The organism is Mycobacterium sp. NGS69 (genome assembly GCF_059812165.1).
In genome coordinates this window covers 56,312-113,982 of sequence record NZ_JCALCD010000007.1, presented here as the reverse complement: position 1 = coordinate 113,982, position 57,671 = coordinate 56,312, and the positions used below count along the sequence as shown (strand labels likewise).

Below are 57,671 nucleotides of genomic sequence, written 5' to 3'. Positions count from 1 at the left end.
GGCACCACCCCCGGGCTCAACCTCATCTACGCGCACCTGAACCGGGTCATCCGCGACCGCGACGCCAGCGTCATCTACGTCACCGGGCCGGGCCACGGCGGGCCCGGGCTGGTCGCCAACGCCTACCTGGAGGGCACCTACACAGAGGTGTACACCGGCATCGAGGAGGACGCCGAGGGGCTGCGAAAATTGTTCCGGCAGTTCTCCTTTCCGGGCGGCATCCCCAGTCACGTCGCGGCCCAGACGCCGGGATCGATCCACGAGGGCGGCGAACTGGGCTACGCGCTGGTGCACGCCTACGGGGCGGCGTTCGACAACCCGGACCTGGTGGTGGCGTGCGTGGTGGGCGACGGCGAGGCCGAGACCGGCCCCCTGGCCGCCGGCTGGCACTCCAACAAGTTCCTGAACCCGGTCACCGACGGCGCCGTGCTGCCCATCCTGCAGCTGAACGGCTACAAGATCGCCAACCCGACCGTGCTGGCCCGCATCCCCCACGCCGAACTCGAATCGCTGCTGCGCGGGTACGGCTACCGCCCCATCACGGTCGCCGGGGACGACCCGGCCAACGTGCACCAGCAGCTGGCCGCCGCCCTCGACGACGCATTCGACGACATCGCGGCCATCCAGCGCGCCGCCCGCAGCGGTAGCCGCTCGGAGCGGCCCGTGTGGCCGATGATCGTTCTGCGCACCCCGAAGGGCTGGACCGGCCCGAAGGTGGTGGACGGCAAGAAGGTGGAGGGCACCTGGCGCGCGCACCAGGTGCCGCTGGCCGAAACCCACGACAATCCCGAGCACCGCGCCCAGCTGGAGGAATGGCTGCGCAGCTACCGGCCCGAGGAGTTGTTCGGCGGCAACGGTGCGCTGCGCCCCGAGCTGCGGGCGCTGGCGCCCCGCGGCGACCGCCGGATGAGCGCCAACCCGCACGCCAACGGCGGGCTGCTGCTGCACGACCTCGAGCTGCCGGACTTCCGCGACTACGCGGTGGCGGTGCCGCAGCCGGCCGCCGAGACGCACGAGGCCACCCGGATACTGGGCACCTTCCTGCGCGACGTGATCGCCCGCAACTCCGACCGATTCCGGCTCATGGGCCCCGACGAGACCGCGTCCAACCGGCTCGATGCCGTCTACGGGGCGACCGACAAGGTGTGGCTCTCCGAAATAGGGCCCGACGACGAGCATCTCGCGCCCGACGGCCGGGTGATGGAGGTGCTCTCCGAGCACCTGTGCCAGGGCTGGCTGGAGGGCTACCTGCTGACCGGCCGGCACGGCCTGTTCAACTGCTACGAGGCGTTCGTGCACATCGTCGACTCGATGCTCAACCAGCACGCGAAGTGGCTGGCCACCAGCAGGGAGCTGTCCTGGCGGCGCCCGATCGCCTCGCTGAACTACCTGCTGACCTCCCACGTCTGGCGCCAGGACCACAACGGCGCGTCACATCAGGACCCCGGCTTCATCGACCTGGTCGCGAACAAGCGGGCTGAGCTGACGCGGGTGTACCTGCCGCCGGACGGCAACACGCTGCTGTCCGTGGCGGACCACTGCCTGCGCAGCCGCAACTACATCAACGTGATCGTGGCGGGCAAGCAGCCCGCGCTGGCCTACCTGGACATGGACCAGGCCATCGCCCACTGCGCGCGCGGGCTGGGCATCTGGCCGTGGGCGAGCACCGCCACCTCCGAGCCCGATGTGGTGCTGGCGTGTGCTGGGGACATCCCGACGCTGGAGGTGCTCGCCGCCGCCGACATCCTGCGGCGCGAGCTGCCTGGCCTGGCCGTCCGGGTGGTCAACGTCGTCGACCTGATGCGGCTGCAACCGGAATCCGAGCACCCGCATGGCTTGCCGGACAAGGAGTTCGACGCGCTGTTCACCCGCGACAAGCCGGTCATCTTCGCCTACCACGGCTACCCGTGGCTGATCCACCGGCTCACCTACCGGCGCACCAACCACCCGCACATCCACGTGCGCGGCTTCAAGGAGCGCGGCACCACGACGACGCCGTTCGACATGGTGATGCTCAACGACCTCGATCGCTTCCACCTGGTCATCGACGTCATCGACCGGGTGGACGGGCTGGCCAGCCAGGCCGCCGTGTTGCGCCAGCGCATGGTCGACGCCCGCCTCGCCGCCCGCGCCTACACCCGCGAGCACGGCGAGGACGACCCGGCGATTTCGGGGTGGACCTGGGAGGCGGGCCAGTCGAGCTGAGCTTGGCCGACGGGGGCCGCAGGTAAACTTGCCGGATGCCCGACGCCATCGCTGCCGCACCGCCGTCGGCGCTCCACCGGTTGCGCATCCATCTGGACATCGCGGTGGTGGTCGTCGTGCTGGTGCTGACCAACCTCGTCGCGCATTTCACCACGCCGTGGGCGAGCATCGCGACCGTCCCGGCCGCCGCCGTCGGGCTGGTCGCGTTGATGCGCTACCGCGGGCTGGGCTGGACGGACCTCGGTCTCGGCCGCGAACACTGGAGGCCCGGGCTGGCGTATGCGCTGGGCGCGGTGGCCGTCGTGGCGTCGGTGATCGCGATCGGGATCCTGTTGCCGGCGACGCGGCCGATGTTCCTGAACAACCACTACGCCACGATCTCCGGCGCGCTGATCGGGTCGATGGTGATCATCCCGCTGCAGACCGTGATCCCGGAGGAGCTGGCGTTTCGGGGCGTGCTGCACGGCGCGCTGAACCGCGCCTGGGGCTTTCGCGGCGTGGCGCTGGGCGGGTCGCTGCTGTTCGGTCTTTGGCACGTCGCCACGTCGCTGGGGCTCACCAGCAACAACGTCGGCTTCACCCGACTGTTCGGCGGCGGGTTCGCTGGGATGCTGGCCGGGGTGACGCTGGCGGTGCTGGCGACCGGGGCGGCCGGCTTCGTGTTCAGCTGGCTGCGCCGGCGAAGCGGCAGCCTGATCGCGCCGATCGCGCTGCACTGGTCGCTGAACGGGCTGGGCGCCCTGGCCGCGGCGCTGGTCTGGCACCTGTCGAGCTGAGGCCCGCTCAGACGAGCAGGACCGCGGCGCCGGCGATTCGGCCGGCGCTCAGGTCCGTCAGGGCCTCGTGGGCCCGGGCGAGTGGGTATTCCGGCGTGGTCACCTCGATGTGGTGCTGCCCGGCGAAGTCGAGGAAGGCGCGCGCGTCGGCCCGCGTGTTCGACGTGACCGATCGGACCTGGCGCTCCTGGAACAGGTGGCGCTGATAGTTCAGGGACGGGATATCGGACAGGTGAATTCCCGCGATCGCCAGGGTGCCGCCGCGGTCCAACGCCGCCAGCGCGGGCAGCACCAGCTCGCCGACGGGAGCGAACAGGATCGCGGCGTCCAACGGCACCGGCGGCGGATCGGCCGCGCCCTGGGCCGACGCGGCGCCGAGTTCCAGCGCCAGCTCGCGTGCCTCGGCCCCGCGGGTCATCACATGCACCTCGGCGCCCTGCGCCAATGCGACCTGCGCGGTGATGTGGGCGCTGCCGCCGAAACCGTAGAGGCCCAGCCGCCCGCCGACAGGCAGCTCCGCGCGCAGCAGGGACCGGTATCCGATGATGCCGGCGCACAGCAACGGCGCCAGTTCGGTGTCGCTGTAACCGCTCGGCAGGTGGTGCGCGAAAGCGGCTGGGACGGTCGCGAATTCGGCGTACCCGCCGTCGGCGTCCCAGCCGGTGTAGCGAGATTCCGGGCACAGGTTCTCGTTGCCCCGGCGGCAGTATTTGCACACGCCGCACGTGTGGCGCAGCCAGGCGATGCCCACCCGGTCCCCCGGTTTGAACCCGTCACCCGCCTCGGCGCCGACCTCGACAACCTCCCCCACCACCTCGTGCCCGGGCGTCACCCGATCGCGGTGCACGGGCAGGTCGCCCTCGGTGACGTGCAGGTCGGTGCGGCACACGCCGCACGCGCGCACCGCCACCAGCAGCTCCGACGGTTGTGGCCGCGGCACGTCGGCGGTGACCTGCTCGAGCGGGCCGGTGGCCATGGGGCCGGGGCGGCGCACCCGCCACGCACGCATCGTCGTGGTCGTCACCGCCGGGGCCATCACTACATCATGCCGCTATTCGTCACGGCCGCAACGGGTCCGGGGTTGGGTGTGAATCGTCGGCGTCGCGTGTGAGCCCCGGGCGGAAAAATCGCCGAGATCCCACCCTGGGCGCACGCTCAAAGCCCTGAGTGCACACTCGGCCGACTCAGGCCGGCAAAGCCCGCTGCGGCGCCGGCGCGGCGGTGGGAGTGACTTCGCCCGCGGGAGCTTGGCCCGGCGCCGGCGCGGGCGCCGGTACCTCGGGAGCGGGCGCCGGAGCGCCGGGGGCGCCCGGCGCCGGAGCGGGGGTCGCGGGCGCTGTCCAGGGCTGGATCGACTCGGCCAGCGCCTTCGCGGCGCCCTGGTCCACCTGGTCGTTCGAGGTTCCGAGCCACACCACGAACCAGCGCTGGGGCGGCCCGTTCCCGGCCGACGGCCCACTGACCACGCCGGTCCAGATCTGGCCGTTCGGCTTGGACGGGTCGCTGAACTTAACCTCGTAGTACGACGCGCTTCCGGTGATCCCGTTCGCACCCGTCAGCGGGGTGGCACTCTGGTTGATCCGGGTGCCGGGATAGGGCATGAAGAACTCACCCATGTCCGAGCCCAGCCGGACCGCGGCCTTGGCGTCGCTGGCTTCGGCACTGGCGTAAAGCTTTTGGTCCAGCCGGCCCATCACGATGCGGGTGTCGTTGGCGACCGGCGGCGCCTGCCCCGGCGCCGGCGGTTGGCCGGTCGTCTTGCTGAGCAATTCCGAACCGTAATCGAGATGCGTCGCGTCGGACTCCACCCAGCCGGCGGGCAGGACGAAGCTGAACCCGCCGACGGCGTTGCCGATCCGGCCCGCGTTGGGGTCGACGGCCGGCGGGGGCGGCGCGTTCGGATCAACCGGCGGCGGGGGCGTCGCGTTGGGGTCGCCGGGCGGGGGCTGCGGCGACGCCGGCGCGGCGGGCGGCGGCGGGGTCGTGGTCGTCGGCGACGCGGGCGCCGGTGCCGCGGTCGTCGTGGTCGGCGGGACAGGCGTCGGAACCTCGGGATCGGCGTTGGAGGTTGCCGGTAACGCGATGGCGACGGCGCTGGCACTGGTCACCGTGGCGATCGCCAGCGTCGCCCACAGCCCTTTCCGACGTGTCGAGTTCGGTTCCACCTGATCCATGGCGACGAACCTACCGCGTTACGGCTGTGACGCAAGGGTGCCGTGCGGCGGTTCGTGCGATGTTTCCGATGTGCAACCTTGCGTGCGTCGGCGCAGGTCAGTGCGGCGCTGGGTACAGCGTGACCTCGTGGGCCTTGACGGAGAACCAGACGCGCTCGCCGGGCGCCAACCGCAGCTCCGTGGCGGCGTCCGCGGTGATTTCCGCGGCCAGCCCCGGGGCGCCGTCCGGCTGCTCGCGGCCTCGCACCAGGACGGCGGACCCGTGGGCAACCAGCTCCGCCACCGTCACCTCGACCGTGTTGCGGGGGCTGCCCCGCGGCCGATCCCGGTACACGGCCACCGCCGTCGGCGGGAACACCGCGACCGCGTTGACCACCCGGCCGTCCAGCTCCTGGGCCGTGGTGGCATACCAGTGCGCGCCGGTGCGATCGTGCAGCGAGCCGTCGGGCCCTACGGTGCCGTTGACCAGGTTGATGCCCGCGATGCGGGCGCCGAAGTGACTGCGCGGCGCGGTGAGAACGTCTGCCACCGGCCCGATTTCGGCGATCTTCCCCGACTCGAGCACCAGCACCCGATCGGCCAGCGTGAACACGTCGAGCAGGTCGTGGGTGATCAGGATGACCGCGCAGCCGGTTCGCGTGACGACGTCGCGCAGCGCCGCGCGGATGCCCGCGGCCGCGGCGACGTCGAGCCCGGCTAACGGCTCGTCGAGCAGCAGCACGTCGGGTTCGGCCGCCAGGGCGCGGGCGATCGCGACCCGCTGGGCCTGACCCCCGGACAGCTCGCGCGGCTTCCGGTCGGCGAAGCGCTCGGCGTCCACCTCGCGCAGCCAGCGCAGCGCGGTCGCCTCTTTGTCGGCGCGACCGAAACGGAACGCGCCCCGGCGACTATGCGGTCCGAACGCCACGTTCGCGGCGACGCTCAGGTGCGGGAACAGCAACGGGTCCTGCAGTAGCAACCCCACCCGGCGGTCGTGTGTTGCCACGTGCACGCCGGCCGCGGTGTCGGTCAGCACCCGGTCGCCCAGTCGCACGACGCCGTCGTCGGGCCGAAGCAGCCCGGCGATGATGTGCAGGGCCGTCGACTTGCCGGCGCCGTTGGGTCCGAGGACGGCGAGCACCTCGCCCGCCGCCACCGAGAACCCCACGTCCAGACCGCGTTCGGCGACGACGGCGCGGACCTGCAACTCACTCACGCCGATAACCCGGTGAGCCGCCGCGCGCCCAGGCCCAGCACCACCAGCGCCGCCACCGCCACCAGCAGGATCGACAGGGCCACGGCCGCGTCCGCGTCGCTCACCCGTTGCAGGTAGATCTCCAGCGGCAGCGTTCGGGTCACCCCCTGCCGCGACCCGGCGAACGTCAGCGTCGCGCCGAACTCGCCCAGCGAGCGGGCGAACGCCAGCACCGCCCCCGACGTCATCCCGGGCAGCAGCAGTGGCAGCGTCACGCGCCACCAGATCGCGCTCGGTCGCGCCCCCAGCGTCGCCGCGACCGTCTCGTAGTCGGCTCCCGCGGTGCGCGCGGCGCCCTCGAGAGCGATCACCAGAAACGGCAGCGAGACGAACGTCTGCGCCAGCACCACCGCGGTCGTGCTGAAGGCGATGCTGACGCCGGCGGCCTCGAGGTATCGCCCGATCAATCCCAGCCGGCCGAACGCATAGAGCAACGCGATGCCGCCCACCACGGGAGGCAGCACGAGCGGCAGCAGGATCAGCGGCCGCAGCACCCGGACCAGGCGCGCGGTGCTGCGGGCCAGCACCAGCGCCATCGGGACACCCAACAGCACGCACAGGGCGGTGCTCGCGGCGGCCGTCCTCAGGCTCAGCAGCAGCGCCGTCCGCGACGAGGGGCTGGTGATCAGCGACCAGAAGTTCGGCCAGTCGACCTTGATCGCGATCGCTATCAGCGGCACGACCACGAACGCGGTCCCCGCGGCGGCGGGGAGGTACACCCATCGGGGCAGATCCGTGCGGCGCTCGCTAATCCGTACACCCCTAACCGTGGTCGGGAGATCTACACCGCCTCAACCTAGTGGTTGCTGCCGATGTGCGACCTCGGAGCGGGTTTGTTGTGACTTTCTGCTGAGGTGCCGGCTCCTTCGGGTGTTGTGACGTTCCTGTTCGATGTCGAGGGTTCGACCCGTCGGTGGGAGGCCGACGCCGAGCGAATGCCGGTCAGGGTTTCGCGAACCCCAACTGGGCCAGGATGTTCCGACCTGTGTCGCCTGTCACCACGGCGACGAACTTTTGCGCCAACGTCGCCTGCGCGGCGTTCTTCAGCACCGCGATTGGATAGACGTTGACGGCGCCGGCGGCCTCCGGAAAGTTCACGGTCGCCACCTTGTCCCCGGCGCTGCGGGCGTCGGTAACGTACACCAGCCCGGCGTCCGCCTGTCCGGTGGTGACCTTGTTGAGGACGTCGGTCACGTTGAGTTCCTCGCTGACCGGGTTGAGCCGCACCCCGGTGCGGTCCTCGACGCGCTGGGTCGCCGATCCGCACGGCACCGGCTTCTGGCAGATCACCACGCTCAGCCCCGCCTTCGCGAGGTCGGCGAAGGACCCGACCTTCTTCGGGTTTCCCGGGGCCGTGACGATGACCAGCGTGTTCGCGGCGAAGTTCGTCGGGTTGCCGGCCAGCAGTCCCGCCTTGGCGACCGTGTCCATCTGCGCGGTGTCCGCCGACGCGAAAACGTCGGCCGTGGCGCCCTGGGTCAACTGCGTGGCGAGCTCCGAGGAACCCGCGAACTCGAAATCGACTGTGCTGCCGGGATTTTGGATCTTGAACTGCTCGGCGATCTGGCCGAACGCCGGCTTCAGCGAGGCCGCGGCGAACACCACAACCTTCCCGGCGGTCGGGGCGGGCCGAGTGGGCGGTGACGACGGCGCTTTCGAGTTGCAGCCCACCAGCCCGGACACCAGCACCGCCGAAACCAAACCGCTCACGATCCCGATCCGCCGCATGAGGGCACCCTAGTCCGCCGATGATGCGGTCTGCGCGGTGGCTAATCGCCGCAAACAAGTGGCTACCGAATAGTTATGCAAATAATCCGCGCGTCGCGGGGCCCGGAGTTTCGCGGAGTAGCTACCGTCCAGTAACATCTTCTTAGATTTATGCCATAAACGCGCTGAGTCCCAGGCAGCTTCTGGGTTCAACGTCGAATACGAGGAGGTCATGGCAGTGGAAGTTCTGGTCACCGGGGGCGACACGGAGCTGGGGCGCACTGTGGCCGAGGGCTTCCGCGACGACGGGCACAAGGTGACCCTCGTGGGCGCGCGCCGCGGCGACCTCGAGGTCGCCGCCAAGGAACTGGACGTGGACGCCATCGTCTGCGACACCGCCGACCCGGCCAGCCTCGCCGAGGCGCGCGGGTTGTTCCCCCATCACCTCGACACCATCGTCAACGTGCCGGCGCTCGCCTGGGACCCGGGCGACCCGCGCACTTACTCGCTGGCCGACACGGCAAAAGCCTGGCGCAACGCCCTCGATGCCACGGTGCTGTCCGTGGCGCTGACCGTCCAGGCCGTCGGCGACAACCTTCGCTCCGGTGGCTCGATCATCAGCGTGGTGGCCGAGAACCCGCCCGCCGGAAGCATCGACGCCGCGATCAAAGCGACGCTGTCGAATTGGACTGCCGGGCAGGCGGAAGCCTTTGGCACCCGCGGGATCACGGTCAACACGGTGGCCAGCGGACGCAGCTCGCAGGCCGGTTACGACGGGCTGTCGCGCACGCCGCCGACGGTCGCCGCCGAGGTCGCCCGACTGGCGCTGTTCCTCACCACCCCGGCGGCCCGCCACATCACCGGCCAGACGCTGCACGTGAGCCACGGCGCTCTGGCGCATTTCGCCTGAGGCTGAATCGCATCCGCTGCACGCCCTGGTTCTGATACGGGGCCGGTGGCTACGGTGAACAACGTGGCTATCCGACTTGGTTTGCAGATTCCCAACTTTTCCTACGGCACCGGGGTGGACAAGCTCTTCCCCACTGTTCTGGCTCAAGCCCGCGAGGCCGAAGCGGCCGGATTCGATTCGGTCTTCGTGATGGACCACTTCTACCAACTGCCCTCGTTGGGCGATCCCGACCAGCCGATGCTGGAGGCCTACACCGCGCTGGGCGCCCTGGCCACCGGAACCGAACGGGTGCAGCTGGGCACCCTGGTGACCGGCAACACCTACCGCAACCCGACACTGCTGGCCAAGATCATCACGACGCTGGACGTGGTGAGCCAGGGCCGCGCGATCCTCGGCATCGGCACCGGCTGGTTCGAACTCGAGCACGACCAGCTGGGCTTCGAATTCGGCACCTTCACCGACAGGTTCAATCGGCTCGAGGAGGCGCTGCAGATCATCCTGCCGATGCTCAAGGGCGAGCGGCCGACGTTCTCGGGCAAGTGGTATCAGGTCGACCAGGCGATGGCGAATCCCCGCTTCCGCGACCACATTCCGTTGATGATCGGCGGCAGCGGAGAGAAGAAGACGATCCCGCTGGCCGCGCGCCACTTCGACCACCTCAACGTCATCGCCGGATTCGACGAGCTGCCCGCCAAGCTGAAGGTCGTGCGGCAACGCTGCGAGGAGATCGGCCGCGACCCGGCCACGCTGGAGACCAGCACGCTGACCACGGCCGTCGTCGACGAGAACTTCAAGGCCGACCAGATCCCCGCCGCGATGACCCAGCGCATGGTGGTCGGTAGCGCCGAGTCGGTGGCCGAACAAATCAAGACGAAGGTATTGGACGCCGGCGTCGACGGCGTGATCATCAACATGCCGTTCTACACGCCGGGCGTCATCAGCGCGGCCGGCGAAGTCCTGCGCCCGCTCGTGGGGCTGTAACGCAAGCCGCATTGGGCGCCGGGCATGACGAGTATCACGTTCACTCGACCAGGCCCGATGAGTGATGTGGTTCATTACACATGCTTACGATCTGGGTTTCGGGGTATCGCCTTCACTAGCGTGGTAGCTAACTGGAGTCGCGCGTCCAGAGACCCCGATCAGGAGCATCCCCCAACATGAGCACGCAAGCAGAAACCACTGCTGCACCCGACCGTCGTCACCAAGTCGTCATCATCGGGTCGGGATTCGGCGGGCTCAACGCGGCAAAGAAGCTCAAGCACGCCAACGTTGACATCAAACTGATCGCGCGCACCACCCACCACCTGTTCCAGCCGCTGCTGTACCAGGTGGCCACCGGCATCGTGTCCGAAGGCGACATCGCCCCGCCCACCCGGGTCATCCTGCGCAGGCAGCGCAACGTCCAGGTGCTGCTCGGCGACGTCACGCACATCGACCTGGAGGGGCGGTTCGTCGTCTCGGACCTGCTCGGCCACACCTACGAAACCCCTTACGACACACTGATCGTCGCCGCCGGCGCCGGCCAGTCCTACTTCGGCAACGACCAATTCGCCGAGTTCGCGCCCGGCATGAAATCGATCGACGACGCCCTTGAGGTGCGGGGCCGGATCCTGAGCGCCTTCGAGCAGGCCGAACGCTCCCGCGACCCCGAACGACGGGCCAAGCTGTTGACGTTCACCGTCATCGGCGCCGGTCCCACAGGCGTCGAAATGGCCGGGCAGATCGCCGAATTGGCCAATCACACCCTGAAGGGGTCATTCCGGGGCATCGATTCCACCCGCGCGCGGGTGATCCTGCTCGACGCCGCCCCCGCGGTGCTGCCGCCGTTCGGCGAAAAGCTCGGCGAGCGGGCGGCGGCGCGGCTGGAGAAGATGGGCGTGGAAATCCAGCTCGGGGCGATGGTCACCGACGTCGACCGCAACGGCATCACGGTCAAGGACTCCGACGGCACCACCAGGCGCATCGAATCCGCGTGCAAGGTGTGGTCCGCCGGGGTGCAGGCCAGCGGGCTGGGCATGGACCTGGCCGAGCAATCCTCGGTCGAGGTCGATCGCGCCGGACGCGTCAAGGTGCTGCCCGACCTGTCCATCCCCGGGCACCCGAACGTGTTCGTCATCGGAGACATGGCCGCCGTGGAGGGCGTGCCGGGGGTGGCCCAGGGAGCCATCCAGGGCGCCAAGTACGTGGCGAGCACACTCAAGGCGGAGCTTCACGGGGCCGATCCGGCCGAGCGCGAACCGTTCCAGTACTTCGACAAGGGCTCCATGGCCACGGTGTCGCGGTTTTCCGCAGTGGCCAAGATCGGTCCGCTGGAGTTCAGCGGCTTCATCGCCTGGCTGATGTGGCTGGTGCTGCACCTGGTGTACCTGGTCGGGTTCAAGACGAAGGTCAGCACGCTGCTGTCGTGGACGGTCACCTTCCTGAGCACCCGCCGCGGCCAGCTCACCATCACCGAGCAGCAGGCGTTCGCCCGCACCCGTATCGAGCAGTTGGCGGTGCTGGCGGCCGAGGCAAAGCGTCCGGCCAGGCGGGCCAGCTAACCCTCCCGCCGGTCGGATTTGAGGGGTGCCGACCGGCTCGGATCGGGCCTGGGCCTAAGCCTCGAGGTTCTGCAGCCGCACCTGACCCCGGGCCACCACGCGATCGTCATCGTCGGTGATGGTGACTAGCCACAGCTGCTGGCGCCGGCCGCGGTGGATCGGCTCGCCGGTGCCGTACACCGTCCCGGAGCTGATCGAACGCAGAAAATCGGTGTTGTTGTTGACCCCGACCACGTTGCCGCCGTCGCCCTTGGTGTTCAGCCAGGTATAGGCGGCCACGCTGGCCATGCTCTCGATCACCGAGCAGTAGACACCGCCGTGCACGAGGCCCATGGGCTGCAACAGTTTCGGGGTGACCTCGAGTTGGGCGCGCACGCGGTCCGGGCTGAGTTCGGTGTAGTGCAGCCCCAATTCGCCGTCGAAGGGCGCGGTGAAGTTCGGCGGCAAGGGCGCGTCGGGTGGTGGCACGCTCATGTGTCTACACCATCGGCCGTCGGGGCCATCCGAGAGGAAACATCCGCGGAAACAGGCGAGCCCCGCGCTGGTGCGCGGGGCTCGCCGATCGAGTAGACCGGGGGTCACTGCAGCCCTCAGGACTCGCCGCGGTCATGTCGCTCGACCGCCATCAGCATAGGCAAGGCTGCCCTAATTTCGCAAGTATGGTTTCGGTATGCCCGAGGTCCGCTGCGCCCGGATAGATACGACGGCCGGTAGTAAGCGGAGTACGCTGGTTTCGACGCTCAGGAGATGAACGCACTATGGCCAAACTGACCCGGCTAGGGGATCTGGAACGCGCCGTGATGGATCATCTGTGGTCCACGCCGGAGCCCCAGACCGTCCGCCAAGTCCACGAAGCGTTGTCGGCGCGACGCGACCTCGCCTACACGACGATCATGACCGTGCTGCAACGGTTGGCCAAGAAGAACCTGGTCTCCCAGATCCGCGACGACCGCGCCCACCGGTACGCGCCGGTGCACGGGCGCGACGAGCTCGTCGCCGGGCTGATGGTGGACGCGCTGGCCCAAGCTGAGGACTCCGGGGGCAGGCAGGCCGCGCTGGTGCACTTCGTTGAGCGCGTCGGTGCCGACGAGGCGGAGGCGCTTCGGCGCGCGCTGGCCGAATTGGAAGCCAATCCGCGCGACAACGCCCGGTCGGCTGGCGCGCCAGCGGAGGACTGAGGGAGACTGGCAGCGTGTCCGCGCTGGCCTTCTCCATCCTCGCGGTGCTGTTGGTCGGCCCGGTGCCGGCCCTCCTAGCACGCGCGACGTGGCCGCTGCGCGCCCCGCGCGCCGCGATGGTGTTGTGGCAGGCCGTCGCCTTGGCCGCGGTGCTCTCGGCGTTCAGCGCCGGGATCGCGATCGCCAGCCGGGTGCTGGTGCCCGGTCCCGACGGGCGGCCGACCGCCAGCGTCATGGGTGCGGCGGGCCGGCTGGGCTGGCCGCTGTGGACGGCGTACATCGCGGTGTTCGCGCTGACCGTGCTGGTCGGCGTCCGGTTGACGGTCGCGGTCGTGCGGGTCGCCATCGCCAATCGGCGCCGGCGGGCCCACCACCGCATGGTGGTCGATCTCGTCGGCGTCGGACACGGGGCGGCCCTCGCTCAGCCGTGCGCCAAGACCCGCGACCTGCGCGTCCTGGACGTCCCGCAACCGCTCGCCTACTGCCTGCCGGGCGTGCGCAGCCGGGTGGTGGTCAGCGAGGGAACGCTGAAGACGCTCGGCGACGCCGAGGTCTCCGCCATCCTGACCCACGAGCGGGCCCACCTGCGCGCCCGCCACGATTTGGTGCTGGAGGCTTTCACCGCGGCGCACGCCGCCTTCCCGCGGTTCGTCCGCAGCGCCAACGCGCTGCGCGCGGTGCAGTTGCTCGTCGAGCTCCTGGCGGACGACGCCGCGGTGCGCGCCACCGGGCGCACTCCCCTGGCCCGGGCGCTGGTCGCCTGCGCCTCGGGGCGGGCGCCGTCGGGTGCGCTGGCAATGGGCGGCACCAGCACAGTGGTGCGGGTGCGCCGGCTCTCGGGCCGCGGCAACAGCCTGCTGCTGGCGGCCACCGCATACCTGGCCGCGGCCGCCGTGTTCGTGGTGCCGACCGTGGCGCTGGTCGTGCCGTGGCTCATCGAGCTGCGACGGCTGTACAACGTCTAGCGTCGGAGTGGGCGATCACCCTGGAATGCCTCTCGGAGTCGGCTGTGCCACAGTGTGATCCGAAAGCTTGTCGGAAAAGTTCTGCGACCTGAGAGGCCAAGCCATGAGTGCCCCGAATCCCCAGACTGGTACCGCGCAGATCGGCGTCACCGGCCTCGCCGTCATGGGCTCCAACATCGCCCGCAACTTCGCCCACCACGGGTACACGGTGGCACTGCACAACCGGTCCGTCGCCAAGACCGACGCGCTGCTCAAAGAACACGGCGACGAGGGCAAGTTCGTGCGCTCGGAGACCATCCCGGAATTCCTCGACGCGCTGGAGAAGCCGCGACGGGTGCTGATCATGGTCAAGGCCGGCGACCCGACCGACGCCGTCATCAACGAGCTCGCCGACGCCATGGAGGAAGGCGACATCATCATCGACGGCGGCAACGCGCTCTACACCGACACCATCCGCCGGGAGAAGGCGATGCGCGAGCGCGGGCTGCACTTCGTCGGCGCCGGCATCTCCGGCGGTGAGGAGGGGGCGCTCAACGGGCCGTCGATCATGCCGGGCGGACCGGCGGAGTCCTACAAATCGCTGGGCCCGCTGCTCGAGGAGATCTCCGCGCACGTCGACGGCGTCCCGTGCTGCACCCACATCGGCCCGGACGGCGCCGGCCACTTCGTCAAGATGGTGCACAACGGCATCGAGTATTCCGACATGCAGCTGATCGGCGAGGCCTACCAGCTGCTGCGCGACGGGCTCGGCAAGACCGCTGGGGAGATCGCAGACGTCTTCGACGAGTGGAACAAGGGCGACCTGGACAGCTTCCTCGTCGAGATCACCGCAAAGGTCCTGCGCCAGACGGACGCCAAGACCGGCAAGCCGCTCGTCGACGTCATCCTCGACGAGGCCGAGCAGAAGGGCACCGGGCGCTGGACGGTGAAGTCGGCGCTGGACCTCGGCGTGCCCGTCACCGGCATCGCCGAGGCGGTGTTCGCCCGCGCGCTGTCGGGTTCCGTCACCCAGCGCAAGGCCACCACCGGGCTGGCGTCCGGGCAGCTCGGCGAAAGGCCGACCGACGCAACGCAATTCGTCGAGGACGTCCGGCAGGCCCTGTACGCGTCGAAGATCATCGCCTATGCCCAGGGGTTCAACCAGATTCAGGCCGGCAGCGCCGAGTACGACTGGGGCATCACGCCGGGCGACCTGGCCACCATCTGGCGCGGCGGCTGCATTATTCGGGCGAAGTTCCTCAACCGCATCAAGGAGGCGTTCGACGAGGACGCCGACCTGCCGACGCTGATCGTCGCGCCGTACTTCCGCGCCGCGATCGAGGCCGCGATCGACGGCTGGCGCCGCGTCGTGGTGACGGCCACCGAGCTGGGCATCCCGATCCCGGGCTTCTCCTCGGCGCTGTCCTACTACGACGCGCTGCGCACCGAGCGGCTGCCCGCGGCGCTCACCCAGGGGCTGCGCGACTTCTTCGGCGCGCACACCTACGGCCGCATCGACGACGACCCCGACAAGCGCTTCCACACCCTGTGGAGCGGGGACCGCAGTGAAGTGCCCGCGTAGCCTTTCTGCGTGTAGAAGGGCCTAAAGGGGGCAAGTCGAATCACATGAGGTTTCTGGACGGGCACCGACCCGGGTACGACCTGACGTACAACGACGTCTTCATCGTGCCGAACCGCTCCGATGTCGCGTCGCGCTTCGACGTCGACCTGTCCACCACCGACGGCTCCGGGACCACCATCCCGGTCGTCGTCGCCAACATGACCGCGGTGGCCGGGCGGCGGATGGCCGAGACGGTGGCGCGGCGCGGCGGGCTGGTGATCCTGCCCCAGGATTTGCCCATCCCCGCGGTGCAGCAGACGGTGGATTTCATCAAGAGCCGCGACATGGTCCTGGACACCCCGGTGGTGCTCGAACCCGACGACTCGGTGTCCGACGCGGTCGCGCTGATCCACAAGCGCGCGCACGGCGTCGCCGTCGTGGTGTTCGAGGGCCGCCCGATCGGTCTGGTCACCGAGTCGTCGTGCCTGGGCGTCGACCGCTTCACCCGGGTGCGCGACGTGGCGGTGACCGACTTCGTGACGGCCCCGGTGGGCGCCGAGCCGCGCAAGATCTTCGACCTGCTCGAGCACGCCCCGATCGGCGTGGCCGTGGTGACCGGCGCGGACGGCACGCTGGCGGGGGTGCTCACCCGCACCGGGGCGGTCCGCGCCGGGCTGTACACGCCGGCCACCGACGCGCGCGGGCGACTGCGCGTCGGCGCGGCCGTCGGCATTAGCGGCGACGTGGGGGCGCGGGCCCGGTCCCTGGCCGAGGTCGGGGTGGACGTGCTCGTCATCGACACCGCGCACGGGCATCAGGTCAAGACGCTGGACGCGATCAAGGTGGTCGCGTCGCTCGACCTGGGCCTGCCGCTGGCCGCGGGCAACGTGGTGTCGGCGGAGGGCACGCGGGACCTGCTGGGCGCCGGGGCGACCATCGTCAAGGTCGGCGTCGGGCCGGGCGCCATGTGCACCACCCGGATGATGACCGGCGTCGGGCGCCCGCAATTCTCCGCCGTGCTCGAATGTGCCTCCGCCGCAAGGAAACTCGGCGGGCACGTGTGGGCCGACGGGGGCATCCGGCATCCGCGGGACGTGGCGCTGGCGCTCGCCGCCGGCGCGTCGAACGTGATGATCGGGTCGTGGTTCGCCGGCACCTACGAGTCGCCGGGCGACCTGATGCGTGACCGCGACGACCAGCCCTACAAGGAGAGCTACGGCATGGCCTCCAAGCGGGCCGTCGTCGCCCGCAGCGGCGCCGAGACCGCGTTCGACCGCGCCCGCAAGGCATTGTTCGAGGAGGGCATCTCGACGGCCCGGATGGGGCTGGACCCCGACCGCGGCGGTGTCGAGGACCTGATCGACCACATCACCGCCGGGGTCCGCAGCACCTGCACTTACGTCGGCGCCTCGACGCTGTCCGAGCTGCACGAGCGGGCCGTCGTCGGGGTGCAATCGGCCGCGGGGTTCGCCGAGGGCCATCCGCTGCCGCTGGGTTGGTGAGTGCGCCGCCGCGGTCGTTCTGCCGGCCGCACGCGTTGGCTACCATGTGAATTCAAGTGAATCTCGGCTGGCAGCAAAGCGCTGCGCCGCATTGAGGGAAAGGGATGACGTGCCGCTGGCACGCGCCGAGGCCCGCACAGTGATCCGGGCAGCGTCCCCGGGGTCTCCGCCATGAACGTCACCGTCACGCTGATCAGCCTGATGGCCATCGCGCTGCTGATCTTCGCCAATGGGGTCTTCGTGGCGGCCGAATTCTCGCTGACCGCCCTGGACCGCAGCGTCGTGGACTCCAACGCGCGCCACGGTGGCCGGCGCGACCGCTTCATCCAGCGTGCCCAGCAGCGGCTGTCGTTTCAGCTCTCGGGCGCCCAACTGGGCATCTCGATCGCCACGCTGGCGACCGGCTACCTGACCGAGCCGTTGGTGGCCGACCTGCCGCATCCGGCGCTGAGCGCGATCGGCATACCGACCCGGCTGGCCGACGCCATCCTCGCGTTCCTGGCGCTGGTGATCGTGACGTCGGTGTCGATGGTGTTCGGCGAGCTGGTCCCGAAATACCTCGCCGTGGCGCGCCCGCTGTCGACCGCCCGCGCCGTCGCCGGCTTCCAGTTGCTGTTCTCGGCGCTGTTCACCCCGGCCATCCGGTTGACGAACGGCGCGGCCAACTGGATCGTGCGCGAGCTGGGCGTCGAGCCGGCCGAGGAGCTGCGCTCGGCCCGCTCGCCGCAGGAGCTGGCGTCGCTGGTGCGCAACTCGGCCCGCACCGGCACCATGGACGCTGCTACCGCCGCCCTGGTGCGGCGATCGCTGCAGTTCGGCGAGCTGACCGCCGAGGAACTGATGACGCCGAGGTCGAAGATCGTCGCGCTGGAAACCGACGAGACGGTCGCCGACCTGATCGCCGCGGCCGCCGAGTCCGGCTTCTCCCGCTTCCCCATCGTCGACGGTGACCTCGACGAGACCGTCGGAATCGTGCACGTCAAGCAGGTGTTCGCGGTGCCGGCGGCCGAGCGCGCGACCACGCTGCTGACGACGCTCGCGCAGCACGTGCCGGTGGTGCCCTCGACGCTGGACGGCGACGCCGTGATGGCCGAGATCCGCGCCAACCCCCTGCAAACCGCGATGGTCGTCGACGAGTACGGCGGCACGGCCGGCATGGTGACCGTCGAGGACCTGATCGAGGAGATCGTGGGCGACGTCCGCGACGAACACGACGACGCGACCCCGGACGTGGTGGCGGCCGGCGCCGGCTGGCGGGTGAACGGGCTGCTGCGCATCGACGAGGTGGCGGCCGCCACCGGATTTCGGGCCCCGGAAGGGCCCTACGAGACGATCGGCGGCCTGGTGCTGCGCGAGCTCGGCCACATCCCGGTGGCCGGGGAGACGGTGGAGCTGACCGCGCTGGATGCCGACGGCCTGCTGGACGTTTCGATGCGCTGGCAGGCGACGGTGGTCCGGATGGACGGTCGGCGCATCGACGTGCTCGAGCTGCAGGAGCTGGGCGAAGCGCCCGCGGGGCGGGGCCCGTCGTGAACGACTGGCTGGGAGCGCTGCTGGCGATCCTTTTGATCGGCGTCAACGCGTTTTTCGTCGGCGCGGAGTTCTCGCTGATCTCGGCGCGCCGCGACCGCCTCGAGGCGCTGGCGGAGCAGGGCAAGGCGCGGGCCGTGGTGGTGATCCGCGCCGGCGAGCAACTGTCGTCCATGCTGGCCGGGGTGCAGCTGGGGGTGACGGTCGCCTCGCTGCTGCTCGGCCGGATCGGTGAGGCCGCGGTCGCCAACCTGTTGCGCTCGGCGTTCGGCCTCGCCGGTTGGCACCCGGCGCTGCTGCACACGCTGTCGCTGGCGCTCGCGCTGGCGATCGTCGTGACCTTGCATGTGCTGCTGGGCGAGATGGTGCCGAAGAACATCGCGCTGGCCGGCCCGGAGCGCGCCGCGATGCTGCTGGTGCCGCCCTACCTGGCGTACGTGCGGGCGGCGCGGCCGTTCATCGCGTTCTACGACAAATGCGCCAACGTGGTGCTGCGCGCGCTGGGGGTCGAGCCCAAGTCGCAGCTCGACGTGTCGGTTTCCACCCGGGAGCTGCGGGTGATGATCACCGAATCGGTGTCCGAGGGGCTGTTGGACGCCGCGGAGCACGGCCGGCTGACGCGGGCGCTGCAGCTGCGCTACCGCCGGGTCGGCGACGTGGCGCGGCCGCTCGCCCAGGTCCGGGCGGTGCCGGTGGCCGCGGCGGGCTCGGGCCCGACGGTGGGCGCGGTCGAAGAGGCCCTGGCCCAGAGCGGTTATTCGCGGTTTCCCGTCGTCGACCCCGACGGGAAGTTCATCGGCTACCTGCACATCAAGGACGTGCTGACGCTCGACAACGACCCGGACACGGTGATCGACCTGGCCTGGGTGCGGCCGCTGCCGCAGGTCCCGACGTCGTTGCCGCTGGCCGACGCCCTGTCTCGGATGCGCCGCAGCAACAGCCACCTGGCATTGGTGACCGACGACGGCGGTGTGGTGGTTGCGATGGTGGCGATGGAAGATCTGGTCGAAGACCTGGTCGGCACCATGCGCGACGCGTAGTGCCGCTGCCCGTCCACCCCGCCGCAGCCCGTATGATCTCCAAGGCTGCCGGGCCGGATAGCGATCCTCGCGGTTTGCCGCGGCGCCACCGTTGGAGCTTTCAGCGCGCGCCTGACCTGCTGTTGAGGGTCGGGCGGATGACGTCCGTCGGGCCGCCGGTCGGTACGCTGAAGGCAATGCGTGTTGAGGGCCAGTGAGGTGTTACGTGGCCCACGATGGAGGAGAAAAATGACTGATCGCGTGTCGGTGGGGAACCTGCGCGTCGCCCGAGTGCTCTACGACTTCGTGAACAACGAGGCCCTGCCCGGCACCGACATCGACCCGGACAGCTTCTGGGCCGGCGTCGACAAAGTCGTGGCCGACCTGACTCCGCAGAACCAGGATTTGCTGAACCGTCGCGACGAGCTGCAGGCCCAGATCGACAAGTGGCACCGGCACCGCGTGATCGAGCCGATCGACGCCGAGGCCTACCGCGCGTTTCTCGCCGAAATCGGCTACCTGCAGCCCGAACCCGAGGACTTCGCCATCACCACCTCGGGTGTCGACGACGAGATCACGACGACGGCCGGCCCCCAGCTGGTGGTGCCCGTGCTCAACGCGCGGTTCGCGCTGAACGCGGCGAACGCCCGCTGGGGATCCCTCTACGACGCGCTCTACGGCACCGACGTCATCCCGGAAACCGACGGCGCCGAGAAGGGATCGAGCTACAACAGGGTGCGCGGCGATAAGGTGATCGCGTACGCGCGCGCCTTCCTCGACCAGGCCGTCCCCCTGGCGTCGGGCTCGTGGGCCGACGCGACCGGGGTCAGCATCGTCGACGGCCAGCTGCAGATCAGCGTCGGCGCGGACGCGGAGCCCGTCGGGCTCGCGAGCCTGGAGAAGTTCGCCGGGTACAGCGGCGAGCTCGGCTCCCCGAACTGGTCGGTGCTGCTGGTCAACCACGGCCTGCACATCGAGATCCTGATCGACCCCCAGTCGCCCGTCGGCCAGACCGACCGGGCCGGCATCAAGGACGTGATCCTGGAATCGGCGATCACCACGATCATGGACTTCGAGGACTCGGTGACCGCCGTCGACGCCGACGACAAGGTGCTGGGCTACCGCAACTGGCTGGGGCTGAACAAGGGTGACCTGGTCGAGGAGGTCAGCAAGGACGGCAAGACCTTCACCCGCGCGCTGAACGCCGACCGCACCTACACCACGCCCGACGGCGGTGAACTCACCCTGCCCGGCCGCAGCCTGCTGTTCGTCCGCAACGTCGGCCACCTGATGACCAACGACGCCATCGTGTCCGTCGGCGACGGAGACGAGGAAAAAGAGGTGTTCGAGGGCATCATGGACGGCCTGTTCACCGGGCTGACCGCGATCCACGGCCTCAAGACCGGTGACGCCAACGGGCCCCTGACCAACAGCCGCACCGGGTCGATCTACATCGTCAAGCCCAAGATGCACGGCCCCGCCGAGGTCGGGTTCACCTGCGAACTGTTCAGCCGCGTCGAAGACGTGCTGGGCCTGCCGCAGGGCACCCTCAAGGTCGGCATCATGGACGAGGAACGCCGCACCACGGTCAACCTCAAGGCGTGCATCAAAGCCGCCGCCGACCGGGTGGTGTTCATCAACACCGGCTTCCTCGACCGCACCGGCGACGAGATCCACACGTCCATGGAAGCCGGCCCGATGATCCGCAAGGGTGCGATGAAGAACAGCACCTGGATCAAGGCCTACGAGGACGCCAACGTCGACATCGGGCTGGCCGCCGGGTTCAAGGGCAAGGCCCAGATCGGCAAGGGCATGTGGGCGATGACCGAGCTGATGGCCGACATGGTCGAGCAGAAGATCGGCCAGCCCAAGGCCGGCGCCACCACCGCGTGGGTGCCGTCGCCGACCGCGGCCACCCTGCACGCCATGCACTACCACTACGTCGACGTGGGCGCCGTGCAGGAGGAGCTCGCGGGCAAGAAGCGCACCACCATCGGCGAGCTGCTGACCATTCCGCTGGCCAAGGAATTGGCTTGGGCGCCAGAGGAAATCCGCGAGGAGCTCGACAACAACTGCCAGTCCATCCTGGGCTACGTGGTGCGCTGGGTGGAGCAGGGCGTCGGCTGCTCGAAGGTCCCCGACATCCACAACACCGCGCTCATGGAGGACCGCGCCACCCTGCGGATCTCCAGCCAGCTGCTGGCCAACTGGCTGCGCCACGGCGTGATCACCAGCGAGGACGTCCGGGCCAGCCTGGAACGCATGGCGCCGCTGGTGGACCGGCAGAACGAGGGCGACGCGGCCTATCGGCCGATGGCGCCCAACTTCGACGACAGCATCGCCTTCCTGGCCGCTCAGGAGCTGATTCTGTCCGGGACGCAGCAGCCCAATGGCTACACCGAGCCGATCCTGCATCGGCGCCGGCGCGAGTTCAAAGCCCGCGCCGCGGGTGCGTAAAAACGGCCCGTCATGCGGTAGGTAGTGCGGTCCGATGACTAGAATCTGCGCCGAGTTCACAAGTCGCACGACGGGTCGACGGAAAGGCGGCGGGCACCACTATGGGTAGGCACAGCATGCCCGACCCTGAGGATTCCGTCGACGAGTCAGCCGACGAGTACGTGGCCGACGACGCCGACACCGACGACGACGCCGACGCCGACACGGGTCAGCACCACCGCGCCGCCGGCCAGCCGGAGGCCGCCGAATCGTGGGCCGACTACGGCCGCTACACGGACGAGGGCTTCCCAACCGGGGGCGACCTCTACGCGGACGAGGAGCCCTACCCCGCCGACGAGACGTTCGCGACCGGCACCGCCGACGGGTATCCCGAATTCGCGGCGAGCGCCGCGCCGCCCGCCGCGCCGCCGTCCAGCTTCGGTGGCGGGCACCGCGGGCTGGGCGAGCGGCTCGGTGGCCACCGCAGCGACGGCGGGCGCCGCGGCGTCAGCATCGGGGTGATCGTCGCGCTCGTCGCCGTCGTCGTCGTGGTGGGCGGCGTGATCCTGTGGACGTTCTTCGGTGACGCGTTGTCGCACCGCTCGCACACGGCCGCCGCGCGCTGCGTCGGAGGCAAGGAGACGGTCGCCGTCATCGCCGACCCGTCGATCGCCGATCCCGTGCAGCAGCTCGCCGAGAGCTACAACTCCACGACCGGCCCGGTCGGCGATCACTGCATGGTGGTGAGCGTCAAACCGGCGGGCTCCGACGCCGTCCTCAACGGTTTCGCCGGCAAGTGGCCGGCCGACCTGGGCGGCCAGCCGGCGCTGTGGATCCCGGGCAGCTCGATCTCCGCCGCGCGGCTGGCCGCGTCGGGCCAGAAGATCACCGAAAGCCATTCCCTGGTCAGCTCGCCGGTCATGCTCGGCGTGCGGCCGGAACTCGCGCAGGCCCTCGGCAATCAGGGCTGGGCGGCGCTGCCCGGCCTGCAAACCAACCCGAACTCGCTGGCCGGGCTGAACCTGCCGGCGTGGGGGTCGCTGCGGCTGGCGCTGCCGATGACCGGTAACGCCGACGCGTCGTTGCTGGCCGGCGAGGCCGTGGCGGCGGGCGCGGCCCCCACGGGTGCGCCGCCGGCGCAGGGCACCGGCGCCGTGCGCACGCTGCTGGGAGCACAGCCCAAGCTCGCGGACAACTCCCTGACCGAGGCGTTGAACGCGCTGCTCAAGCCGGGCGATCCGGCGACCGCGCCCGTGCACGCGGTGGTCACCACCGAGCAGCAGCTGTACCAGCGCGGCCAGTCGCTGACCGACGCCAAGAGCACGCTGACGTCCTGGCTGCCGCCCGGCGCGGTCCCCGTTGCCGACTATCCCGCCGTGCTGCTCAACGGCTCCTGGGTGAACCAGGAGCAGGCCTCCGCGGCCAACGGGTTCGCCCGCTTCATGCAGAAGCCCGAGCAACTCGCGAAGCTGGCCAAGGCCGGCTTCCGGGTCAACGGCGTCAAGCCGCCGAGCAGCCCGGTCACCAGCTTCGCGGCGCTGCCCTCCACCCTGTCGGTGGGTGACGACGCGATGCGCGCCACGCTGGCCGAAGCGATGGCCGCCCCGTCCAGCGGGCTCGCCGCGACCATCATGCTCGACCAGTCGATGCCCGCCGAGGAAGGCGGGAAGTCGCGGCTGGCCAACGTGATCGGCGCGCTGCAGGAAAAGATCAAGTCGTTGCCGGCCTCCGCCGTCATGGGGTTGTGGACGTTCGACGGCCACGAGGGACGCTCGGAGGTGGCGAGCGGACCGCTGGGCGACCCGGTCAGTCCCGCCGGCGGCCAGCCGCGCTCGGCGGCGCTGGCGGCCGCGCTGGACAAGCAGTATTCGTCGGCCGGCGGCGCGGTGTCCTTCACCACCCTGCGCCTGCTGTACCAAGAGGCCCAGGCTAAATTTGTTGCGGGGCAACCGAATTCGATATTGGTGATCACGTCGGGACCGCACACCGACCAAAGCTTGGACGGGCCCGGGCTGCAGGACTTCATCCGCAAGAGCGCCGACCCGGCCAAGCCCATCGCGGTCAATGTCATCGACTTCGGCGCCGACCCCGACCGGGCCACCTGGGAGGCCGTCGCCCAGCTGAGCGGCGGCGCCTACCAGAACCTCGCGACGTCGGCGTCCCCCGATCTCGCCACCGCCCTCGGCACGTTCTTGGGCTGACGGCCGGCTCGGTCGTCGCGAGCGTAACGCCAGGGCGAAGAACAGGGCCGATTTTTCGCCGTAGGGTTACGCCCGCGGGCCGAGTCTTGTCACCCTTGCGACATACGATCGTGGCGTTGCCCGAAGGGAGCGTCATGAACATCGATTTCACCCCGGATCCCGGCCTGTACCCGTTCGAGTCGCGCTGGTTCGACAGCTCGCGCGGGCGGATGCACTACGTCGACGAGGGTGACGGGCCGCCCATCCTGCTCTGCCACGGCAACCCGACGTGGAGCTTTCTGTACCGGGACGTCATCGTCGCGCTGCGCGACCGATTCCGTTGCATCGCACCCGATTACCTCGGCTTCGGGCTGTCGGAGCGACCCGCCGGATTTGGATACAAGATCGACGAGCACGCCCAGGTGGTCGGCGAGTTCGTCGATCACCTCGGCCTGGACGGCTACCTGACGATGGGACAGGACTGGGGCGGGCCCGTCAGCATGGCCGTCGCCGTCGAGCGCGCCGCCCGGGTCCGCGGCGTCGTGCTGGGCAACACCTGGTTCTGGAAGACGGACGAGTTGACGACGAAGATCTTCAGCCGCGTGATTGGCAGCCCGCCGATGCAATGGGCGATCCTGCAGCGCAATTTCTTTGTGGAGCGCCTGATCCCGGCGGGCACCCAGCACCGGCCGAGCGAGGAGGTGATGGAACACTACCGGGCCGTGCAGCCCAGCGCCGAGGCGCGAAAGGGCGTGGCCGAGATGCCCAAACAGATCCTGGCGGCCGAACCCCTGCTGTCGCGCCTCGGACGGGAGGTGCCCGCCAAGCTGGGTGCCAAGCCCGCGCTGTTCGTCTGGGGGATGAAGGACTTCGCGTTTCGGCCCGGCCCGACGCTGCCGCGGATGCGCGCGAGCTTCCCCGATCACGTTGTGGTCGAGCTGCCCGACGCCAAGCACTTCATCCAGGAGGACGCGCCCGAGGAGATCGCGGCGGCAATAATCGAGCGCTTCGGTTCGCCGCGAGCCTAACCGCACTGCTAAAAACCCAGCCGGATTTCGCAGTGCGGTTCGGCTCGGGCGGTTGGCGCGGCCGGAGCGTCCCATCTAGGCGAACGCCTCCACCGGCGGGCACGAGCAGACCAGGTTGCGGTCGCCGTAGGCGCCGTCGATGCGGCGCACCGGCGGCCACACCTTGGGCCGGAAGCCCTTGCCCAGCGGGTAGGCCGCCTCTTCCCGGGTGTACGGGTGCTTCCAGTCGGACACGAGCAGGCACTCGGCGGTGTGCGGAGCCCCCCGCAGCGGGTTATCGTCGGCGGGCCAATCCCCCGCGCCGACGCGCTCGATCTCGCCGCGGATGGCGATCATGGCCTCGCAGAAGTCGTCGACCTCGGTCAGGCTCTCGCTTTCGGTCGGCTCCACCATCAGCGTGCCGGCGACCGGGAAGCTCATGGTCGGCGCGTGAAAGCCGTAGTCCGCCAACCGCTTTGCGACGTCGTCGACGGTCACCCCGGTCGCCTTGGTGATGCCGCGCAGGTCCAGGATGCACTCGTGGGCGACCATGCCGTTCTCGCCGGCGTACAGCACCGGGAAGTACTCGTCGAGGCGCCGCGCGATGTAGTTGGCCGAGGCGATCGCGGTCAGTGACGCCGCCCGCAGCCCCTCGGCGCCCATCATGCGGATGTAGGCCCAGCTGATCGGCAGGATGGACGCCGACCCGTAGGGCGCCGACGAGACCGGGTGACCGCCGGGCAGCTCAGGCGCGTACAGGTGGCCGGGCAGGAACGGGGCCAGGTGCGAGCGCACGGCCACCGGCCCGACGCCCGGCCCGCCGCCGCCGTGCGGGATGCAGAACGTCTTGTGCAGGTTCAGGTGGCTGACGTCGCCGCCGAACCTGCCCGGGCGGGCCAGCCCGACCAGCGCGTTGAGGTTGGCGCCGTCGATGTAGACCTGCCCGCCCGCGTCGTGCACGGCCGCGCAGATCTCGGCGATGTCGTGCTCGTACACGCCGTGGGTGGACGGGTAGGTGATCATCAACGCCGCCAGGCGGTCCGCGTGCTCGGCGACCTTGGCCCGCAGATCGTCGAGGTCGACGTCGCCGTTGTCGCGGCAGGCCACCACGGCCACCCGCAGCCCGGCCAGCGCGGCCGACGCGGCGTTGGTGCCGTGCGCGCTGGACGGGATGAGGCAGATGTCGCGGTGCGGTTCGCCGCGGCTGGCGTGGTAGTCGTGGATGGCCAGCAGGCCGGCGTACTCGCCCTGCGAGCCGGCGTTGGGCTGCAGCGAGACGGCGTCGTAGCCGGTGATCTGCACCAGCCAGGTCTCCAGGTCCGCGATGAGGCGGCGCACCCCCTCGGTGTCGGATGCCGGCGCGAACGGGTGCAGGCGCGCGAATTCCGGCCAGGTGATCGATTCCATCTCGGCCGCGGCGTTGAGCTTCATCGTGCACGAGCCGAGCGGAATCATGCTGCGGTCCAAGGCGATATCCTTGTCCGCCAGCGTGCGCAGGTAACGCATCATCGCGGTTTCGGTGTGGTACTGGGTGAACGCGGGATGCGTCAGGAATTCCGAGGTGCGGGTCGCGATGTCCACCCCGGCCGGCGCGGCGGCCGTCACTCCGAAGGCGTCGATGACCGCGGCGACGTCCGCGTCCGTGGTGGCCTCGTCGCAGGCCACCGAGACGTGGTCGTCGTCCACCCGCCACAGGTTGATGCCCTTGGCCTTGGCCGCCGCCAGCACCTCGTCGGCGCGGCCCGGCACCCGGGCCAGCACGGTGTCGAAGTACTTGTCGTGCACCAGCGCGTCACCGAGTGCCGCGGCGATGGCCTCGGCGTGGCCGTGCACGCGGCGGGCGATTCCGATCAGCCCGTCGGCGCCGTGGTAGCTGGCGTACATCGCGGCCATCACCGCCAGCAGCACCTGCGCGGTGCAGATGTTGCTGGTCGCCTTGTCGCGACGGATGTGCTGCTCGCGGGTCTGCAGCGCCAGCCGGTAGGCCGGCGAACCGTCGGCGTCCAGCGACACCCCGACCAGCCGCCCCGGCAGCTGGCGGGCGTGCTTGGCGTGCACGGCCAGGTAGCCGGCGTGCGGACCGCCGAATCCCATTGGGACACCGAATCTTTGGGTGGTGCCGAACGCGACGTCGGCACCGATCTCCCCCGGCGGGGTGATCAGCGTGAGGGCCAGCAGGTCGGCGCCGATGGCGACAAGCGCGCCCCGTTCGTGCGCCCGCGTGATCAGGGCCGCCCAGTCGGTGATCCGGCCACTGGCGCCGGGCAGCTGGGTGATCACGCCGAAGAAGTCACCGTCGGGCAGGCCGTCGCGCAGGTCGGCGGTAACGATCTCGATGCCCAGCGGCCGGGCCCGCGTGGCCAGCACGGCCGCGGTCTGGGCGAACACGTCGACGTCCACGACGAGCCGGTTCGTCGCGCCGCGGGCGGCGCGGTGCAACAGGGCCATGGCCTCGGCGGCGGCGGTGCCCTCGTCGAGCATCGACGCGTTGGCGACCTCGAGGCCGGTGAGGTCGGCCACCATCGTCTGGAAGTTCAGCAGCGCCTCCAGCCGGCCCTGGCTGATCTCCGGCTGATAGGGCGTGTAGGCGGTGTACCAGGCCGGGTTCTCCATGATGTTGCGCAGCAACACCGGCGGCGTGAGCGTGTCGTAGTAGCCCTGGCCGATCATCGACACGGCCACGGTGTTGGCGTCGGCCAGGGCGCGCAGCTCGGCCAGCGTTTCGGCCTCGGTGGCGGGGGGCGGCAACTTTTCCAGCCCCGGCGCGGCGGCCCCGTCGGGGCGGGTGTCGAGGATGCCGCTCGGAACCGCCTTCGAGGCCAGCTCGTCTAACGAGTCGACGCCGACTACGTCGAGCATGGCCGCGACGGCCTGGCTGTCCGGGCCGATGTGCCGCGCTGCGAAGGGTGACTGGTCGGGCACGGGCGAAACTCCTGAGGTCGAGGGACTAGCGGCCCTCTCCCTCTGTCTTCACCCGTTGGCCGGGCGCCTGAGAGATTCGGCGCCGGGCCGCGGCCTGGCGCCTTTCCCCATCGGCGGGTGTGGACCGCTACCGGTCCGCACCGCTTTCCAGAGGCATCGTTAACTCGTGCGGTCCGGGTGCCTGAGAGGTTGACGGAGAGGTATTGCTCCTTCGGCGTCCGTGACTGGAGGCCACGAAACTCTCCCGCTCGAGTGCGATGCGTGGACCAGTTTACTCGGCGCCCCCCCTCCACGGCGAGCGTGCGTGTTTGCGCGGCGACGCCGTCAAGCGTGTACAACGGTGCACGCTCGTGCCGGAGAGGGAAGGGCGCCGTCAGCCGATCTTGCGGTCGCGGTGCTTGCGCCGGGACGCCAGCTCGTCCTCCGGCGCCGCGATCGACTCGCCGCCGTCGGCGCGCTCGCCGTGGAAGTCCGCGATGACGCCGGTCAGCTCGCGCATGGCCCCGGACACCGCGATGCCGAACACGCCCTGTCCGCCCTGCAACAGGTCGACGACCTCTTCGGCCGACGTGCACTCGTAAACGGTGGTGCCGTCGGAGAACAGGGTGATGTTGGCCAGGTCCTGGACGCCCCGCTGGCGCAGATGGTCGACGGCGACGCGGATGTTGTGCAGCGAGATGCCGGTGTCCAGCAGTCGCTTGACGATCTTGAGGACCAGGATGTCCTTGAACGAGTAGAGCCGCTGGCTGCCGGAGCCCGCCGCGCTGCGGATCGACGGAACCACCAGCGACGTGCGCGCCCAGTAGTCCAGCTGGCGGTAGGTGATGCCGGCGATCTGGCACGCGCTCGGCCCCCGGTAACCCACCAGCTCGTCGGGCACGGAATCGTCCGGGAACAGCCCGGGCTGCACGGGTGCGCTAGGCGCGGAGGCGGGCTGGTCGCTGCTCGCGGCGTTCGCCTGGTCAGCTAGGTCCAGCTGCTCTTGACGTGGCTGCTCGCTCACGGTGGTTCCTCTCGCCGATCGCGCTGTCATCGTTAGCTGCGTCTCTGGCTGCGCCGCAGCCACGTTTGCTCAGGCCCGAGTGCTAGTGAGCTTACGCTTTTCGATAGCCGCCGCGCCTTAAGTCGTGATCAAAGTATGGCGGCCGTAGGCCCAACTGGCAGCACTATCGGCCAGCGTGTCGAGATCGCGGTGCCAGATGAGATGGATCCGTGATGTCGGCGCCCAGCCTAGCCGCACGCCGACCATACGCAGAATCGCACGCGAAACGTGCGAGTTTGCGTCGCGGGAAGCCCCGGCTAGGTGGCCTTGAAATCGTCGGGCGACACGCTGTCGAGGAACTCCTTGAACTTCTCGACCTCGTCCTCGCGGACGGCGGTGTTGGCCTCTTCGTCGCTCTCGTCCGGGATGAGCAGACCCGCCTGGGCGAGCACGGCCTCCTCGACATAGATAGGAACGCCGACCCGCAGGGCTATCGCCACCGAGTCCGACGGGCGCGCCGAGACCGTGATGTTGCGGTCGAAGACCAGGTCGGCGTAGAACGTGCCCTCCTGCAGATCGACGATCCGCACCTCTTTCAGCGAATGCCCAAGCGCCGCAATGAGATCCCTGATCAGGTCGTGCGTCAGCGGCCGGGGCGGTTCGACCCCCTGCTGCTCCAGTGCGATGGCCGCTGCTTCGGACTGACCGATCCAGATCGGCAGGTATCGGTCACCGTTGGCCTCGCGCAGCAACAGCACCGGCTGGTTCTGCGGCTGCTCGACGCGAATGCCGACAACACGAACTTCGCCCATCTGTGTCTGCCCTCCGCAACTCGTCAGCCCGCCGAACACCAAGCTGTCCAACGAAGTCTAATCCTCAGCGATGCAGAACGTCGCGAACGGCAGACTTGATCAGCGAGGTGTGCAACGTGATCGCGAGCGCGGCCACCTCACGCGCGAGGTCGTCGGCGCGGTCGCGGGCCCCGGCCTTTCCGGCCTTGACGAGTGGCCCCGCGATCTGGGCGATTAGATCGGACTGCCGGTCGGCCGCGGAACGGAAGGCGCGCAGATGCCGCGGCTCGACGCCGTACTCGGCCAGCGCCCGCGCGCACTGCAGGATGACCACCGCGTGCTCGTCGAAGAACCGGCCCGGCCCGGTGGTGATCACGCCCGCCCGGAGCAAGGCCGTCAGCAGTTCGTCGTCCACCCCGGAACGTTCCAGGAGGTCCTCCCGGCTCAGCCGAACCCGTGGCGGGGCCACCGCCGCCGCGTCCGGGCTGGCGCCCGGGGCGGCCTCGGCCACGGCGTCGGATTCCCCGCCGTTGGGAACCGACACCAATCGCGGTACCCCGTAAGGCGATCCGATCTGGGGCAGTTCGCCGTCGGGCAGGGCGTCCAGCTGCGCCCGGATCACCTTCAGCGGTAGGTAGTGGTCGCGCTGCGCGGTGAGGATGAATCGCAGCCGTGCGCAGTCGTAAGCGGTGAACCTGCGATATCCCGACGCGGCGCGCTGCGGCGTCACCAGTCCCTCGGCTTCCAAGAATCGAATCTTGGAGATCGTGACATCGGGGAAATCCGGCCTCAACAGGTCGAGGACCGCCCCAATCGACATCCCGGCCAGTGCCGGGCTATCGGGTGCGCTCACTACCCTCCTTTACTACCCTCCGGAATCACCGTCGTCGCCCTGCTTGGGTCCGGTCAAGAACACCAACCGGAACTTGCCGATCTGCACTTCGTCGCCGTTCGCCAGCACCGCCGAATCGACCGGCTCGCGGTTGACGTACGTGCCATTCAGGCTACCGACATCGACGACGTGAAATTCGTTGTTCTCCAACCTGAATTCGGCGTGGCGACGGCTGACGGTGACGTCGTCGAGGAAGATGTCGCTGTCGGGATGCCGACCGGCCGACGTGATGGCCTGGTCGAGCAGGAATCGCGACCCGGCGTTCGGTCCGCGTTTGACGACCAGCAACGCCGAGCCGGCCGGGAGTCCCTCGACCCCCGATACCGCGCTCTCGGTCCCCGCCTGGGCGGGGGCGTCGAGTTCGTTGAGGAAGTCGGCGCGAAAGACCGAAGTCGTCTCCACCGTGACTTCCTCAGAGGTCTGGTCTTTCCCCATGTCCGAGTCCATGTCCGTCACGCGCTGCTCCTCACTGGCCGCTGTGGCGTTGTCCGAACCGGGCCGCTCGCCCGGCTCCCCTCTAGGTTTCTCGAGGCTTCCTGAGTTTTTCTAGCCCCGCACTGCTGATTACTTGACCGTCTCGTGTCTATCAAGTGTCGATCTGTTGACCGTACCGCGCACCGGTCCGCGATGTGCCCCCCACCGGACGATCGAAAACCCGACCGACGTGAACCGGATGCGCCACTCGCATCACCGCGCGGGGCTGGCAGGCACATTAGCAATCGTCATTCGGTCAACGTCCCGCGGTACGCCTCGGGGTCGAGCAGCGCCGAGATCGCGGACTCGAGTTCGGCGGCGTCCGAGACCTGGACATCCACCAGCCAGCCCGACCCGTACGGGTCGGAGTTGACCAGCTGCGGGCTGCCGTCGAGGTCGCCGTTGACCGCCAGGACCGTGCCCGAGACCGGCGCGAAAAGGTCGGACACCGACTTCGTCGATTCCACCTCGCCGAAGGATTCGCCCGCGGTCACCTGGCTGCCGACGTCGGGCAGCTGGACGAAGACGACATCGCCGAGCGCCGACTGCGCGAAGTCGGTGATGCCGACCCGCACGGTGTCCTCACCGCTGCGTCGAACCCACTCATGTTCGGCGGTGTAGTGCAGATCGGGCGGGATATCGCTCACGGGTGATCCTGTTCTGGTCGCGGCCAAGAAGGCACGTTCACTTGACGGGCTGAGCGTATTGGTGCGGTTTTGGTTGTCGCAAGGTGGTCACGTCCACCCGGTCGGCCTGCTGCACCGACATCCGCGCGCCGACGCGCTTGATGCTGTCTTCGGCGCCGCCGGGGATGTTCATCGCCGCGGCCAGCGTTGGCGGATCGCCTATCGCCAGAATCGAATACGGCGACGACAGGTTCTTGGAGTCGACGGTCAACGACCCGGGCGTACCCACTATCCAGGTATCCACACCTACCCGCACCGACTGCTGCGCATCGTTGATCTCGATCGCCTCGGCGCCGGCGGCGCGCAGCTCGTTGAGCACGTCGAGCATCGCCTCGGGTGAGACCCCGGGCCCCGGGTCATCGATGGTGATGGTGACGCCCGGGCCGGTGGCGCCCACGGCGCCGACCAAGATGGACAGCGCGGCGAGACGGGCCTGGGCGCTCTGGATGGCGGCCTGGTCGCTGTTGCCGGAGGCCTGCAACGAGTTCAGCGTGTTCTGCAGCTCGCCGACTTCGGTGTTCAGCGTGGCCTCGCGCTGCCGCAGCGAGTCCAGCAGCACCAAGAGGTCGGCGGGGCGGGCGGTGTCCAGCGAGTCGCCCGACTTGGTCTGGCGGACCTGGGTGACGATGGCGATCCCCAGGACCAGGCACAGCACCACCGCCAGCGCGCCGAAGGCCAGCCGCGACCGACCCGCCCGCAGCATCGCGGACAACCCCGTTCGGTGCACCGGCCCGATCTCGGGACGCGGGCGGTGCGCCGGCAGCTCGTGACGGCCGCGATGCGCGGCCTCGCTCGCGGTGGGCTCGGCCGGCGCGTCGCGACCTTCCCCGTCTTGCGGGGCGGCGCGATCGGGTGGGTCCTGGCTCACGGCGACCTCATCCCGTCACGCCCCGAACAGCCGGCGCCGAAGCGCGGCGGCGTTGCCGAAGATGCGGATACCCAGCACGACGATGATCGCCGTCGACAGCTGCGTGCCGACGCCCAGCTGGTCGCCGACGTAGACGATGAGCGCGGCCACAAAGACGTTGAACACGAACGAAATCACGAAGACCTTGGGGTCGAAGATGCGTTCGAGGTAGGCGCGCAGCCCACCGAACACCGCGTCCAGCGCGGCCACCACCGCGATCGGCAAATAGGGCTGGACGACCTCCGGGACGGCGGGGTGGAAGACCAATCCCAGCACGATGCCGACCGCGAGCGCCGCGATGCCGATCATCCGCGGCGTCCCCTCTGTCTTCCGAACAGCTCTCTCACTAGGGCCCAATCTGTTTGGCGAACTTGACATCCCGGATCGGTCCGGCCGGCAGCGACAGGCCGTCGGCGACGTCCACGGTGACGACGACGCCGTAGGAGGCCTCCAGCAGCCTAAGGCGCTGCAGGCCGGGGCTGCCGTCGAAGACGTCCCGCATCGAATGCGGCGGCCCGACCGCCAGGATCTTGTAGGGGCTGCTGGTGGGGTTGTTGTCGACGAGGATCGCGCCGCCGGCCTGCCGGATGGTGACGTTCGGTCCGATCCGGACCCCGCCGACGGAGATGGCTTCCGCGCCGCTGGCCCACAACGAGTTGACGACCAGCTGCAGGTCGCGGTCCAGGATGATCTGCCTGCTGCCGTTGATGCGCTGCTTGGACACGTCCGAAAGGTTCGGGCCGGCACCGGGATCGGTCACGGTCACCGTGAGGCCGGGACCGATGACCGGCTTGCTGGCCGCGGCGAGCCCGAGGGCGTCGAGACTGGCCAGCAGCCGCTGCCCCTGGGCGTTTTCGGCGAGCGCGTGTCGCTGCACGTCGTCGAGCCGGGTCGACAGCGCGCTGCGCTCCTGGCCCAGCTTGGCCGCGGCGGCTTCCGACGAACGCACGCTTTCCAACAGCAGCTGCTGCGCGGTCCGCACGCCGGGCGCCACCGAGCGCGCCTGCGCGACGGCGGCGGCGAACACCGTGGCGATCAGCAGCGCGGCCAGGGCCTGCCAAAGCCAGCCGAATGCGCGTTCGCGCCCCCGCGGTTCCGAGCCGTCACGCTTGGCCGCGGCGGCGGCGTAGCCGGGATCCAGGTGCTCCGAGAGCAGGGCACGCAGCAGCGAGGGCACCGGGATCAGCTGCGGCCGCGCCGCGGCGTGGGCGCTGCGGCCCGCGTTGGGGTCGTAGCCGCCGAGCAGGCGGTCCGCGTCAGTCATGACTGCCCGCAGGTTGTTTCAGCTTGGGCATCCGGCGCACGACCAACGTCATCTGCACCGCGTACAGCACGAACGCCCACAGGTACATGTACAAGCCCCAGCCCAGGAAGCCCCAGCCGAAGGCCCGCACCACGCGGCTCCACTCCGCGCCGCCCGTGCCCAGCAGCACCAACGGAAAGCCGGCCATCAACGCGAAGGTGGCGCCCTTGCCGACGTAGGTCACCGGCAGCGCCGACAGCCCGCGACTGCGAAGCACCGGCAGCGTCGCGGCCAGCAGCCCGTCGCGCGCCAGCAGCGTGATGACGAACCACCACGGCACGATCCCGCCGATCGCCAAGATGATCGGGACCGTCACCATGTAGAGCCGATCCACCGCCGGGTCCAGCAGGACGCCGAGCCGCGAGGACTGGTTGAGCGTGCGGGCGATCTTGCCGTCGGCCCAGTCGGAGGCCCCGCTGAACATCAGGATCGCCACCGCCCAGCCGTTGGCGTGGGCGAACAGCAGCACGTAGACGAACACCGGGATGAGCAACAGCCGGACGGCGCTCAGCGCGTTGGGCACCGTCAACACCCGATCGGGCGGAAGCACGGGCTCCATGAGCCGTGACATTAGTCGAACGCCGGGCCCGAAGCCGACCGCGGCGGCGGGGCCACCGACGCGAGGCCGCCCACCGCCAGATCATTTCATTCCCAGATCAAGACGTTGGGAAGCGAGGGCTCGATTCGCCGCAACACCGTGTAGCCGACGCCCGCGCTGCCCCGGAAAAGGCCGAGATTGAAGCGGCTGGTGGTGCCGCCGGTCCACCGGTAGTCGCCGGTCGATCGGGCGGTTTCGATCACTGACAGCAGCCGCCGCGAGGCCAGCTCGCGAAGGTCGTCGCGCCCGAGGACGCCGCCGGCCTCGTACAGGAACTCGATGCTGCCGAGCGCGCCGCAGCACAGCGCGTCGGTCGCGCCCGGCCATTCGTGCTCGGTAGCCGCGACGGCGTTCTCGACGTCGGTGCGCAGGACTCCGCTCGACGTTACCGGGCGTCGGGTCATGGCGGCCCGCGCCAGCCCGATGCCCTGCGCGCCATAACACCACTTGGTTCGCCCGCCCCGCAGGTCGGGCCAATCGCGGCGGTCGGCGTCGAAGGAGGCGTTCTCGAAGGTGATGCATTCGGTTGCGGCGCTTGCGAACTCGTCACGTCCGGTGGCCGAGGCCAGGGATGCCATAGCGTACGCGTAGCCCGCCGCGCCGTGCGACATGCCGTTGAGGGGTACGTCGGAACCGGGCGGCGCCCAGCTCCGCCCACCCGGCGGCCCGGCGCGCCGCTGGGCAAGCAGGTGCCTGCCGCAGTTGGTCGCGCGCTCGAGCGCGTCGCCGGATCCGGTTTGGCGATACAGCCGAAGCAGACCGAGGATGGCGCCGGCACTGCCGCCCAGGACGTCGAGCCGGCGATCTGCCGATATGAGTTCCGGGGTGATCAACGCCGCCGCGGCGTGAGCATCGAGGAGCGCATCGTCGTCGTCGAGCAGCGCCGAGATGACCGCGAGGCCGTACACGATCGATCCGAGGCCAACGCCACCGCCGATACCGACCTGGCGGGCGACGCGCTCCGGGCTGGGCCCTCGCAAGAATCCCCGAAGCCGGGACAGCGCGGCGCCGGCAAGGGCCCTCGACGAGGTGGAGCTTGTGACGGCGGCATGCGCGGCAAGAAACACCGCGATGCCACCCGCGCCTTTGTAAAGGTCTGGACCGAGCACGACGAGCTGCGACAACTCGGACTCGCCCAGCCAGTCGAGGCCGATCCAGGCCGCGCCCGGCCCCTTGCGCACGGCGTGCTTCGACAGCGTTCGGGCAACCGCGTCGGCTTCGGCGGCGAAGACATCGGGGGCCGACAGCCCGCTCGCGGGGGCAAGCTGGGCGGTGCCCGGCTTTGCGGCAGCTCGCTCGAGCGTGGCGATGCTCTGCCGGATGAGTTCCGTCTGCCATGCGATTTCCTCGTCGTCGAGGCTGCGCACGCGGGCGCGCGCTCGATCCAGGCCCGGCGTCGTTCCCTGCGGAATCGAGGTGCCCTGCGCGTCTCGGATGCTGTGACCGTCGCCGGCCATCACGAAGTGCGGAACATTCAGGTTCACGACAGCCGCGCGCTCGGCGCGCAGCAACGGCCACGCGGGGTCAACGTCGTGCTCCCAGTCCGCCAGTTGCGCCGGGAAGTCCGCCTGCGCAGACCACCCGACACCGTCGTCCATGGCACGGTGATCCTGCAGATGCTGCAGCAGCATGCCGTAGAACCTCGTCGGCCGTACGACCCTCCGGATCGGCAGGCCGGCAAAGCCCTCGAACAGCTCGTCCGGGCGCTGCCGCGAAAGGAACCGCGCGTAGTCGCGGAATCCCGAGGTGAAGTCGTCGCCGTAACCGCCCAGCCGGGAATGAGACCCGTTGATATGGGGCAGATTTGGGATGGTCGAATCGGTCCGGACAACTTTCGCGGGGCGCATCGCATCGGAGTTGACGTCGTTCCACGTTAGGCTGGTTTGGGGCGCGGAATTCGAGATCACCGCGCCCATCGAGAAGGTTTCATTGGAATCCCAGCTGTACGTGGGAAGGACGCCGACCATCACCACCGAATTCATGACCTTGGCCATCGCCGCACCGAATGCGTCCTGATCCCCCTCGGCATCGGTGTCGCCCCACGGCTCGGCCGGCTGCAGGATCATCTCCAGATCGATCGGTACCGGGTGTTCTCCGCAGGCGATGATGTTCTCTTGATGCATGTCGACGCTGACGAAGCAGTGGAAGAGCGCCAGCCAGGCGCCAGCCCGCCGGAAGTATCGCTGAAAGCCATGTCTATCAACGCAACTCGCGTGATCGATGAATTCCGTCCAGCCGTAACCTCGCCGCGCCAGAACGCCCACGGCCCGCAGCTCGACGGGGGCACGGCAGTTCAGTCTTTCGATCAGCGCATGCCACGCCGCATCGACATGCAAATCCTTGGGCTTGTACACGACCCGTGAGCCGTCCCGGAAGCCGATGACCGTTACGGTACGGCCGAAGTTGTGCCGGTCCGAGAGGTCGCCCTCGATGCTGGTTACCTGGCACGGCGGGGCCGACTCGAGCAAGTCGCGCCGGATCGCCGGCAGGTCAGCGTCCAGCCGCGCGACCAGTTCCTGTGCCGCGTCGATCCACTGCCGGGTGAGCGAGGCCATCAGCCGCAACAGGACCGGTTTCTCGTCGAACAGCCGACGCCATCCGCCCGCCATCATGCCGCGGACGAAGCGGTCATAGCAGCCGCTCGGCCCGCCGTCGTCGCGGGCCTTCCCGAAACGCTCGTACAGCGCGGTTGCCGCAAGGTCCGACAGCCGTGCTGTCAGTGAGCGGCGCAGGTCTGCGCGCGCGCCGTCGTCCAGCGCGCTTCGGACGCCGTCGCCCACACCCGACCACAGGATGCGGTCCGCCTCCCGGATGACCGGTTCCAGCAGTTCCGCGAAGGCGCATGGCTCGGTGCCGGGAAGCGCGGTGTGCCACGCGGTTTCGCGGGAGTCCTGCAACGCCTCGGCGATCCAGCCCGCGTCCTCGACCCAGCGCGGTGCGGGCAGGCGCGGATTGCGGCGAACTGTCGCGAATTTTGCCAGCACGTCCTGGATCGAAAGCCCGTCGCGCTGCAGCCGCCTGGCGAACAGTGACACGTCGCCACCGGCGGACGATCGGCACCATGCGGCGAGACGACGCGTGGCCAAGTCGGTGTCGCCCTGCTGAACAGGCAATTGCTCAAACGCGTCGGAGAGCAGTTCGTCGACGGTGGCGGCCCGAATCAGCAGGCGCTCATCGAAAACCATCGACAGCCGCCATCCCGCTGAGCTTGGGTATTCGGCGCAGCACCAGCGTTATTCTGCACCACGCAGAACGCGAACGCCCAGCCGTGACCTCAACGCAACAAGGTCACGGCCCGCAGTCGGGACCGATTGTCAGCGGAACACCCCGGGCAGGCTCAGGGTCGACAGGGTGTCGTCCGACAGCGGGTTGTCGTTGACCATGTAGGTCCACGTCGACGTCGGCCGCGCCAGCTTGGACAGGTCCAGCCCCGGCTCCTCTTCGAGCACGTTCGCGGTCTCGAACGTCTGCTGCGCCGCCTCGATGGCGTCGGCGGCCAGCGACGCGAACGCGTCGACCGCCATCCGGTGGAACTCGTCGAGCGGGTTCTGCCGGCCCAGCGCGCGCAGGTGGATGCTTTCGCGGATGTCGGCCAGGTAGGCCAGGTGATCCGCCCAGCCCCGGTCGAGGTGATACAGCATGATGAGCCGGCAGATCTTCTCCAGGCGGTCCTCGGAGATGTCTTCGGACAGTTCCTCGTAGCGGTCGGGTGCCAGCTCGGCGAGTTCCTCGCGCGCGGTCGCGGTGCGCAGCAACGTGTTTCGCCGATCGACGATGATGGCGCGCTGCTGCGCGATCAACTGGTTGTAGCGCCAGGTGTTCGCGTGCACGTCGAGCATCCGGCCCTCGGCGACCCGTTGGGCGTGGTCGAGCATGCCGGCCGCCTTGGGGCTGACGATCCGGCCGTCGTCGTCGGTTTGCATGGGCAGCTTGTTGTGGTCGAGGTTGGCCGCGACGACGTCGTCCTCCCAGCTGGAGAAGAACACCGACGACCCGGGGTCGCCCTGCCGTCCGGCGCGGCCGCGCAGCTGGTTGTCGAGCCGCTGGGTGTGGTGGCGGCCGGTGCCGACCACGTGCAGCCCGCCCAGTTCGGCGACGCGGTCGTGGTCCGCCTCGTCGGACCCGCCGAGGCGGATGTCGGTGCCGCGCCCGGCCATCTGGGTCGACACGGTGACCGTGCCGTACTCGCCGGCCTCGGCGATCACCTTGGCCTCCTCGGCGTCGTTCTTCGCGTTGAGCACCACCGCGGGCACGCCGCGCCGCAGCAGGCGCTCGTGCAGCTCCTCGGACTCGGCCACGTCGCGGGTGCCCACCAGCACCGGCTGCCCAGTCTCGTGCACCTCGGCGATGTGCGCGACGATCGCGTCGTTCTTGGCGGCGGCGGTGATGTAGACGCGGTCGGATTCGTCCTCGCGAATGTTCGGGGTGTTCGGCGGAATCGGTGAGACACCGAGCTTGTAAAACTGGCGCAGCTGCTCGCCGGCGGCCAGCGCGGTGCCGGTCATGCCGCAGACGGTGGCGTAGCGGTTGATGAGCGCCTGCACGGTGATGGTGTCGAGCACCTCGCCCGTCTCGGTGGTCTCGATGCCCTCCTTCGCCTCGACGGCGGCCTGCAGCCCGTCGGGCCAGCGCTGCAGTTGCGCGATGCGGCCGCGCGAGGAGTTGATCAGGTGCACCGCGTCGTCGCGCACGATGTAGTGCACGTCGCGCTGCAGCAGCACGTGCGCGTGCAGCGCCACGTTGACCTCGGTGAGCGTGGTCCCGACGTGCTCCTCGGAGTACAGGTCGATGCCGCCGAGCGCCTTCTCGACCTTGCGCGCGCCGGCGTCGGTCAGGTGCACGTTGCGGCTGTCGGCGTCGGTGTCGTAATCCGTCCCGGCATCAAGCTCGCCGACCAGCTTGATGATCTCCAACCGGGGCGTCTCGCGGTGCGTGGTGCCGGCCAGCACCAGCGGCACCAGCGCCTCGTCGACCAGCACCGAGTCCGCTTCGTCGATCAGCGCCACGTCGGGGTTGGGTGACACCAGGTCGTCGACGTCGGTCGCCAGCTGGTCGCGCAGCACGTCGAAGCCGATCTCGTTGACCGAGGCGTAGGTGACGTCGCACCCGTAGGCGGCGCGGCGGTCCTCGCTCGACGACTCCGCGGTGATCCAGCCGACCGTCAGCCCCAGGGCCTGAAGCAGCGGGCCCATCCATTCCGCGTCGCGGCGCGCCAGGTAGTCGTTGATGGTCACCACGTGCACGTGCCGCCCGCCGAGGGCGTATCCGGCCGCGGCGATCGCGCCCGCCAGGGTTTTGCCCTCACCGGTGGCCATCTCGATCACATCGCCGGCGAGCATCCGCAACGCCCCCAGCAGCTGCACGTCGAACGGCCGCAATCCCGTCGTCCGCTCGCCCGCCTCCCGGGCGATCGCGAGGAACTGCGGGATGTCGGCGGACTCCGCGAGGTCGTCCAGCTTGAGCAGCCCGGTCGCCTTGCGCAGCTTCTCGTCGCTGAGATCGGCGGCCTCCTTGTCGAATTCCGACGAGGCGTCGACGTCCGCGAGGGAGCGGCTGCGGTTCTTCTCGGTGCTGGCGCCGAGTAGGCGCCAGAAGCGACTACTCAGGCGGCCGGGTTGGGTCCGGGTGGTCTTTGGCACAGGTCAACGGTACGCGAGCCCCAATCACCCGCGAGCGTGCGTGTTTGACCGCGACACGCCGGGCGTACGCGTGCAACTGCGCACGCTCGCGGCCCGAAGGAATCAGGCCAGGTTGGATCGGCGGGGGTAGGCGACGGCCGGGTCGGTGAGCACGTTGACGACGGCGGGTAGGCCGCTGGCGAAGGCGCGCTCCAGCGCGGGCCGCAACTCGGCGGGCGCGGACACCAGTTCGTCGTGGGCGCCGAGGGCGCGCGCGACCTCGTCGTAGCGGGTGCCCGGACGCAATTCGGCCACCACCGAGTAGCCGTACAGCGCCTCCATCGGGTGCTTCTCCAGCCCCCAGATCCCGTTGTTGCCGACCACCGACACGACCGGCACGCCGTGCCGGGCCAGGGTGTCCCATTCCATCCCGCTGAAGCCGAAGGCGCCGTCGCCCTGCAGCAGCACGACCTGGCGGTCCGGCCGGGCCAGCTTGGCGGCCAGCGCGTAGGCGGGGCCCGACCCGAGGCAGCCGAACGGGCCGCTGTCCAGCCAGCAGCCCGGCAGGTAGCTGTCGATCACCCGGCCGGCATAGGACCCGAAGTCGCCGGCGTCGATGACGACGATGGCGTCGCGGTCCAGCAGCGGCGCCAGCTCCGCGTAGACCCGCATCGGATGCAGTGGGGTCCGGTCATCGGCCAGCTCGGCCTTCTCCTGGGCGCGCGCCGCGGTCTCGGCCGTGCGCAGCGCGGCGACCCAATCCTGGTGTGCGGCGCCAGGTGTCGCGGCGAGGGCCGACAGGATAGAACTCAGATCGCCGTACAGGCCCGCGGCGATGGGACGGGGATGCTCGCGGACGGGTTGGCCGCGGTCGGCGACGATCAGCTGGGTGTCCGGCCCGAACACCTTGCCGAAGCCCAACCGGAAATCCATTGGCACGCCGACGATCAGCGCCACGTCGGCCTCGCCGAGGGCCTTGCCGCGCACCCGTGAGAAGGCCATCGGGTGGTCGGCGGGCACCGCACCCCGGGCCATCCCGTTCATCAGCACCGGAATCTGAAGCTCCTCCGCGAGGCGCAGCAGCGCGGCCTCGCCGTGTCCCCACCAGACGTTGGTGCCCGCCATGATCACCGGCCGCTGCGCCGCCGCCAACAGGCCGACGGCACGGTCCAGGGCCACGGCGTCCGGGGCCGGGCCGGGCGGCACCGTGCCCAGGGCGCCGGGCCGGCCGTCGTCCTCGGACATCGAAAAGGCGTGATCCATCGGAAAGTCGACGAACCCGACACCGGACGGGGCGCCGACCGCCGCCCGCAATGCCTCGTCGACCAACCGGCCGGCGTCGTCGGCCGACTGCGCGGTGGCGGCGAATCGGGCCAGCGGCGCCACGAACGGCACATGATCGATCTCCTGCAGCGAGCCCATGCCCCAGCGCCCCGCGGGCGCCCGCCCGCCCAGAACCACGAGGGGCGACTGGTTCTGCTGCGCCGCCGCCATCGCGCTCATCCCGTTGGTGACGCCCGGCCCGGCGGTCAACGCCGCCACCCCGGGCAGCCTGGTCACCTTCGACCAGCCCTCGGCGGCGAAGGTCGCGGTTTGTTCGTGGCGGGTGTCGATCAGCCGGATGCCCTCGTCGCGGCACCCGTCGTAGATGGAGAACAGGTGGCCGCCCGATAGGGTGAACACGGTGTCGATGCCGCTGGCTTTGAGCCGGCGTGCGATGAGTCGGCCGGCATGTACGGTCTGGCTGGACGGAGCGTCGATGCTCATCCAGGCAGCCTATCGACAATCCCTCGGGTACCTTCGCCGAAGGATTTCGTGTCAGGCCTCGACCTTAAGGAGACATCGACCATGGGCCCGAAGCCGTTCACGCCGTCGATCAACTGGTCGGCGGCACCGATGGATTCCCTGCGGTGGGTCGCCATAGCCTGGGCGATCGGGGCGGTCTGTCTGCTCGCCGGGCTCGTGGCGTTCCGGTATCTGACGCCGTGGGGCCGGCAGTTCTGGCGGATCACCCGCGGATACTTCGTCGGCCGGTCGAGCGTCAAGGTGTGGGCGATGCTCGGCGTGCTGTTGCTGTCGGTGCTGCTCTCGGTGCGGCTCACCGTGTTGCTGAGCTACCAGGGCAACGACCTGTACACCGCGGTGCAGAAGGCCGTGCAGGGCATCGCGGCGGACGACGCCAACGTCAAACAGTCTGGGATTCATGGCTTTTGGATGTCGATCGGGATTTTCAGCGTGCTGGCGACGCTGTATGTCATCCGGTTCATGATCGACATCTATCTGACCCAGCGATTCATCATCGCCTGGCGCGTCTGGCTCACCGCCAACCTCACCGACGACTGGCTGGAGGGCAAGGCCTACTACCGGGACCTGTTCATCGACAACACCATCGACAACCCGGACCAGCGCATCCAGCAGGACATCGACATCTTCACCGCCAACGCCGGGGGCACCCCGAACATCCCGTCCAACGGGACGGGCAGCACCTTGCTGTTCGGGGCCGTCAACGCGGTGGCCTCGGTGATCTCCTTCGCAGCGATCCTGTGGCAGCTCTCAGGGAGTCTGGATCTTTTCGGCTTCGAGTTGCCGCGCGCGATGTTCGTCACGGTCCTGGTCTACGTGCTGGTCGCGACCGTGGTCGCGGTCTGGCTGGGCCATCCGCTGATCTGGCTGAGCTTCAACAACGAGAAACTCAACGCCGCATTCCGTTACGCGCTGGTGCGGTTGCGCGACGCGGCCGAGGCGGTGGGCTTCTATCGCGGCGAACGGGTCGAGCGGGCGCAGCTGTGGCGGCGCTTCACCCCGATCATCGCCAACTACCGCAAGTTCGTGCGCCGGACCATCATCTTCAACGGGTGGAACTGGTCGATGTCGCAGATCATCGTCCCGCTGCCGTGGGTGATCCAGGCGCCGCGGCTGTTCGCCGGCCGGATCGACTTCGGTGATGTCGGCCAGAGCGCGACGGCATTCGGCAACATTCAGGATTCGCTGTCGTTCTTCCGTAACAACTACGACGCGTTCGCCGCCTTTCGGGCGGCAATCATCCGGCTGCACGGGCTCGTCGACGCGAACAGCCAGGGCCGCGCGCTGCCGACGATCCTGGTCAAGCCGAGCGACGAGGCGACGGTCGAGCTGCGCGGTGTCGAGGTGCGCACGCCGGCCGGAGACCAGTTGATCGACCCGCTCGATGTGGCGCTCGACGACGGTGACTCGCTGGTGATCACCGGGCGCTCGGGCGCCGGCAAGACCACGCTGCTGCGCAGCCTGGCCGAGTTGTGGCCGTACGCCTCGGGGACTTTGTGTCGTCCCGAGGGCGACAACGCCACGATGTTCCTCTCGCAGTTGCCGTATGTGCCGCTGGGGAGCCTGCGCACGGTCGTGTGCTACCCGAACGAGCCGGGCGATGTCTCCGACGGCGAGTTGCACGACGTGCTGACGAAGGTGGCGTTGGCGCCGCTTGCGGCCCGGCTCGACGAGGAGCAGGACTGGGCCAAGGTGCTGTCCCCCGGTGAGCAGCAGCGTGTCGCCTTCGCCCGCATCCTGCTGACCAAGCCGAAGGCGGTCTTCCTCGACGAGGCCACCTCGGCGCTGGACGAGGGGCTGGAGTTCGCGCTGTACCAGCTGGTGCGCACCGAACTGCCGGACACCGTGTTGGTCAGCGTCAGCCACCGGCCCACCGTCGAGCAGCACCATGCGCAACAGCTGCACCTGCTCGGCGGTGGCGAATGGCGCCTGGGCCCGGTGGCGAAGGAACCGGCCGGGGTTTAGGCCGGCGAGTTTCGGCGAAGGCGCGGCGAGGCTGTAAATCCGCAGGGGTTTACTCGCACTTTCCCTGCGAAATTACAGGCTCGACGCAGCCGCGTGCGCTCCGGCGCGGCGCCCGAAGAACGAGCCCTCGCCCAGCTGCGTCCCGCTGGCATAACCCTTGCCGTCCTGGGCGATGTTGGATGCGCACGCCCCCACCGCGTACAGGCCGGGCACCACGCTGTCGTCGTCGCGCAGCACCTGCCCGTCCACGGACACGGCCAGCCCGCCGACGGTGAATCCGGCGTACATCGCCTTGCCCAGCGACATGTCGAACGCGCCCCACGGCCCTTTGTCTTGCGCCGCAAGGAATTCCGGCTGCTTGTGGAAATCGGGATCCTCGCCGCGGGCGGCGTGGGTGTTGTAGCGGTCCAGCGTCGCGACCAGGTTGCCCTGCGGAATGCCCAGCGCGGCTTCCATCTCGGGCACGGTCTCCCAGCCGTCGATCAGCGGCACCAGCGGCATCTTGGGATGCTCCAGGTGGGCCTCGTCGACGATCAGGAACGCCGCGCTGTCCGGCTGATCCATGATGAATCCGGCCGTGCGGGAGTGGTATGAGTCCTCGGCGACGAACCGCTGTCCGAGCTTGTTCACGATGATCCCGGTGAGCAGGATCGACGGCGGGTAGGGCGGCGCCGTGATGAAGATCTGATCCATGTGCTGGGTGGCGCCTCCCGCGGAGACGCCCATCCGGATGCCCAGGCCGTCGTCGTAGGTGTTGCCGAGCACGAAAGGCTTCTCGCCCAGCTTCGGGGTGTATTTGGCTACCATGTCCGGGTTCATCACGAAGCCCCCGGCAGCGATGATCACCGAGTTTGCCCTGATCGCACCGGTTTCGGAGAATTGCTTCCACGTCACGCCGGTCACGGCCCCGGCGTCGTCCACGATCAGCTGGCTGGCACCGGTCTCGTAGCGCACCTGCACGCCGAGGCTCGCGGCCCGCTTGAGGAGCAGGTCGATCACCATGCTGGCGCCGCCGGTGTCGCCCGGCACGGGCACCTTGTGGCCGCGCGGCGCCGGGACCGCCTGCTCCAGGAAGGGCCACACCTTCTCGTTGCCGGTGAACATCAACCCCTCTGTGTTGGGCTGGATCACTGCCTTGCCCGGAAAGTAGCTGCGCTCGAACTGAAAACCCAAGTCTTCCAACCAATTGAAATGCTCGACGCTGCCCTCGCAGTAGGCGCGAATCTTGTCGTGGTCCGGCTGCCGTGACACCGCGACGAGATACTTGTACATCTCCTCGGCCGAGTCGGGATGGCCGGTCGCCTCCTGCACGGCGGTCCCGCCGCCGAGGTAAAAGTGGCCCCCCGCAAGGGAAGTGGTGCCACCCGCCGCGGCCGCGCGCTCGAGCACCAGCACCCGCGCGCCCGCGGCCGCGGCACTGACCGCCGCGCACCCGCCGCCGATGCCAAAGCCGATCACCACCACGTCGACCTCGTCCGACCAGGAGGACACCGTGTCCGCGTTGACAGTTGCCGGGATCTCGGTGCTCATTGGCGCCACTCCTCTCCCCCGCAAGCGGGAGGTACCCCCACATCACTACGTTCTGCATCGTCGCCGGCGCGGCTCATTGCTGCTCCTGCTTGATGTAGTCGTAGAACGCCCTCATCTCCGGTGTGACGTAGGCGATCTCCAGATACGGCACCCCGGCCTGCCGCGCCGACACGTAGGCGAACTGGATGCCGCCGGGCATCACGCCCTGCTGCACGACCGGCGCGCCCTGCGCGGCGGCCTCCGCCAACGCTGCGTCGAATGCCTCCGGGCTCGGCGCCTCCGTGCAAATGTGGTGCAGACCGGGCCCGGATTCGCGCAAAAAGTCACTATAGATGTTCTTCCCGTGGACCGGTGAGATCAGCTCCAACTGCATGTCTCCGAGGTAGCTCAGCGAGATGCTGGCGACGAAATCGGCGGGCCTGCCGAGGTAGCTGCAGCTGTCCGGCGCAAAGTGCACCTCGGGTATCCGCACCCACTTCCGAACGCCTAACAGGCCGGTGAGGGCGGTTTCTGTGGCATCCAGGTCCGGGGTGACCCAGGCGATCTGCGTCGGCGATTGAGTGGGAAGGGTCATCGTCTCGCAGGATAGCCCAGCCGGCCGGCCACCAGAAAGGGCCGGCAAGGCTTTGCCGCGAGCGGCAGGGTCGACCGTGCAAAAAGGCCGGTGAACACGTTCTAATTCGATGGGTCAGTGCTGGGTGAGTGGCGGGTCAGTGCTGGGTCAGCACGTCCACCAGCAGCCGCAGCTGGGTGTCGAACACCGCCGCCGGATCGGTCAGGGTGTCGGCGCCGTATTGCCCGAACACCTCGAGGTTGATGGCGCCCAGCACGCCCGCCCACAGCAGGAAGCACTTGGCGGTCACCAGGTCGTCGCCCGGAAACCCGAACTCGTGGCGAATGCGTTCGAAGTCGGACGACATCGGTTGCGGCGCCAGGTCGTTCGTCAGGCGGATATCGCCGGTCGCAATGCCGGCGGCCACGGCGTCGAAGAACGCGCCCACCACGCGGGTGCCGGCGGGAACCGTGCGCTCGGCGGGCGCGTGATAGCCGGGGACGGGGCTGCCGTACAGCAGGGCCCAGCGGGCGGGGTCGGCCACGGCCCACGCCCGGGCCGCCCGCGCGATGGCGATGACGTCGTCGCTCCACGCCTCACCCGCGGTCTCGCGGGCCCGGTCCACGCTGTCGGCCAGGTCGGAATAGGCGTCCACCAGCAGCAGGGTCAGCAGCTCGTCGCGGCTGGACACGTACCGGTACACGGCCGAGGACACCATGCCCAGGTCGCGGGCTATCGCGCGCACCGACAACCCGGCGGCGCCGGCTTCCGCCAGCTGGCGCCGGCCAAGTTCGATGATTCGCGCCTCGATCTGCTCCCGCGACTCCTGGCGTTTGCCCACGCGGCCAGTCTGACACAACCGAGAACACCGCTCTTGCTTTTTGGCGGCGGCTGTGGCAGCGTGTCCGACACAGAGAGCACCGCTCTCGCATCTCCAGGGAGGACCTACCATGGCCACGCGCTACGAAGAACCAGGTCGCGTTGCCCGCGCCGGCAACGCGGTGATCCGCTGGCTCGCCGAGCTGGGCATCAGCATCGCCGGGACCCGGGCGCTGCGCGTCCGTGGCCGCAAGAGCGGGAAAGCGCGTGCGGTGGTGATCAACCTGCTCACGATCGACGGCGTGGACTACCTGGTCTCCCCGCGCGGCAACACGCAGTGGGCCCGCAACGTGAGGGCGGCGGGCGTCGTCGAGGTTGGTCCGCGCTGGCGGCGGCGACGCGCCCACGTCACCGAGGTGGGCGACGCGGCCAAGCCCGAGGTGCTGAGGCGCTATTTGGCCCGCTGGTACTGGCAGGTCAAGGACTACGTCGGCGGGTTGACGCCGGATTCCACGGATGAGCAGCTGCTCGCCGGCGCACCCTCGATTCCGGTGTTCGTGCTCAAGCCGGCCGGGTAGGCGGGATCAGCGGGGGTTGGGCGTCGCCCCGAGATCCTGGCGGACCTGGTCCGAGGTGGCCCGCCACGACACGGCCGCGGGCAGATCGCCCCAGACGCTGTTGAAGATCCCGACGATCTCCCCCGGGCCGCCGTTGGGCGCCAGGTACACCGGTCCCCCGGAATCGCCCCGCTGGCTCTGGACACCGTGCGACATGGTGAACCAGCCGTTGTTGACGCTTTCCACGGTGCCGCAGGTCTCGCCGGTGACGACGCCGAAATGGCACACCGCCTGGCCCGGCGCAAGCGCCAGGGCCGGGTTGGATTCCAGCGGGCGCCCGCCCGGTAGCACGTTGTTGGCCGTCACGCCGCTGTCCAGCACGATCGCCTCGTAATCGTTGATCGACTGGTCGGTGGCCACGGTGGTGCCGCTGGGCGTGTTGTCGCGGAACGTGGCCTGACGGCCGATGACGTTGTGTTCGCGGTCGTAGACGACCCCGCTGCCGCGGCAGTGCCCGGCGGTGAACGCGATCTTCAGGCCCGGGTCGACGTAGGCGAGGGTGCACAGGCGATTGTCCTGGTGGATCTCCATGCCGGGAAAGACCACCGGGGGGTCCGCTTTGGCCTGCAGGGGCGGCAGCCACGATGCGACTGCCAGGACGGATGCCGAGGCGGCGAATGCGTGCAGTGCCAGGCGGCGCATGATGAGCTCCGATCCCTCCGTGAAATGCCGACCCGAAGGGTGACGTTACGGCTTGATCTCACCCCTCGTTGATCTTTTCGCACTTGACGGCGTTGGCGTTACCCCGGCGTGACCAGTGGCACAGCGCCGTCGGTCCGCTCCGCCCCGCGCGGTACCCAGCCCGGCGGCCCGAATACGTAGCCCAGCCGATCCCGCAGGCGGTTTGCCGATCGCCAGTCGCGGGCGATGGCGACGTATTCGCGGGTCTGCAGCTTCCAGATGTTGAACGTGTCGACCTGCTTGGTCAGGCCGTAATGGGGGCGGAACAGTTCGGGCTGGAAGCTGCCGAAGAGCCGGTCCCAAATGATGAGGATGCCGCCGTAGTTCTTGTCCAGATAGACCTGGTCCATCCCGTGGTGCACCCGGTGGTGCGACGGGGTGTTGAAGACGAATTCGAACGGCCGCGGCAGCTTGTCGATGCGCTCGGTGTGGATCCAGAACTGGTAAATCAGGTTCAGCGACCAGCTGAAGTACACCATCCAGGGCGGGAGTCCCAACAGCGGCAACGGAGCCCACATCAACACCTCGCCGCTGTTGTTCCACTTCTGGCGCACCGCCGTGGCCAGGTTGTAGTACTGGCTGGAGTGGTGGGCCTGGTGCGTCGCCCAGATCAGCCGGACCCGGTGCGCGATGCGGTGGTAGCCGTAGTACAGCAGGTCGACGCCGACGAGCGCGACGACCCAGGTGTACCACTTGGCCGGCGAGAGGTGCCACGGCGCCAGGTAGGCATAGATCGCGGTGTAGCCAAGCAGGGCCAACGCCTTCCAGCCGGCGCTGGTGGCGATCGAGACCAGGCCCATCGAGATGCTCGTCCACGAGTCGCGGGTCAGGTACGCGCCGGCTCCGGGCCGCTCCTCGGCCTCGCTGCGCTGCAGCTTGCGGGCCGCGGTCCATTCGATGGTCAACAGCAACAGGAAGAACGGGATGGCGAACAGCACCGGGTCGCGCACCTGCGGGGGCAGCGCGAACCAGAACCCGATGACAGCATTCACACCGATAGATTACGACCATCGGCCGACTCTGGTAACGGCCCGTACCAATGAGGTGTTGAGCACTTGGCCGCAGTGCTGGTAATCGGCTCGGGGTTCGCCGGGTTATGGGCGGCCCTCGGCGCGGCCCGGCGGTGCGACGAGCTCGCCATCCCGGCGGGCAGCGTCGACATCACCGTGGTGAGCGCCCAACCCTTCCACGACATCCGGGTGCGCAACTACGAAGCCGACCTGACGCCCTGTCGAATCCCGCTCGCCGGCCTGCTCGGCCCCGTCGGCGTTGCGCACGTCACCGCCGAGGTGACCGGCATCGACACGGGCGCTCGCACGGTCACCACGTTGGGCGGCGCGACGCACGGCTACGACCGGCTGGTGGTGGCGTCGGGCAGCCACGTCGTCAAGCCCGCCATCCCGGGGCTGCGGGAGTTCGGTTTCGACGTCGACACCTACGACGGCGCCGTTGCGTTGCAGCGCCACCTACGCGAACTCGCCGACGACTCGCCGACGCCGGCGGCGGCCACCGTCGTCGTGGTCGGTGCGGGACTGACCGGCATCGAGGCGGCCAGCGAGCTGCCGATTCGGCTGCGCGCCTTGTTCTCTCAGCGAGGCGCCACCCCGCGCGTGATCCTGGTCGACCGCAACCCCCTGGTGGGATCCGACATGGGGTCCTCGGCGCGTCCGGTGATCGAACGGGCCCTGTCCGGCAACGGAGTCGAAATCAGAACGGGCACAGGCGTCGCCGAGGTGACCGAGCGGCGCGTGACGCTGTCCTCGGGGGAGCAGCTCGAGGCGGCCACCGTGGTGTGGTGCGCGGGCATGCGGGCCAGTTCGCTGACCGAGCAGCTCGGTGTGCCACTCGACCGCCTGGGCCGGGTGCAGGTCGACGACTACCTGCGGGTGCCCGGCGTGCCCGGGGTTTTCGCCGCGGGCGACGTGGCCGCCGCGCGGATGGACGACGAGCACCTGTCGGTGATGTCGTGTCAACACGGGCGCCCGATGGGCCGCTACGCCGGCTACAACGTCATCAGCGACCTGTTCGACGAGCCGATGCTGGCACTTCGAATCCCTTGGTACGTAACGGTTCTCGATCTCGGTCCGGCGGGGGCCGTCTACACCGAGGGGTGGGATCGGCTGGTGGTTTCGACCGGGCCCGAGGCCAAGGCCACTAAGCAGACGATCAACGCAAGGCGCATCTACCCCCCGCTGAGCGGCAGCCGGCCCGAGTTGCTGGCCGCCGCCGCGCCGGAACTGCAGGCCCGCCCCTGACCACCCGGTCGGGTCAGTCCGCCTGCGCCTTTTCCCCCGCGTACCACTGCACCGCGCGGACGCCCGGCTGCAGCGAGAGCTCCGCCACCAACCGCTCGAGCTTGGCCGGTGTGGGGCCGTCCATCAGCAGGTGCGCGGTCAGGGTGAGTTCGTCGTCGGCGGCGTGCCCGGTGTGGATGCCGCGCAGCGTGATGTCGTTGCCGCCGGCGTGCTGGACGATGTGGGCGCGGGCGTACTTTTCGGACTTCGGGCGACAAACCACCTGCACCAGGTAGGGCTGCAGGCCCTCGTCTTCCTCGGCGACGTCCTCGCGGTCGATCAGCCGTCCCAGCGGGCGCCCGAACAGGTGGATGGCGACCACGGTGCCGGTGGCGATCGCGGTGAACACCAGGTGCCCCGAGGCGGCCAGCACGCCCACCGCGGCCGAGCACCACAGGGTCGCGGCGGTGTTGAGGCCGCGGACGTTGAACCCGTCGCGCAGGATCACGCCCCCGCCGAGAAACCCGATCCCGGACACCACGTAGGACGCGACGCGGGTGGGGCTGCTGTCCTCGGTGACGACGGAGTAAAGCACGAACAGCGTCGCGCCGCCGGCCACCAGCGCGTTGGTGCGCAACCCGGCCATCCGGGCCCGCCACTGCCGCTCCAGCCCGATCAAGGCGCCGCAGCCCACCCCGACGCCGAGTCGGAGGGCGAATTCGGCGACGCTCAACGTCGTCATGGCACCGCACCTCCTTCCCCCAACGGACGGCGGCAGCTAAGCACGCTCAGGTAAACGGCAGGTGGACCGCCCCCGCTCGGGTCGCCTGGTCGTCACGCCGCCGCAACCGGCGGGCCATCCGGCGCTAGGCTTTGGAAAGTTGGTGCGGGCAATAGAATTTCGCGGAGATCATCGCGAAGTTGGACGCGTTCTCCATGTCCATGCCCGGGTTGTGGGTCTTCACGTCGTGCACCAGCTCCAGGCCCGACTCGCCGTTGTTCAGGCAAGTGCACACCGCTTTGCCCGACGCGACGGCCGCATCCGGGCTGGAGTAGTTGATGCCGACCTGGTGCAACGCTGCCAGGAAGCCCGCGTCGTCACCCTGCGGCGGCGGGGGCGGATCGGCGTGCGCGGGTACGGCGAGGCCGAACATCATGGTCGCGGTGCCCGCGAGTGTCAGCAGTAGTTTGTTCATTGGTTGCTCTCCCGATTCGGTTGCGGCCTAACCCATTTGCGCGTCTGAGGGGACGACTTGTGGCTTGTCGCCCTTTCGGAGGTGCACCGCGTGGATGCCGGGCTTCTTGGCCAGCTGCTCGAGCAGGGCGTCGAGGCCTTCCTGGTCGACGTTGTGGTGCTGCACGCTTTCGGGCTGCTCGGATATTTGCGCCACCAGCCGCTTCAGGTTTTCCGGCGAGTGGGCGTCCTTGAGGTCCTTGATGGGTTTGATGCGTCCGCGCACGCCGGCGCCGCTCAGCGCGCTGGGAGCCCCGGCGCCGAAGGCGCTGCCCAGCATCCCGGCCACCGACATGGCACTCAGCAGCCCGCCCTCGCCGAGCGCGGCCGCCGGCACGGCGTCCGGCCCGGCGGCCGACAGTGCGGCGGCCACCGTCCGGATGGCCGGGGTGGACGTGGCCCAGCTCGGCGGGACCGACAGGTTGCCGACCAGCGTGCCGGCATTGCCCATGCCCGCCGAGACGGCGTTGTACAGGGTGCCGCGGCCGAAGCCCAACGCCCCCAGTCCGGCGCCCAGCGCGTCTTTGGGGAGCGCCCCGTAGGCGACGGGTGGGGCGAACTTGAGCCACTGCGACACGGGGAAGTTGATGAGCAACCCGATGTCGTTGAACTGCGTGGTGAGGCCCAGCGGGACTTTCACCGCGTTGTACATGGCCATGATCGTCGTGGCCCCGCTAGGCCCGAACAGGCCGTTCAGCAGGGCGGTGACGGTCGCGGTGTAGGAGGTGCTCAGGTTCGCGCCGGTCTGCAGCAGCCAGGACAGTGGGCCCCCCGCCGTCGTCAGCGACGAGGACAGGGACGAGACGATCGACGAAGCGTTGCCGGCCGAGGTCCCGGCGGCCTGGGTCAGCGCCGCCGCCTGGCCGGCCAGCCCGCCGGCGTTGGTGATCGTCGGCGCCTCGGTGAACGGCGTGACGTTGGAGGCGGCCGCCGAGGAGCCCGCATAAGTGTCCATGGCCACGGCGTCCTGGGCCCACATCTCGGCGTACTGGATCTCGGTCGCCGCGATCGCCGGGGTGTTCTGCCCGAAGACGTTGGTCGCCACCAGCTGGGCCAGTTGGCTGCGGTTGGCCGCGATCTCAGTCGGCGGCACGTGCGCGGCGAACGCCGTCTCGTACGCGCCGGCCGCCGCGGTGGCCTGGGCGGCGGCCTCGGCGGCCTGCGCGGCGGTGCCCTGCATCCAGGCCAGATAGGGCGTGACTGCGGCGGCCATGCTGAACGATGAGGGGCCCACCCAGGAGCCGCTGGTCAGGCTGTCGATCACCGACGTATAGGAGGACACGGTGGACTGCAGTTCGCTGGCCAGCCCCTCCCACGCGGCGGCGGCCTGGCGCAGCGAGCCCGATCCGGGGCCGGCGTACATCCTTCCCGAGTTGAACTCGGGCGGAAATGCTGCGTAGAACATCGGCTACTCCCCTTGCCTGGTGTCGGTCATGGCGTCAGTCCTCCAGCGCGGGGATGACGATGATGGTGGCCGCCGCGGGATCAGCCGCGACGGCACCGCCCAGCGAGGCCGCGGTGGCGCCGCCGGTGCCGGCGGACTGGAAGGCCGCGGCCCCAACCGCGCGTCCGGCCAGGCTGGACAGGGCCATCTGGCTGAACACGCCTTCCTCCCCGGCGAGCGAGGCGACCGGCGCGGCCGCCGCATTGGCGGGCAGCACCTGGGCGAGCGTTTTGATGGCGGGCGCGGCCTCCGTCCAGCCCTGCGGCACCGACAAGCCGCTGACCAGGGCCGCCTTGCCCATGGCGCCCTGCGCGCCGACGGCCGAACTCAACATCGGCTTGACGGCGCTGGCGCCCTGCGTCAGCGGCGCCAACGCGCCGCTGATGGCCTTCGGGCCGGCCAGGTAGGCCGCTGCCCCCTGCCCGTTCTGACCCCAGGCGTAGGCCTGGCCGAACGACAGGAACGGTCCGCCGGGTATGGCCGTCCATCCCTGTAGGGAGTACGGCCCCGTGAGGGTCGACCAGATGGTGTTCCAGCTCGTCAGGTCGCTCCCCAGGCCCGCCGGCAAGGACGACGTCGACGGCAGGTTGACCAGCTGCGGCAGGGCGAGCCCCGACAACAGGTTGGTCGAACCCGTCGTCGGCGAATTCAGCAAGCCGCTGCCGAGGCTTTGCAGCGCGGTCGGGAGGGAGTTGATCAGTTGCGACAGCTGCGTGCCGATGTTTAGGCCGCTCGCGCCGCTGGTTTGGGAGACCGCGGCCGCCTGCGCCGGCGCGCCCGCAGCGTTGGTGGTCTGCGGCGGCTCGGTGAACGGCGTCAGCGTCGACGCGGTCGCCGACGAGGCCGCGTAGGCATACATCGCGGCGGCATCCTGGGCCCACATCTCGGCGTATTGGGCCTCGGTGGCCGCGATCGCCGGGGTGTTCTGTCCCAGGAAGTTGGTGGCGATCAGCGTCATAAGCAGGGCCCGGTTGGCGGCGATCACCGGCGGGGGCACCGTGGCCGCGAACGCCGTCTCGTAGGCGCCCGCGGCGATCTTGGCCTGGCTGGCCGCCTCTTCGGCCTGGGCGCCCGTCGCGCTCATCCACGCCACGTATGGGGAGGCCGCCGCCGCCATCGCGATGGACGACGGCCCGGTCCACGGTCCGGCCGCCAGAGTCTGGATCGTCGAGCCGTAAGCGGCGGCTGTCGACTGCAACTCCGTCGCCAACTCGTCCCAGGCCGCCGCGGCTGCCAGCATCGGCCCCGACCCCGCGCCGACATACATCCGTCCGGAGTTGATCTCCGGTGGTAGCGCACCGAAATCCAACATCTATTTCCTCCCGCTCCCCTGAGTGGCCGCCATGGTAGGCGCGGCTTTCCGCCCCGTCCGCACCCACGCGGCAGCTCTAATGAAATCCATGGAATCCGCCGTTGAATTCATGCGCTGATTTGACGTGTATGAAGACAACAGGGTTCCACACTCCCATTCAAAATGTGTCAGAGGCGGCGGTCCGCCCGGCGTTAGGCGCCGCTGACCTAATGTAGCGATCATCGTGATCGAAACGTATTCGCGACGCGTTCCCGGGATGTAATAGTAAGGTAAACGACGAGTGTCAGAGGCCCCTTGTGCCTGTGAGAATGCTGCTCATCAGCTACGACATTTCTGTGTCGAATGCCTTGTCCAGCTTACTCGAAGGCGATATCCAGCAAGCGGTCAGGAACGGGCCTTAATTTGTCTGAATGTGAACACGATCTGTCGACAGAACGCCGCCGTCCGCCTGCTCTACGCATCCGAATCGGTGCAATTAATACGCCGCGCCGTCCTTATTGCACTGCGTTAAGCAATTAACATATTCGTCATGTGGTGAGTGTGAGGGCTCGTCGAGCTCGCGAAACGGCAATTTCCATGTTAGCTCGCGCGTCCACCGCAATTCTTATGAAATGCATTCAAGCCCGGCACGCTCCGACGGCACCGTCGGCGCGGCGATGTTGCCGCCGGCCCCTCCGCGCCCGTTGCCCAGGTGCATCCGCCTGGACACAGCCGCGTCGGCGGCCACCGTCGCCGAATCGAAAGTTTGTCGTCATCCGGTGCTCCCCTAAATTTCACCTAGCGTACGCATTCGTTGCTGCCCGAACGCTGATTTGCTGCTGGAAGTTTGCTGTGAGCGGCTTTGGCCGATTCGCTGTGGCCACCGCGCCGCAGCGCTGCCCGGCGGTGTGATCGCGAGGTTGCGGAAAGCTCAATCCGCGCGGGCGCCGCCTGTGAGGCGGCGCCCGGCGACCGGTCCTAGCCGGCCGCCGGGGGGCGCGCGACGAAGGTGGGGCGGAAGCCGTACTGCGGCATGGCCCGCCCGTAGGGTTGCACACCGGTGGGCCCGATCGGCATCCCGGGCATGCCGGCCGCCATGGCCGGGGGCGCCACCATGGGCGTCCCGCCGAGCGACGACGCCAGCGGCCCGGCCAATGGCGCGGGTGCGGTCCAACTCGGCGGCACCGATAGCGCTCCGATCATCGGCGCGTGCCCGAGCCCGGCCGAGACGCCACTGCCGACGCCCCCGACGGCGGGGCCCGCGACCGCCTCACCGATCGCGCCGTCGATCGCCTGGCCGGCCGCGTCGGCCGCGTCGGCGGCGGCCCCCTGGCCCAGCAGGCTCAGGAATGGCGCCAGCGTGTTGCTGGGCATGTAGAACCCGGACGAGAAGGCGGTGTTCCAGATGTTGGCGTTGGGTCCCCACTCGGCCCAAAGGTTGTCCAGCGTCGCGGATCCCGACCCGGACCCGGTGAGGAGCCCCATGATCTCCGCCGCCGGAGTCTGCGACGACGCGGGCGACGCCAGCCCCTGCAGCGCGGAGGGCAGCGCGGACATCAGCTGCGACATCGTGCTCTGCTGAGCGCCGGCCGGGGTGGCGACGGCTTGGGCCACCGCCGCCGACTGCGCGCTCGGCCCGCCGGGGCTGGTTGTCCGCTGCGGCTCGGTGAACTGGCTCAACTGGGTGGCGACCGCGGACGAGGCGGCGTAGCCGTACATCGCGGCGGCGTCTTGGGCCCACATTTCGGCGTACTGGGCCTCGGTCGCCGCGATCGCCGGCGTGTTCTGGCCGAGGATGTTGGTGGCGATCAGCGCCATCAGCTGGGCACGGTTGGCCGCGATGACCGGCGGGGGCACCGTCTCGGCGAACGCGGCCTCGTAGGCCGCCGCGGCGGCCTCGGCCTGTACCGCGGTCTGCTCGGCCCGCTCGGCCGTCGTACCCAACCAGGCCGCGTACGGCGCGGCGGCGGCGGCCATCGCCACCGATGCCGGGCCGTGCCATTCCTCACCGGTGAGCGCGGCCAACACCGCGCCGTAAGACGATGCGGTGGAGCGCAATTCGGCCGCGAGCCCATGCCAAGCCGACGCGGCGGCCAGCATCGGGCCCGAGCCCGTCCCGGTGTACATCCGGCCGGAGTTCACTTCCGGTGGAAGCGTCGCGAAATCGAGTGCGGCGGTCATCGTCGGCCCCCTCCCCTAACGCGCCGCGATTGTGGTGGTGTGCGTGCTGAAACGTGTTGTGGCTACGGCAAAGTCGCGGGCCACATCAGCGAGCGCCGCCGGACGTGCGAAGACAAGCGACATCGGACTACTCCTCACGTGAAGAGGGTGATCCGGGCCGGCCGGCAATGGTGGCTGGTATCAGCGCGATCCACCGGCGCGATCCGCTAGGCGGACGCGTCGGTACGAGGTCTGGCGGGGTGAGCCGTTCAGACAGTCAGAAAGGGGCCGGGGCCGGATCGAATCGAAATGGTCGATCTGGAATACGGACTATCGCCGAGACTCATTTCGCTCTCACCTCCTCACGGCCTGGGCACACGGGGATGCCTTCGACTCGCACACGGGGAGAAGGGCCCGGGCTGGGACTCCCGGAGACCACACCCCTCTCGTCAGAGCTTTGGCACCACACGGCGTATCCGATTCAGCCGAGCCGGAAGCCACTTGGGCTCAACCCTTAAGCCGGGAGGAGCTGTCCTGACCCTGGGCGTCTTTCGACGTTCGAGGTCAGTGGCCTGTATCCGTGCAGACGCCTCACCTAGCGAGGTGCTTGCAGAGGCCATGGTGGCACCCGGCTAGTCGATAAGTCAACCCAGCTGCAACGCGTTTGCAACAGTCCGGCCGTCACCCGGCGGCCGGTGGGCGCGGCATCACGGTCACGCGGAAGCCGTAGCGCGGGCCGTGGCCGTAGCCTCCCGCGGCCGTGGCGGCGGGCATGCCCGGCATACCCGGAATCGGTGCCGCTCCGGCCGGCACCGCGCCAGCGCCCGGACCGACCGCGTTGGTCCAGCCACCGCCGGCGAACGTTGCCCCCGCGTGGTTCTCCACCTGGGCGACGGCCGTCCAGGCCTGTGGCACCGACAATCGCCCCACCAAAGCCGCCTGGTTGGTGCCGGCCGAAAACCCGCTCAGGTCCGCGGCTCCCAGGCCGCCCGATCCCAACGCCATCCCGGCGGCTCCCGGCAGGGGCGTCCAAATGGCGTTCCCGGAGCCCGCGCCCATGGGCGGGAGCGCGGTCGCCGCGGGTTGTGCGGCCACCGACACCGCGTTGATGTCGGCCATCGCGGCCGTGACGGCCGGTTCGATGATGGCGGGGCTCACGTATCCGGCCGAGACGAACCCGTTGACGAACGAGGAGTTCAAGAACGTGCCGATCGCGTTGCCGTCTGCCCCGTCCAGGAAGTTCAGGATGGCGTCGAGTAGTCCC

The 57,671-nt window shown here is 69.4% G+C and carries 47 protein-coding genes and 3 riboswitches (2 of these 50 running past the window's edge); of the genes, 17 read left to right on the top strand and 30 right to left on the bottom strand.

All coding sequences use genetic code 11. The features are described 5' to 3' along the window. Together AC5Y2S_RS20950 and AC5Y2S_RS20945 are read left to right on the top strand one after the other, a co-directional pair. Positions 1 to 2,205, top strand: the 3' portion of a protein-coding gene (locus tag AC5Y2S_RS20950; protein WP_499958095.1) for a phosphoketolase family protein. Its footprint begins 183 nt before the window's first position; the window shows 2,205 of its 2,388 coding nt (coding positions 184–2,388); its start codon lies beyond the left edge, outside the window; its stop codon occupies positions 2,203 to 2,205. Positions 2,206 to 2,240: 35 nt separating this feature from the next. Then, positions 2,241 to 2,981 (top strand): CPBP family intramembrane glutamic endopeptidase, encoded by a 741-nt coding sequence (locus tag AC5Y2S_RS20945; protein WP_499958093.1) that lies wholly within the window; start codon positions 2,241 to 2,243, stop codon positions 2,979 to 2,981. Positions 2,982 to 2,988: 7 nt separating this feature from the next. Here the strand turns inward: AC5Y2S_RS20945 and AC5Y2S_RS20940 are convergent, their stop codons facing one another. From AC5Y2S_RS20940 to modA, 5 genes are all read right to left on the bottom strand, one after another. Continuing rightward, the gene (locus tag AC5Y2S_RS20940; RefSeq protein WP_499958092.1) at positions 2,989 to 4,017 is read right to left on the bottom strand and encodes a zinc-binding alcohol dehydrogenase family protein; all 1,029 of its coding nucleotides are present in this window, start codon (positions 4,015 to 4,017) and stop codon (positions 2,989 to 2,991) included. A gap of 148 nt (positions 4,018 to 4,165) precedes the next feature. Further along, positions 4,166 to 5,155: an alanine and proline-rich secreted protein Apa gene (locus tag AC5Y2S_RS20935; RefSeq protein ID WP_499958090.1), complete on the bottom strand. Its 990-nt coding sequence runs from the start codon at positions 5,153 to 5,155 to the stop codon at positions 4,166 to 4,168. 97 nt (positions 5,156 to 5,252) lie between these two features. Next, on the bottom strand, positions 5,253 to 6,350 hold the full coding sequence (locus AC5Y2S_RS20930; RefSeq protein ID WP_499958088.1) for a sulfate/molybdate ABC transporter ATP-binding protein: 1,098 nt from the start codon (positions 6,348 to 6,350) through the stop codon (positions 5,253 to 5,255). Next, a complete protein-coding gene (locus AC5Y2S_RS20925; RefSeq protein WP_499958509.1) occupies positions 6,347 to 7,141 on the bottom strand; it encodes an ABC transporter permease in 795 nt (264 codons plus the stop codon). Before AC5Y2S_RS20925 ends, AC5Y2S_RS20930 begins: the two co-directional genes overlap by 4 nt. 190 nt (positions 7,142 to 7,331) lie before the next feature. Continuing rightward, positions 7,332 to 8,117, bottom strand: a complete 786-nt coding sequence (modA, locus tag AC5Y2S_RS20920; protein ID WP_499958086.1) for a molybdate ABC transporter substrate-binding protein — start codon at positions 8,115 to 8,117, stop codon at positions 7,332 to 7,334. A gap of 211 nt (positions 8,118 to 8,328) precedes the next feature. On the opposite strand from modA, the gene AC5Y2S_RS20915 reads away from it, so the two are divergent. The 3 genes from AC5Y2S_RS20915 (at position 8,329) to AC5Y2S_RS20905 (ending at position 11,546) form a co-directional block, all read left to right on the top strand. Beyond that, entirely contained in the window at positions 8,329 to 9,006 is a 678-nt protein-coding gene (locus tag AC5Y2S_RS20915) for an SDR family oxidoreductase (RefSeq protein WP_499958085.1), read from the top strand. A gap of 63 nt (positions 9,007 to 9,069) precedes the next feature. Beyond that, positions 9,070 to 9,987 (top strand): LLM class F420-dependent oxidoreductase, encoded by a 918-nt coding sequence (locus tag AC5Y2S_RS20910; protein WP_499958083.1) that lies wholly within the window; start codon positions 9,070 to 9,072, stop codon positions 9,985 to 9,987. Positions 9,988 to 10,163: 176 nt separating this feature from the next. Then, entirely contained in the window at positions 10,164 to 11,546 is a 1,383-nt protein-coding gene (locus AC5Y2S_RS20905) for an NAD(P)/FAD-dependent oxidoreductase (RefSeq protein ID WP_499958081.1), read from the top strand. Positions 11,547 to 11,600: 54 nt separating this feature from the next. Here the strand turns inward: AC5Y2S_RS20905 and AC5Y2S_RS20900 are convergent, their stop codons facing one another. Further along, the gene (locus AC5Y2S_RS20900) at positions 11,601 to 12,020 is read right to left on the bottom strand and encodes a PaaI family thioesterase (RefSeq protein WP_499958080.1); all 420 of its coding nucleotides are present in this window, start codon (positions 12,018 to 12,020) and stop codon (positions 11,601 to 11,603) included. A gap of 284 nt (positions 12,021 to 12,304) precedes the next feature. Between AC5Y2S_RS20900 and AC5Y2S_RS20895 the strand changes: the two genes are divergently transcribed. From AC5Y2S_RS20895 to AC5Y2S_RS20855, 9 genes are all read left to right on the top strand, one after another. Further along, positions 12,305 to 12,724, top strand: a complete 420-nt coding sequence (locus AC5Y2S_RS20895) for a BlaI/MecI/CopY family transcriptional regulator (protein WP_499880401.1) — start codon at positions 12,305 to 12,307, stop codon at positions 12,722 to 12,724. 14 nt (positions 12,725 to 12,738) lie between these two features. Further along, positions 12,739 to 13,689, top strand: a complete 951-nt coding sequence (locus AC5Y2S_RS20890) for a M56 family metallopeptidase (protein ID WP_499958079.1) — start codon at positions 12,739 to 12,741, stop codon at positions 13,687 to 13,689. Between the two features lie 103 nt (positions 13,690 to 13,792). Next, positions 13,793 to 15,250 carry an NADP-dependent phosphogluconate dehydrogenase gene (gnd, locus tag AC5Y2S_RS20885; RefSeq protein ID WP_499958078.1) on the top strand — a complete coding sequence of 486 codons (1,458 nt, stop codon included), beginning with the start codon at positions 13,793 to 13,795 and terminating at the stop codon, positions 15,248 to 15,250. 44 nt (positions 15,251 to 15,294) lie between these two features. Beyond that, on the top strand, positions 15,295 to 16,731 hold the full coding sequence (locus AC5Y2S_RS20880; protein WP_499958077.1) for a GuaB1 family IMP dehydrogenase-related protein: 1,437 nt from the start codon (positions 15,295 to 15,297) through the stop codon (positions 16,729 to 16,731). 171 nt (positions 16,732 to 16,902) lie between these two features. Further along, a complete protein-coding gene (locus AC5Y2S_RS20875) occupies positions 16,903 to 18,264 on the top strand; it encodes a hemolysin family protein (RefSeq protein WP_499958076.1) in 1,362 nt (453 codons plus the stop codon). After that, positions 18,261 to 19,301, top strand: coding sequence for a hemolysin family protein (locus tag AC5Y2S_RS20870; protein ID WP_499958075.1), 1,041 nt, complete (start codon positions 18,261 to 18,263; stop codon positions 19,299 to 19,301). Before AC5Y2S_RS20875 ends, AC5Y2S_RS20870 begins: the two co-directional genes overlap by 4 nt. 228 nt (positions 19,302 to 19,529) lie before the next feature. Then, positions 19,530 to 21,737 (top strand): malate synthase G, encoded by a 2,208-nt coding sequence (locus AC5Y2S_RS20865; RefSeq protein WP_499958074.1) that lies wholly within the window; start codon positions 19,530 to 19,532, stop codon positions 21,735 to 21,737. A gap of 101 nt (positions 21,738 to 21,838) precedes the next feature. Then, positions 21,839 to 23,917 (top strand): substrate-binding domain-containing protein, encoded by a 2,079-nt coding sequence (locus AC5Y2S_RS20860; RefSeq protein WP_499958073.1) that lies wholly within the window; start codon positions 21,839 to 21,841, stop codon positions 23,915 to 23,917. A gap of 134 nt (positions 23,918 to 24,051) precedes the next feature. Then, positions 24,052 to 24,924, top strand: a complete 873-nt coding sequence (locus AC5Y2S_RS20855) for a haloalkane dehalogenase (protein ID WP_499958072.1) — start codon at positions 24,052 to 24,054, stop codon at positions 24,922 to 24,924. A 75-nt stretch (positions 24,925 to 24,999) separates the two neighbouring features. Here AC5Y2S_RS20855 and gcvP read toward each other — a convergent pair whose 3' ends face one another. The 13 genes from gcvP to AC5Y2S_RS20790 all read right to left on the bottom strand — a co-directional run bounded on the left by gcvP (position 25,000) and on the right by AC5Y2S_RS20790 (position 41,843). After that, positions 25,000 to 27,825, bottom strand: a complete 2,826-nt coding sequence (gcvP, locus tag AC5Y2S_RS20850; RefSeq protein WP_499958071.1) for an aminomethyl-transferring glycine dehydrogenase — start codon at positions 27,823 to 27,825, stop codon at positions 25,000 to 25,002. Between the two features lie 32 nt (positions 27,826 to 27,857). Then, positions 27,858 to 27,982, bottom strand: a riboswitch (glycine riboswitch). A 2-nt stretch (positions 27,983 to 27,984) separates the two neighbouring features. Beyond that, positions 27,985 to 28,082, bottom strand: a riboswitch (glycine riboswitch). Positions 28,083 to 28,198: 116 nt separating this feature from the next. Then, positions 28,199 to 28,828 carry a MerR family transcriptional regulator gene (locus AC5Y2S_RS20845; RefSeq protein ID WP_067013021.1) on the bottom strand — a complete coding sequence of 210 codons (630 nt, stop codon included), beginning with the start codon at positions 28,826 to 28,828 and terminating at the stop codon, positions 28,199 to 28,201. A 296-nt stretch (positions 28,829 to 29,124) separates the two neighbouring features. Continuing rightward, positions 29,125 to 29,619 (bottom strand): bifunctional nuclease family protein, encoded by a 495-nt coding sequence (locus AC5Y2S_RS20840; protein ID WP_066933175.1) that lies wholly within the window; start codon positions 29,617 to 29,619, stop codon positions 29,125 to 29,127. Positions 29,620 to 29,683: 64 nt separating this feature from the next. After that, complete coding sequence (ftsR, locus tag AC5Y2S_RS20835) at positions 29,684 to 30,451, bottom strand: transcriptional regulator FtsR (RefSeq protein WP_499958070.1); 768 nt, start codon at positions 30,449 to 30,451, stop codon at positions 29,684 to 29,686. A gap of 12 nt (positions 30,452 to 30,463) precedes the next feature. Continuing rightward, entirely contained in the window at positions 30,464 to 30,946 is a 483-nt protein-coding gene (garA, locus tag AC5Y2S_RS20830; RefSeq protein WP_499880390.1) for a glycogen accumulation regulator GarA, read from the bottom strand. Between the two features lie 266 nt (positions 30,947 to 31,212). Beyond that, on the bottom strand, positions 31,213 to 31,611 hold the full coding sequence (gene gcvH / locus AC5Y2S_RS20825) for a glycine cleavage system protein GcvH (RefSeq protein ID WP_499905805.1): 399 nt from the start codon (positions 31,609 to 31,611) through the stop codon (positions 31,213 to 31,215). Positions 31,612 to 31,648: 37 nt separating this feature from the next. After that, on the bottom strand, positions 31,649 to 32,413 hold the full coding sequence (locus tag AC5Y2S_RS20820; RefSeq protein WP_499906369.1) for a DUF881 domain-containing protein: 765 nt from the start codon (positions 32,411 to 32,413) through the stop codon (positions 31,649 to 31,651). A gap of 120 nt (positions 32,414 to 32,533) precedes the next feature. Beyond that, positions 32,534 to 32,866, bottom strand: a complete 333-nt coding sequence (locus AC5Y2S_RS20815) for a small basic family protein (RefSeq protein WP_066933079.1) — start codon at positions 32,864 to 32,866, stop codon at positions 32,534 to 32,536. 37 nt (positions 32,867 to 32,903) lie between these two features. Further along, positions 32,904 to 33,821 (bottom strand): DUF881 domain-containing protein, encoded by a 918-nt coding sequence (locus AC5Y2S_RS20810; protein ID WP_499958069.1) that lies wholly within the window; start codon positions 33,819 to 33,821, stop codon positions 32,904 to 32,906. Continuing rightward, complete coding sequence (locus AC5Y2S_RS20805) at positions 33,814 to 34,419, bottom strand: CDP-alcohol phosphatidyltransferase family protein (protein ID WP_499905803.1); 606 nt, start codon at positions 34,417 to 34,419, stop codon at positions 33,814 to 33,816. The genes AC5Y2S_RS20810 and AC5Y2S_RS20805 overlap by 8 nt, the downstream gene beginning before the upstream one ends. Positions 34,420 to 34,505: 86 nt before the next feature. After that, a complete protein-coding gene (locus AC5Y2S_RS20800; protein WP_499958068.1) occupies positions 34,506 to 37,643 on the bottom strand; it encodes a type 2 lanthipeptide synthetase LanM family protein in 3,138 nt (1,045 codons plus the stop codon). A 129-nt stretch (positions 37,644 to 37,772) separates the two neighbouring features. After that, positions 37,773 to 40,097, bottom strand: a complete 2,325-nt coding sequence (gene secA2 / locus AC5Y2S_RS20795) for an accessory Sec system translocase SecA2 (protein ID WP_499958067.1) — start codon at positions 40,095 to 40,097, stop codon at positions 37,773 to 37,775. 102 nt (positions 40,098 to 40,199) lie between these two features. Next, a complete protein-coding gene (locus AC5Y2S_RS20790) occupies positions 40,200 to 41,843 on the bottom strand; it encodes an acetolactate synthase (protein WP_499958066.1) in 1,644 nt (547 codons plus the stop codon). 81 nt (positions 41,844 to 41,924) lie between these two features. On the opposite strand from AC5Y2S_RS20790, the gene bacA reads away from it, so the two are divergent. After that, a complete protein-coding gene (gene bacA, locus AC5Y2S_RS20785; RefSeq protein WP_499958065.1) occupies positions 41,925 to 43,844 on the top strand; it encodes a vitamin B12 ABC transporter pemease/ATP-binding protein BacA in 1,920 nt (639 codons plus the stop codon). 72 nt (positions 43,845 to 43,916) lie between these two features. On the opposite strand, the gene AC5Y2S_RS20780 is transcribed toward bacA, so the two are convergent. From AC5Y2S_RS20780 to AC5Y2S_RS20770, 3 genes are all read right to left on the bottom strand, one after another. Next, positions 43,917 to 45,374, bottom strand: a complete 1,458-nt coding sequence (locus tag AC5Y2S_RS20780; RefSeq protein WP_499958064.1) for an FAD-binding protein — start codon at positions 45,372 to 45,374, stop codon at positions 43,917 to 43,919. Positions 45,375 to 45,447: 73 nt separating this feature from the next. Then, entirely contained in the window at positions 45,448 to 45,948 is a 501-nt protein-coding gene (locus AC5Y2S_RS20775; protein WP_499958063.1) for a VOC family protein, read from the bottom strand. A gap of 136 nt (positions 45,949 to 46,084) precedes the next feature. Beyond that, positions 46,085 to 46,768, bottom strand: a complete 684-nt coding sequence (locus tag AC5Y2S_RS20770) for a TetR/AcrR family transcriptional regulator (protein ID WP_499958062.1) — start codon at positions 46,766 to 46,768, stop codon at positions 46,085 to 46,087. A 109-nt stretch (positions 46,769 to 46,877) separates the two neighbouring features. Between AC5Y2S_RS20770 and AC5Y2S_RS20765 the strand changes: the two genes are divergently transcribed. Next, the gene (locus tag AC5Y2S_RS20765) at positions 46,878 to 47,324 is read left to right on the top strand and encodes a nitroreductase/quinone reductase family protein (protein ID WP_499958061.1); all 447 of its coding nucleotides are present in this window, start codon (positions 46,878 to 46,880) and stop codon (positions 47,322 to 47,324) included. Between the two features lie 6 nt (positions 47,325 to 47,330). Here AC5Y2S_RS20765 and AC5Y2S_RS20760 read toward each other — a convergent pair whose 3' ends face one another. Together AC5Y2S_RS20760 and AC5Y2S_RS20755 are read right to left on the bottom strand one after the other, a co-directional pair. Next, positions 47,331 to 48,005 carry an Rv1815 family serine proteinase gene (locus AC5Y2S_RS20760; protein ID WP_499958060.1) on the bottom strand — a complete coding sequence of 225 codons (675 nt, stop codon included), beginning with the start codon at positions 48,003 to 48,005 and terminating at the stop codon, positions 47,331 to 47,333. Positions 48,006 to 48,103: 98 nt separating this feature from the next. Further along, on the bottom strand, positions 48,104 to 49,036 hold the full coding sequence (locus AC5Y2S_RS20755; protein WP_499958059.1) for a sterol desaturase family protein: 933 nt from the start codon (positions 49,034 to 49,036) through the stop codon (positions 48,104 to 48,106). Positions 49,037 to 49,099: 63 nt separating this feature from the next. On the opposite strand from AC5Y2S_RS20755, the gene AC5Y2S_RS20750 reads away from it, so the two are divergent. Then, on the top strand, positions 49,100 to 50,299 hold the full coding sequence (locus tag AC5Y2S_RS20750) for an NAD(P)/FAD-dependent oxidoreductase (RefSeq protein ID WP_499958058.1): 1,200 nt from the start codon (positions 49,100 to 49,102) through the stop codon (positions 50,297 to 50,299). Between the two features lie 13 nt (positions 50,300 to 50,312). Here the strand turns inward: AC5Y2S_RS20750 and AC5Y2S_RS20745 are convergent, their stop codons facing one another. From AC5Y2S_RS20745 to AC5Y2S_RS20720, 6 genes are all read right to left on the bottom strand, one after another. Next, a complete protein-coding gene (locus AC5Y2S_RS20745) occupies positions 50,313 to 51,020 on the bottom strand; it encodes an MgtC/SapB family protein (RefSeq protein ID WP_499958057.1) in 708 nt (235 codons plus the stop codon). Positions 51,021 to 51,144: 124 nt separating this feature from the next. Further along, positions 51,145 to 51,474 (bottom strand): DUF732 domain-containing protein, encoded by a 330-nt coding sequence (locus AC5Y2S_RS20740; protein WP_499958056.1) that lies wholly within the window; start codon positions 51,472 to 51,474, stop codon positions 51,145 to 51,147. A gap of 27 nt (positions 51,475 to 51,501) precedes the next feature. Continuing rightward, the gene (locus tag AC5Y2S_RS20735; RefSeq protein WP_499958055.1) at positions 51,502 to 52,917 is read right to left on the bottom strand and encodes a PPE family protein; all 1,416 of its coding nucleotides are present in this window, start codon (positions 52,915 to 52,917) and stop codon (positions 51,502 to 51,504) included. Between the two features lie 34 nt (positions 52,918 to 52,951). After that, a complete protein-coding gene (locus tag AC5Y2S_RS20730; protein WP_499958054.1) occupies positions 52,952 to 54,268 on the bottom strand; it encodes a PPE family protein in 1,317 nt (438 codons plus the stop codon). Between the two features lie 957 nt (positions 54,269 to 55,225). Beyond that, a complete protein-coding gene (locus AC5Y2S_RS20725; RefSeq protein WP_499958053.1) occupies positions 55,226 to 56,428 on the bottom strand; it encodes a PPE family protein in 1,203 nt (400 codons plus the stop codon). Between the two features lie 413 nt (positions 56,429 to 56,841). Then, positions 56,842 to 57,017: riboswitch (M-box (ykoK) riboswitch) on the bottom strand. 71 nt (positions 57,018 to 57,088) lie between these two features. Further along, a protein-coding gene (locus AC5Y2S_RS20720; RefSeq protein ID WP_499958052.1) for a PPE family protein, SVP subgroup crosses the window boundary here: on the bottom strand, positions 57,089 to 57,671 show its 3' end. Its footprint extends 695 nt past the window's final position; the window shows 583 of its 1,278 coding nt (coding positions 696–1,278); its start codon lies off the right edge, out of view; it ends in the stop codon at positions 57,089 to 57,091.

Excerpts from the sequence above, each read along its gene's own strand:
- AC5Y2S_RS20800 (WP_499958068.1), bottom strand. The coding sequence starts at position 37,643 with ATGGTTTTCGATGAGCGCCTGCTGATTCGGGCCGCCACCGTCGACGAA.
- AC5Y2S_RS20945 (WP_499958093.1), top strand. The coding sequence starts at position 2,241 with ATGCCCGACGCCATCGCTGCCGCACCGCCGTCGGCGCTCCACCGGTTG.
- AC5Y2S_RS20880 (WP_499958077.1), top strand. The coding sequence starts at position 15,295 with ATGAGGTTTCTGGACGGGCACCGACCCGGGTACGACCTGACGTACAAC.
- AC5Y2S_RS20815 (WP_066933079.1), bottom strand. The coding sequence starts at position 32,866 with ATGATCGGCATCGCGGCGCTCGCGGTCGGCATCGTGCTGGGATTGGTC.
- AC5Y2S_RS20730 (WP_499958054.1), bottom strand. The coding sequence starts at position 54,268 with ATGTTGGATTTCGGTGCGCTACCACCGGAGATCAACTCCGGACGGATG.
- AC5Y2S_RS20900 (WP_499958080.1), bottom strand. The coding sequence starts at position 12,020 with ATGAGCGTGCCACCACCCGACGCGCCCTTGCCGCCGAACTTCACCGCG.
- AC5Y2S_RS20860 (WP_499958073.1), top strand. The coding sequence starts at position 21,839 with ATGGGTAGGCACAGCATGCCCGACCCTGAGGATTCCGTCGACGAGTCA.
- AC5Y2S_RS20940 (WP_499958092.1), bottom strand. The coding sequence starts at position 4,017 with ATGGCCCCGGCGGTGACGACCACGACGATGCGTGCGTGGCGGGTGCGC.
- AC5Y2S_RS20840 (WP_066933175.1), bottom strand. The coding sequence starts at position 29,619 with ATGGGCGAAGTTCGTGTTGTCGGCATTCGCGTCGAGCAGCCGCAGAAC.
- AC5Y2S_RS20725 (WP_499958053.1), bottom strand. The coding sequence starts at position 56,428 with ATGACCGCCGCACTCGATTTCGCGACGCTTCCACCGGAAGTGAACTCC.
- AC5Y2S_RS20760 (WP_499958060.1), bottom strand. The coding sequence starts at position 48,005 with ATGCGCCGCCTGGCACTGCACGCATTCGCCGCCTCGGCATCCGTCCTG.
- AC5Y2S_RS20735 (WP_499958055.1), bottom strand. The coding sequence starts at position 52,917 with ATGTTCTACGCAGCATTTCCGCCCGAGTTCAACTCGGGAAGGATGTAC.
- AC5Y2S_RS20745 (WP_499958057.1), bottom strand. The coding sequence starts at position 51,020 with ATGACGACGTTGAGCGTCGCCGAATTCGCCCTCCGACTCGGCGTCGGG.
- AC5Y2S_RS20805 (WP_499905803.1), bottom strand. The coding sequence starts at position 34,419 with ATGGAGCCCGTGCTTCCGCCCGATCGGGTGTTGACGGTGCCCAACGCG.
- AC5Y2S_RS20790 (WP_499958066.1), bottom strand. The coding sequence starts at position 41,843 with ATGAGCATCGACGCTCCGTCCAGCCAGACCGTACATGCCGGCCGACTC.
- AC5Y2S_RS20895 (WP_499880401.1), top strand. The coding sequence starts at position 12,305 with ATGGCCAAACTGACCCGGCTAGGGGATCTGGAACGCGCCGTGATGGAT.
- AC5Y2S_RS20780 (WP_499958064.1), bottom strand. The coding sequence starts at position 45,374 with ATGAGCACCGAGATCCCGGCAACTGTCAACGCGGACACGGTGTCCTCC.
- modA (WP_499958086.1), bottom strand. The coding sequence starts at position 8,117 with ATGCGGCGGATCGGGATCGTGAGCGGTTTGGTTTCGGCGGTGCTGGTG.
- AC5Y2S_RS20935 (WP_499958090.1), bottom strand. The coding sequence starts at position 5,155 with ATGGATCAGGTGGAACCGAACTCGACACGTCGGAAAGGGCTGTGGGCG.
- AC5Y2S_RS20810 (WP_499958069.1), bottom strand. The coding sequence starts at position 33,821 with ATGACTGACGCGGACCGCCTGCTCGGCGGCTACGACCCCAACGCGGGC.
- gnd (WP_499958078.1), top strand. The coding sequence starts at position 13,793 with ATGAGTGCCCCGAATCCCCAGACTGGTACCGCGCAGATCGGCGTCACC.
- AC5Y2S_RS20855 (WP_499958072.1), top strand. The coding sequence starts at position 24,052 with ATGAACATCGATTTCACCCCGGATCCCGGCCTGTACCCGTTCGAGTCG.
- AC5Y2S_RS20765 (WP_499958061.1), top strand. The coding sequence starts at position 46,878 with ATGGCCACGCGCTACGAAGAACCAGGTCGCGTTGCCCGCGCCGGCAAC.
- AC5Y2S_RS20865 (WP_499958074.1), top strand. The coding sequence starts at position 19,530 with ATGACTGATCGCGTGTCGGTGGGGAACCTGCGCGTCGCCCGAGTGCTC.
- AC5Y2S_RS20775 (WP_499958063.1), bottom strand. The coding sequence starts at position 45,948 with ATGACCCTTCCCACTCAATCGCCGACGCAGATCGCCTGGGTCACCCCG.
- bacA (WP_499958065.1), top strand. The coding sequence starts at position 41,925 with ATGGGCCCGAAGCCGTTCACGCCGTCGATCAACTGGTCGGCGGCACCG.
- AC5Y2S_RS20740 (WP_499958056.1), bottom strand. The coding sequence starts at position 51,474 with ATGAACAAACTACTGCTGACACTCGCGGGCACCGCGACCATGATGTTC.
- AC5Y2S_RS20875 (WP_499958076.1), top strand. The coding sequence starts at position 16,903 with ATGAACGTCACCGTCACGCTGATCAGCCTGATGGCCATCGCGCTGCTG.
- AC5Y2S_RS20915 (WP_499958085.1), top strand. The coding sequence starts at position 8,329 with ATGGCAGTGGAAGTTCTGGTCACCGGGGGCGACACGGAGCTGGGGCGC.
- AC5Y2S_RS20905 (WP_499958081.1), top strand. The coding sequence starts at position 10,164 with ATGAGCACGCAAGCAGAAACCACTGCTGCACCCGACCGTCGTCACCAA.